The 56,725-nt window shown below is 63.2% G+C and carries 55 protein-coding genes (2 of these 55 only partly in view); 21 read left to right on the plus strand and 34 right to left on the minus strand.

Going from position 1 to position 56,725, the window contains the following annotated elements; genetic code table 11:
* The 4 genes from V3W40_RS08470 to V3W40_RS08485 all read right to left on the minus strand — a co-directional run.
* On the minus strand, nt 1–66 hold the 5' portion of the coding sequence (locus tag V3W40_RS08470) for a TIGR03915 family putative DNA repair protein (protein ID WP_330214834.1). The gene continues 768 nt to the left of window position 1, outside the view; only the first 66 of its 834 coding nucleotides appear in the window; the start codon lies at nt 64–66; the stop codon falls past the left edge of the window.
* Complete coding sequence (locus tag V3W40_RS08475) at nt 63–1,283, minus strand: putative DNA modification/repair radical SAM protein (RefSeq protein ID WP_027606175.1); 1,221 nt, start codon at nt 1,281–1,283, stop codon at nt 63–65. Before V3W40_RS08475 ends, V3W40_RS08470 begins: the two co-directional genes overlap by 4 nt.
* A gap of 66 nt (nt 1,284–1,349) precedes the next feature.
* Nucleotides 1,350–2,687: a lysine N(6)-hydroxylase/L-ornithine N(5)-oxygenase family protein gene (locus V3W40_RS08480; RefSeq protein WP_065923790.1), complete on the minus strand. Its 1,338-nt coding sequence runs from the start codon at nt 2,685–2,687 to the stop codon at nt 1,350–1,352.
* A gap of 119 nt (nt 2,688–2,806) precedes the next feature.
* Entirely contained in the window at nt 2,807–3,289 is a 483-nt protein-coding gene (locus V3W40_RS08485; protein ID WP_092485653.1) for a sigma-70 family RNA polymerase sigma factor, read from the minus strand.
* A gap of 346 nt (nt 3,290–3,635) precedes the next feature.
* On the opposite strand from V3W40_RS08485, the gene V3W40_RS08490 reads away from it, so the two are divergent.
* The 15 genes from V3W40_RS08490 (at nt 3,636) to V3W40_RS08560 (ending at nt 19,949) form a co-directional block, all read left to right on the plus strand.
* Complete coding sequence (locus tag V3W40_RS08490; protein WP_065923788.1) at nt 3,636–4,805, plus strand: efflux RND transporter periplasmic adaptor subunit; 1,170 nt, start codon at nt 3,636–3,638, stop codon at nt 4,803–4,805.
* A 1-nt stretch (nt 4,806) separates the two neighbouring features.
* The gene (locus tag V3W40_RS08495) at nt 4,807–6,777 is read left to right on the plus strand and encodes a MacB family efflux pump subunit (RefSeq protein WP_330214835.1); all 1,971 of its coding nucleotides are present in this window, start codon (nt 4,807–4,809) and stop codon (nt 6,775–6,777) included.
* Nucleotides 6,770–8,182: an efflux transporter outer membrane subunit gene (locus tag V3W40_RS08500; protein WP_330214836.1), complete on the plus strand. Its 1,413-nt coding sequence runs from the start codon at nt 6,770–6,772 to the stop codon at nt 8,180–8,182. Before V3W40_RS08495 ends, V3W40_RS08500 begins: the two co-directional genes overlap by 8 nt.
* Nucleotides 8,183–8,290: 108 nt before the next feature.
* Complete coding sequence (locus V3W40_RS08505; RefSeq protein WP_315872190.1) at nt 8,291–9,040, plus strand: alpha/beta hydrolase; 750 nt, start codon at nt 8,291–8,293, stop codon at nt 9,038–9,040.
* 107 nt (nt 9,041–9,147) lie between these two features.
* On the plus strand, nt 9,148–9,918 hold the full coding sequence (locus V3W40_RS08510; protein ID WP_065923784.1) for a FadR/GntR family transcriptional regulator: 771 nt from the start codon (nt 9,148–9,150) through the stop codon (nt 9,916–9,918).
* Between the two features lie 123 nt (nt 9,919–10,041).
* The gene (locus tag V3W40_RS08515; RefSeq protein ID WP_330214837.1) at nt 10,042–11,244 is read left to right on the plus strand and encodes an ABC transporter substrate-binding protein; all 1,203 of its coding nucleotides are present in this window, start codon (nt 10,042–10,044) and stop codon (nt 11,242–11,244) included.
* 67 nt (nt 11,245–11,311) lie between these two features.
* Nucleotides 11,312–12,172: a branched-chain amino acid ABC transporter permease gene (locus V3W40_RS08520; protein WP_065923782.1), complete on the plus strand. Its 861-nt coding sequence runs from the start codon at nt 11,312–11,314 to the stop codon at nt 12,170–12,172.
* A 1-nt stretch (nt 12,173) separates the two neighbouring features.
* Nucleotides 12,174–13,184: a branched-chain amino acid ABC transporter permease gene (locus V3W40_RS08525; protein ID WP_065923781.1), complete on the plus strand. Its 1,011-nt coding sequence runs from the start codon at nt 12,174–12,176 to the stop codon at nt 13,182–13,184.
* Nucleotides 13,181–13,930 carry an ABC transporter ATP-binding protein gene (locus V3W40_RS08530; RefSeq protein ID WP_065923780.1) on the plus strand — a complete coding sequence of 250 codons (750 nt, stop codon included), beginning with the start codon at nt 13,181–13,183 and terminating at the stop codon, nt 13,928–13,930. The genes V3W40_RS08525 and V3W40_RS08530 overlap by 4 nt, the downstream gene beginning before the upstream one ends.
* Nucleotides 13,930–14,625 (plus strand): ABC transporter ATP-binding protein, encoded by a 696-nt coding sequence (locus tag V3W40_RS08535; RefSeq protein WP_065923779.1) that lies wholly within the window; start codon nt 13,930–13,932, stop codon nt 14,623–14,625. Before V3W40_RS08530 ends, V3W40_RS08535 begins: the two co-directional genes overlap by 1 nt.
* A 13-nt stretch (nt 14,626–14,638) precedes the next feature.
* The gene (locus V3W40_RS08540; RefSeq protein WP_330214838.1) at nt 14,639–15,910 is read left to right on the plus strand and encodes a Zn-dependent hydrolase; all 1,272 of its coding nucleotides are present in this window, start codon (nt 14,639–14,641) and stop codon (nt 15,908–15,910) included.
* Nucleotides 15,903–17,297 (plus strand): amidase, encoded by a 1,395-nt coding sequence (locus V3W40_RS08545; RefSeq protein ID WP_315872191.1) that lies wholly within the window; start codon nt 15,903–15,905, stop codon nt 17,295–17,297. Before V3W40_RS08540 ends, V3W40_RS08545 begins: the two co-directional genes overlap by 8 nt.
* Before the next feature lie 118 nt (nt 17,298–17,415).
* Nucleotides 17,416–17,895 carry a DUF2846 domain-containing protein gene (locus V3W40_RS08550; protein WP_051429361.1) on the plus strand — a complete coding sequence of 160 codons (480 nt, stop codon included), beginning with the start codon at nt 17,416–17,418 and terminating at the stop codon, nt 17,893–17,895.
* Nucleotides 17,896–18,022: 127 nt separating this feature from the next.
* On the plus strand, nt 18,023–18,886 hold the full coding sequence (locus V3W40_RS08555) for a LysR family transcriptional regulator (RefSeq protein WP_027606159.1): 864 nt from the start codon (nt 18,023–18,025) through the stop codon (nt 18,884–18,886).
* A gap of 58 nt (nt 18,887–18,944) precedes the next feature.
* Nucleotides 18,945–19,949 (plus strand): LacI family DNA-binding transcriptional regulator, encoded by a 1,005-nt coding sequence (locus V3W40_RS08560; RefSeq protein WP_065923776.1) that lies wholly within the window; start codon nt 18,945–18,947, stop codon nt 19,947–19,949.
* Here the strand turns inward: V3W40_RS08560 and V3W40_RS08565 are convergent.
* The 13 genes from V3W40_RS08565 to V3W40_RS08630 form a co-directional block, all read right to left on the minus strand.
* Nucleotides 19,946–20,671 (minus strand): SDR family oxidoreductase, encoded by a 726-nt coding sequence (locus tag V3W40_RS08565; protein WP_065923775.1) that lies wholly within the window; start codon nt 20,669–20,671, stop codon nt 19,946–19,948. The genes V3W40_RS08560 and V3W40_RS08565 overlap by 4 nt on opposite strands.
* A gap of 77 nt (nt 20,672–20,748) precedes the next feature.
* Entirely contained in the window at nt 20,749–22,281 is a 1,533-nt protein-coding gene (locus tag V3W40_RS08570; RefSeq protein WP_065923774.1) for an FGGY-family carbohydrate kinase, read from the minus strand.
* A 4-nt stretch (nt 22,282–22,285) separates the two neighbouring features.
* Nucleotides 22,286–23,377, minus strand: a complete 1,092-nt coding sequence (locus tag V3W40_RS08575; protein ID WP_065923773.1) for an alcohol dehydrogenase catalytic domain-containing protein — start codon at nt 23,375–23,377, stop codon at nt 22,286–22,288.
* Nucleotides 23,378–23,402: 25 nt separating this feature from the next.
* On the minus strand, nt 23,403–24,395 hold the full coding sequence (locus V3W40_RS08580) for an ABC transporter permease (protein ID WP_065923803.1): 993 nt from the start codon (nt 24,393–24,395) through the stop codon (nt 23,403–23,405).
* Nucleotides 24,361–25,869, minus strand: a complete 1,509-nt coding sequence (locus V3W40_RS08585) for a sugar ABC transporter ATP-binding protein (RefSeq protein WP_092485698.1) — start codon at nt 25,867–25,869, stop codon at nt 24,361–24,363. The genes V3W40_RS08580 and V3W40_RS08585 overlap by 35 nt, the downstream gene beginning before the upstream one ends.
* A 63-nt stretch (nt 25,870–25,932) precedes the next feature.
* A complete protein-coding gene (locus V3W40_RS08590) occupies nt 25,933–26,856 on the minus strand; it encodes a substrate-binding domain-containing protein (protein ID WP_330214839.1) in 924 nt (307 codons plus the stop codon).
* Between the two features lie 216 nt (nt 26,857–27,072).
* Nucleotides 27,073–28,539 carry a hypothetical protein gene (locus V3W40_RS08595; protein WP_330214840.1) on the minus strand — a complete coding sequence of 489 codons (1,467 nt, stop codon included), beginning with the start codon at nt 28,537–28,539 and terminating at the stop codon, nt 27,073–27,075.
* A 149-nt stretch (nt 28,540–28,688) separates the two neighbouring features.
* Nucleotides 28,689–29,045 (minus strand): hypothetical protein, encoded by a 357-nt coding sequence (locus V3W40_RS08600; protein WP_330214841.1) that lies wholly within the window; start codon nt 29,043–29,045, stop codon nt 28,689–28,691.
* Between the two features lie 2 nt (nt 29,046–29,047).
* A complete protein-coding gene (locus V3W40_RS08605; RefSeq protein WP_330214842.1) occupies nt 29,048–29,425 on the minus strand; it encodes a hypothetical protein in 378 nt (125 codons plus the stop codon).
* A 2-nt stretch (nt 29,426–29,427) separates the two neighbouring features.
* Nucleotides 29,428–30,423, minus strand: coding sequence for a hypothetical protein (locus V3W40_RS08610; RefSeq protein ID WP_330214843.1), 996 nt, complete (start codon nt 30,421–30,423; stop codon nt 29,428–29,430).
* 137 nt (nt 30,424–30,560) lie between these two features.
* Nucleotides 30,561–31,652, minus strand: a complete 1,092-nt coding sequence (locus V3W40_RS08615; RefSeq protein ID WP_330214933.1) for a lipocalin-like domain-containing protein — start codon at nt 31,650–31,652, stop codon at nt 30,561–30,563.
* A 76-nt stretch (nt 31,653–31,728) separates the two neighbouring features.
* Nucleotides 31,729–34,191 carry an ABC transporter permease gene (locus V3W40_RS08625; protein WP_330214844.1) on the minus strand — a complete coding sequence of 821 codons (2,463 nt, stop codon included), beginning with the start codon at nt 34,189–34,191 and terminating at the stop codon, nt 31,729–31,731.
* On the minus strand, nt 34,188–34,847 hold the full coding sequence (locus V3W40_RS08630) for an ABC transporter ATP-binding protein (protein ID WP_065923765.1): 660 nt from the start codon (nt 34,845–34,847) through the stop codon (nt 34,188–34,190). Before V3W40_RS08630 ends, V3W40_RS08625 begins: the two co-directional genes overlap by 4 nt.
* 274 nt (nt 34,848–35,121) lie before the next feature.
* Here V3W40_RS08630 and V3W40_RS08635 point away from each other — a divergent pair, with 274 nt between their 5' ends.
* The 3 genes from V3W40_RS08635 to V3W40_RS08645 all read left to right on the plus strand — a co-directional run bounded on the left by V3W40_RS08635 (nt 35,122) and on the right by V3W40_RS08645 (nt 39,158).
* Nucleotides 35,122–35,796, plus strand: coding sequence for a histidine phosphatase family protein (locus tag V3W40_RS08635; RefSeq protein WP_137212464.1), 675 nt, complete (start codon nt 35,122–35,124; stop codon nt 35,794–35,796).
* A 186-nt stretch (nt 35,797–35,982) separates the two neighbouring features.
* Nucleotides 35,983–37,638, plus strand: coding sequence for a lipid IV(A) 4-amino-4-deoxy-L-arabinosyltransferase (gene arnT, locus V3W40_RS08640; RefSeq protein ID WP_330214845.1), 1,656 nt, complete (start codon nt 35,983–35,985; stop codon nt 37,636–37,638).
* The gene (locus V3W40_RS08645; RefSeq protein WP_330214846.1) at nt 37,638–39,158 is read left to right on the plus strand and encodes an ArnT family glycosyltransferase; all 1,521 of its coding nucleotides are present in this window, start codon (nt 37,638–37,640) and stop codon (nt 39,156–39,158) included. The genes arnT and V3W40_RS08645 overlap by 1 nt, the downstream gene beginning before the upstream one ends.
* A 104-nt stretch (nt 39,159–39,262) precedes the next feature.
* On the opposite strand, the gene V3W40_RS08650 is transcribed toward V3W40_RS08645, so the two are convergent.
* The 6 genes from V3W40_RS08650 to V3W40_RS08675 all read right to left on the minus strand — a co-directional run bounded on the left by V3W40_RS08650 (nt 39,263) and on the right by V3W40_RS08675 (nt 44,423).
* Nucleotides 39,263–39,667 (minus strand): RidA family protein, encoded by a 405-nt coding sequence (locus V3W40_RS08650; RefSeq protein ID WP_065946430.1) that lies wholly within the window; start codon nt 39,665–39,667, stop codon nt 39,263–39,265.
* A gap of 312 nt (nt 39,668–39,979) precedes the next feature.
* Entirely contained in the window at nt 39,980–40,912 is a 933-nt protein-coding gene (locus V3W40_RS08655; RefSeq protein WP_330214847.1) for a pyridoxamine 5'-phosphate oxidase family protein, read from the minus strand.
* 79 nt (nt 40,913–40,991) lie between these two features.
* Nucleotides 40,992–41,876, minus strand: a complete 885-nt coding sequence (locus V3W40_RS08660) for a LysR family transcriptional regulator (RefSeq protein ID WP_330214848.1) — start codon at nt 41,874–41,876, stop codon at nt 40,992–40,994.
* Nucleotides 41,876–42,796: a LysR family transcriptional regulator gene (locus V3W40_RS08665; RefSeq protein ID WP_065926979.1), complete on the minus strand. Its 921-nt coding sequence runs from the start codon at nt 42,794–42,796 to the stop codon at nt 41,876–41,878. Before V3W40_RS08665 ends, V3W40_RS08660 begins: the two co-directional genes overlap by 1 nt.
* 18 nt (nt 42,797–42,814) lie before the next feature.
* Nucleotides 42,815–43,447, minus strand: a complete 633-nt coding sequence (locus V3W40_RS08670; RefSeq protein ID WP_141606807.1) for a glutathione S-transferase family protein — start codon at nt 43,445–43,447, stop codon at nt 42,815–42,817.
* A 103-nt stretch (nt 43,448–43,550) separates the two neighbouring features.
* Nucleotides 43,551–44,423, minus strand: coding sequence for a LysR family transcriptional regulator (locus V3W40_RS08675; protein ID WP_065926977.1), 873 nt, complete (start codon nt 44,421–44,423; stop codon nt 43,551–43,553).
* Nucleotides 44,424–44,558: 135 nt separating this feature from the next.
* Between V3W40_RS08675 and V3W40_RS08680 the strand changes: the two genes are divergently transcribed.
* Nucleotides 44,559–45,332, plus strand: coding sequence for a glucose 1-dehydrogenase (locus tag V3W40_RS08680; protein ID WP_065926976.1), 774 nt, complete (start codon nt 44,559–44,561; stop codon nt 45,330–45,332).
* Nucleotides 45,333–45,346: 14 nt separating this feature from the next.
* Nucleotides 45,347–46,399 carry an L-idonate 5-dehydrogenase gene (locus tag V3W40_RS08685; RefSeq protein ID WP_330214849.1) on the plus strand — a complete coding sequence of 351 codons (1,053 nt, stop codon included), beginning with the start codon at nt 45,347–45,349 and terminating at the stop codon, nt 46,397–46,399.
* Between the two features lie 190 nt (nt 46,400–46,589).
* On the opposite strand, the gene V3W40_RS08690 is transcribed toward V3W40_RS08685, so the two are convergent.
* Together V3W40_RS08690 and V3W40_RS08695 are read right to left on the minus strand one after the other, a co-directional pair.
* Nucleotides 46,590–47,381, minus strand: a complete 792-nt coding sequence (locus V3W40_RS08690) for an ABC transporter permease (protein ID WP_330214850.1) — start codon at nt 47,379–47,381, stop codon at nt 46,590–46,592.
* Nucleotides 47,378–48,055: an ABC transporter ATP-binding protein gene (locus V3W40_RS08695; RefSeq protein WP_074847263.1), complete on the minus strand. Its 678-nt coding sequence runs from the start codon at nt 48,053–48,055 to the stop codon at nt 47,378–47,380. Before V3W40_RS08695 ends, V3W40_RS08690 begins: the two co-directional genes overlap by 4 nt.
* Before the next feature lie 694 nt (nt 48,056–48,749).
* Here V3W40_RS08695 and V3W40_RS08700 point away from each other — a divergent pair.
* Nucleotides 48,750–49,958 (plus strand): DUF1835 domain-containing protein, encoded by a 1,209-nt coding sequence (locus V3W40_RS08700; RefSeq protein ID WP_330214851.1) that lies wholly within the window; start codon nt 48,750–48,752, stop codon nt 49,956–49,958.
* Between the two features lie 54 nt (nt 49,959–50,012).
* Here V3W40_RS08700 and V3W40_RS08705 read toward each other — a convergent pair whose 3' ends face one another.
* From V3W40_RS08705 to pxpB, 9 genes are all read right to left on the minus strand, one after another.
* Complete coding sequence (locus V3W40_RS08705; protein WP_315872202.1) at nt 50,013–50,846, minus strand: ABC transporter substrate-binding protein; 834 nt, start codon at nt 50,844–50,846, stop codon at nt 50,013–50,015.
* Between the two features lie 59 nt (nt 50,847–50,905).
* On the minus strand, nt 50,906–51,634 hold the full coding sequence (locus tag V3W40_RS08710) for an amino acid ABC transporter ATP-binding protein (RefSeq protein ID WP_169899070.1): 729 nt from the start codon (nt 51,632–51,634) through the stop codon (nt 50,906–50,908).
* A 23-nt stretch (nt 51,635–51,657) separates the two neighbouring features.
* Nucleotides 51,658–52,401, minus strand: coding sequence for an amino acid ABC transporter permease (locus tag V3W40_RS08715; protein WP_053138766.1), 744 nt, complete (start codon nt 52,399–52,401; stop codon nt 51,658–51,660).
* 6 nt (nt 52,402–52,407) lie between these two features.
* Nucleotides 52,408–53,109, minus strand: coding sequence for an amino acid ABC transporter permease (locus V3W40_RS08720; protein ID WP_027608104.1), 702 nt, complete (start codon nt 53,107–53,109; stop codon nt 52,408–52,410).
* 109 nt (nt 53,110–53,218) lie between these two features.
* The gene (locus V3W40_RS08725; protein WP_101271977.1) at nt 53,219–53,971 is read right to left on the minus strand and encodes an SDR family oxidoreductase; all 753 of its coding nucleotides are present in this window, start codon (nt 53,969–53,971) and stop codon (nt 53,219–53,221) included.
* A gap of 93 nt (nt 53,972–54,064) precedes the next feature.
* Nucleotides 54,065–54,838, minus strand: a complete 774-nt coding sequence (locus tag V3W40_RS08730; protein ID WP_330214852.1) for a LamB/YcsF family protein — start codon at nt 54,836–54,838, stop codon at nt 54,065–54,067.
* Nucleotides 54,835–55,227 carry a hypothetical protein gene (locus tag V3W40_RS08735; RefSeq protein WP_315872204.1) on the minus strand — a complete coding sequence of 131 codons (393 nt, stop codon included), beginning with the start codon at nt 55,225–55,227 and terminating at the stop codon, nt 54,835–54,837. Before V3W40_RS08735 ends, V3W40_RS08730 begins: the two co-directional genes overlap by 4 nt.
* Nucleotides 55,224–56,198: a biotin-dependent carboxyltransferase family protein gene (locus tag V3W40_RS08740; protein WP_315872205.1), complete on the minus strand. Its 975-nt coding sequence runs from the start codon at nt 56,196–56,198 to the stop codon at nt 55,224–55,226. The genes V3W40_RS08735 and V3W40_RS08740 overlap by 4 nt, the downstream gene beginning before the upstream one ends.
* A protein-coding gene (pxpB, locus tag V3W40_RS08745; RefSeq protein ID WP_315872206.1) for a 5-oxoprolinase subunit PxpB crosses the window boundary here: on the minus strand, nt 56,195–56,725 show its 3' portion. 126 nt of this gene lie beyond the right edge of the window; only the last 531 of its 657 coding nucleotides appear in the window; the start codon falls outside the window, past its right edge — the gene reads right to left on this strand; the stop codon is at nt 56,195–56,197. Before pxpB ends, V3W40_RS08740 begins: the two co-directional genes overlap by 4 nt.

Here is a 56,725-nt window from a genome sequence, read left to right on the forward strand (position 1 = left end):
GCTGAGCAGCCAGCGCGCCTGTTCGCGCCAGGTGCTGAAAAGGTTGTCGCATTCCAGGCTGATCATCCCCACAACCCCATCTGCTGCGGCTGCGGGCGGTCGCGCAGTTGCTCGCGCAGCAGCACGCTGGTGCTGTCCGCCTGTTGCGGGTGGTAGTCACTGGTGATGAAAAACGGCTTGGCCTTGGCCAGCACACAGCGCATGCGCGCCAGGTCTTCAAAGCGGATCTTGCGTTCGCGGCGCAGGTCCACCAGGCGCTGGGTGGTGCGCAGGCCGATCCCTGGGATGCGGGCGATCAAGGTCGGCTCGGCGCGATTCAGGTCCAGGGGGAATACCTCGCGGTGCTCCAGGGCCCAGGCCAGCTTGGGGTCGATGTCCAGGGCCAGGTGGCCGGGGCCTTCGAACAGTTCGTTGGCACTGAAGCCGTAGCTGCGCAGCAGGAAATCCGCCTGGTACAAGCGATGCTCGCGCATCAACGGCGGCGCGGCCAGTGGCACGCTTTTCGGGCTGTTGGGGATGGGGCTGAAGGCCGAGTAATACACGCGGCGCAGCTTGAAGTTGCCATACAGCGCCTCGGCACTGTGGAGGATGGTGCTGTCGTCGGTCTCGTCGGCGCCGACGATCATCTGGGTGCTCTGCCCGGCCGGGGCGAAACGCGGTGCGCGGGGTTCGTTCAGGACCGTCTGCTCGCCGGTGTAGATGGTCTGCATGGCCTGCTTGATCGAGACGATCTGTTTTTCCGGCGCCAGGGTTTGCAGGCTGGCATCGGTGGGCAGTTCGATATTCACGCTGAGGCGGTCGGCATAGCGCCCGGCCTCGGCAATCAGCGCCGGGTCGGCTTCGGGGATGGTCTTGAGGTGGATGTAACCGCGAAAGTCATGCTCTTCGCGCAGCAGTTTGGCCACCCGCACCAACTGCTCCATGGTGTAGTCGGCCGAACGAATGATGCCGGAGCTGAGGAACAGCCCGCTGACGCAGTTGCGCTTGTAGAAATCCAGGGTCAGGGTGACCACCTCCTCCGGGCTGAAGCGTGCACGGGGCACGTCGCTGGAGCGGCGGTTGACGCAGTATTGGCAGTCGTAGAGACAGAAGTTGGTGAGCAACACCTTGAGCAAGGATACGCAGCGACCGTCCGGCGTGTAGCTGTGGCAGATGCCCATGCCATCGGTGGAGCCCAGCCCCGCCTTGCCTTCCGAGCTGCGCTTGGGCGCGCCGCTGCTGGCGCAGGAGGCGTCGTACTTGGCGGCATCGGCGAGGATGCTGAGTTTTTCGATCAACTGCATGGGGGCTTACCGATACTGGTTTTTTGTACAGTATCAGCCGGCCCCCCGTGTCACAAGTACAGCCTGTCAGCTGGCAGTGGCGAGGAGCAGATCCTGTACCGAACGCCCCTTGCCACGGCTACGGTCGTTTTCAAACAGCGACGCCGCAATCTCATCCGCGCGAATCGGCAGTACCGACAGCAACGTATCGCTCAAGCCATGGCTGGCCTGGCTGAAGCCCTGGATGTAGATGCCGGCCTTGCAGCGCTCATCGGTGACGATGCGGTAGTCGCGCGCCACTTCAAAATCACCCAGATACTCCTCCAGCGGCGCCAGCAATGCGCGGTGGGTCTCGCGCTCGTAGCCGGTGGCGAGGATCACCGCGTCGTAATGGTTGACGCTGGTTTCGCCGCTGGCGTTGTTGCGCAGGGCCAGTTCGATGCCCAGGGGGCCGGGGGTGGCCTTCTCGACCACGGTCATGGTGCGGAAGGCCTGGCGGGCGATGCCGGAGACTTTCTGGCGGTAGAAAATCCCGTAGATGCGCTCGATCAGGTCGAGGTCGACCACCGAATAGTTGGTGTTCTGGTACTCGGCGACCAGGCGCTCGCGCTCGGCACCGACTTGCTGGAACACCAGGTCGGTGAAAGCCGGCGAGAACACTTCGTTGACGAACGGGCTGTCATCGGCGGGCTTGAGCGCCGAACCGCGCAGGATCATGTCGACCTGTACCGATGGGAAGCTGTCGTTCAGGTCGATAAAGGCTTCGGCCGCGCTCTGGCCACCACCGATGATGGCGATGCGCATCGCCTTGCCGTCCACGCAAGGCTGGGTGGCCATGCGCTCCAGGTACTGGGAATGGTGGAACACCCGGCTGTCGCCCTTGAGGGCCTTGAAGGTTTCGGGAATGCGCGGGGTGCCGCCGGCGCTGACCACCACCGAACGGGTGGTGCGCACATGCTGCTCGCCCAGGGCATCGCGAGAGATCACGCGCAATGCCTCGACCTGTTGCTGGTGCAGGATCGGCTCGATGGCCAGTACTTCCTCGCCGTAGCGGGCCTGGGCCTGGAACTGCCCCGCGACCCAGCGCAGGTAGTCGTTGTACTCCATGCGGCACGGGTAGAAGGTGCCCAGGTTGATGAAGTCCACCAGGCGGTCGTGGGCTTTCAGGTAATTGACGAAGGAGTACGGGCTGGTGGGGTTGCGCAGGGTCACCAGGTCCTTGAGGAACGAAATCTGCAATTCGCTCTGGGTCACCAGGGTATTGCCGTGCCAGCGGTAATCGGCCTGTTTGTCGAGAAACAGTACGTCCAGTTTGCCCTGGGCCTTTTCGCGCTCCTGCAGGGCGATGGCCAGCGCCAGGTTCGAAGGGCCAAAACCGATACCGATCAGGTCGTGAACCGCGGGCGAAGCAATTGCCTGTGTCATTCCAGTGTCCTCTGGATAAGCCCCTTGGCGGTGGGGCGGGAATACCTTCGAGACCTGCACAACAGGTCATGTGTTGATAGGAAACGAGGACAGTGAAAAAAAATTTAACCGATCGGTGATCAGTGCGCGTCCCACTCGCGCATCCGCACCCGGCAGTGCTTCATGGCGTTGACGATGTGTTTTTCCACCAGAGCGCGGGAAATACCCAGGCGCTCGGCGATTTGCAGGTGGCTCAAGCCCTCGAGTTTGCGCAACAGGAAGCTGTCGCGGCAGGCCGACGGCAGCTCGGCCAGGGCGCGCTCAAGCAAGGCCAGGCGTTGGTCGTAGTCATGAGTGGCATGGGGCGAACAGGCGGCAAAGCGCTCCTCGCTGTCGAGTACCTCCAGGGGTTCGACCTGGCGCAGGGCATTGCGCCGGTGGCCGTCGATCACCAGGTTCAGCGCGGTGCGATACAAAAAGGCACGCGGCTGTTCGATAGGCGTCTCGCTGGAACGTTCCAGCACCCGGACATAAGCGTCATGCACCACATCCTCGGCCACCTGACGGTTGCCCAGCTTGGCGTTGAGGAAACACACCAGCTCGCGATAGTAGTTTTCCAACATGACTCCCGGCCACCGGGTGGCGGCATTAGGTCCTGTAGGAGCGAGCTTGCTCGCGAAGTACGTCAACGATAACGCGGGAAACCAGAGTGAACGCGGCGTCATTGAGCTCTTCGCGAGCAAGCTCGCTCCTACACAAATACAGGCCATTCAGTAATGGCAGTTTGGGTAGGTGCAATTTATAGTAATTCTCATCTACTTTTAAACAAGACTTGCACCTACAGGCCGTTTTTTTTCTCCACAAGACCTGTAACCACTTATGTAACAACCTAAATCCTCGGCCAATTCTCTCGTTTAACTGTCAGCTCTGCGCAACTGCGCTCCGAACTTTCCCGGCTGGAACCTAAGCATGAAACGCCCTCGACCTGCCCGACGCGCCTTGCTCGCTATCGCGTGCCTGATTCCCATCATCGCCGTCGCCGCCTGGCAGGTGTTGCCGCCGGGGCGTGACAACCTGACCACCGTCACCGTCACCCGCGGCACTATCGAAAACAGCGTCACGGCCCTGGGCACCCTGCAACCGCGCCGGTATGTCGACGTGGGCGCCCAGGCGTCCGGGCAGATTCGCAAGATCCACGTTGAAGCCGGCGACCGGGTGCAGGAGGGCCAATTGCTGGTGGAGATCGACCCCTCGACGCAAAAAGCCAAGCTCGATGCCAGCCGCTACGCCATCGAAAACCTCAAGGCCCAGTTGCAGGAGCAAAAGGCCCAGCACGCCCTGGCCCGCCAGAAGTACCAGCGCCAGCAGCGCCTGGCCGCCGGCAACGCCACCCGCGAGGAAGACGTGCAAACCGCCAAGGCCGAACTGAGTGCCACCCAGGCCCGGATGGACATGTTCCAGGCGCAGATTCTCCAGGCCCAGGCCAGCCTGCGCAGCGATGAAGCGGAACTGGGCTATACGCGCATCTACGCACCGATGACCGGCACCGTGGTCGCGGTGGACGCGCGCGTCGGCCAGACCCTCAATGCCCAGCAGCAGACGCCGCTGATCCTGCGGATCGCCAAGTTGTCGCCGATGACCGTGTGGGCGGAAGTCTCGGAAGCCGACATCGGCCACGTCAAACCGGGCATGACCGCCTACTTCACCACCCTCAGCGGCGGCAACCGGCGCTGGACCAGTACCGTGCGGCAGATCCTGCCGATCCCGCCCAAGCCGCTGAATGAAACCCAGGGCAGCGGCAGCCCCAACAGTTCCAGCAAGAGCGGCAGCGGTCGCGTGGTGCTGTACACCGTGCTGCTGGACGTGGACAACAGCGACAACGCGCTGATGGCCGAAATGACCGCCCAGGTATTTTTCGTCGCCAGCCAGGTCAAGGATGTCCTCACCGCACCGGTGGCCGCGCTGCTGGGCACCTCAAGTGCCGACAAGCAGATCGCCCGCGTGGTCGCCACCAACGGCCGCATCGAAGAACGTGAAGTGCACCTGGGCATCAGCGATCGTCTGCGGGTCGAAGTGCTCGACGGCCTGCACGAAGGCGATCATCTGCTGATCGGCCCGGCCGACGGCAACGGGGGTTGAGGTGACCACGCCCCTGATCGAACTCAAGAACATCCGCAAATCCTACGGCGGTGGCGACAGCCCGCAGGTCGACGTGTTGCGCGGCATCGACCTGTCGATCCACGCCGGGGAATTCGTCGCCATCGTCGGGGCTTCCGGTTCCGGCAAGTCCACGTTGATGAATATCCTCGGTTGCCTCGACCGCCCAAGCCTGGGCGAGTACCTGTTCGCGGGGGAAAACGTCGCCCACCTGGACAGCGACGAACTGGCCTGGCTGCGCCGCGAGGCGTTCGGCTTCGTGTTCCAGGGCTACCATTTGATCCCCTCGGGCTCGGCCCAGGAGAACGTCGAGATGCCGGCGATCTACGCCGGCATCAGCGCCGCCGAACGCCATGCCCGCGCCCACGCGCTGCTCACACGCCTGGGCCTGGCCGAGCGCACCGGTAACCGTCCGCACCAGCTGTCCGGCGGTCAGCAACAGCGTGTCTCGATCGCTCGGGCGCTGATGAACGGCGGCCACATCATCCTTGCCGATGAACCCACCGGCGCCCTCGACAGCCACAGCGGCGCCGAGGTGATGAGCCTGCTGGACGAACTGGCCAGCCAGGGCCATGTGGTGATCCTGATCACCCACGACCGTGAAGTGGCGGCGCGGGCCAACCGCATCATCGAGATTCGCGATGGCCTGATCATCAGTGACTCGGCCGATGACGACGCCGCGCCCCCACCCGCCACCCGCGGCGCGCTGCAAGCCGTGGACCTGCGCCAGCGCCTGGCCGACGGCGCCGAACACAATGGCGCCTGGAAGGCCGAACTGCTGGACGCGGTCCAGGCCGCCTGGCGGGTGATGTGGATCAACCGTTTTCGCACCGCGTTGACCCTGCTGGGGATCATCATCGGCGTAGCCTCGGTGGTGGTGATGCTGGCCGTGGGCGAAGGCAGCAAACGCCAGGTCATGGCGCAGATGGGCGCGTTCGGTTCCAACATCCTCTACCTCAGCGGCTCATCGCCCAACCCGCGCACGCCGCTGGGTATCGTCACCCTCAATGACGTCGCGGCGCTGGCGGCGCTGCCCCAGATCAAGCGCATCATGCCGGTCAACGGCACCGAAGCCGGCGTGCGCTATGGCAACGTCGACTACATGGCCTATGTGGGCGGCAATGACACCAATTTCCCGGACATTTTCAACTGGCCGGTGGTCGAGGGCAGTTACTTCACGGCGGCCGACGAGCATGCGGCCGCCACCGTGGCGGTGATCGGCCATCGCGTGCGGGAAAAGCTGTTCAAGGGAGAGGTCGACCCCATCGGCCAGTACATCCTGATCGAAAACGTACCGTTCCAGGTGATCGGCGTGCTGGCGGAGAAAGGCGCCAGCTCCGGCAACAAAGACAGTGATGACCGTATCGCCATCCCCTACACCGCCGCCAGCGTGCGCCTGTTCGGCAGCTACAACCCCGAATACGTGGTGATTGCCGCCGCCGATGCGCGCAAAGTCCACGAGGCCGAAGTGGCCATCGATCAGTTGATGCAAAAGCTGCACAACGGCAAGCGCGACTACGAGCTGACCAACAACGCGGCGATGATCCAGGCCGAGGCGCGCACCCAGAATACCCTGTCGCTGATGCTCGGCTCGATTGCCGCGATTTCCCTGCTGGTAGGCGGCATTGGCGTGATGAACATCATGCTGATGACCGTGCGCGAACGCACCCGCGAGATCGGCATTCGCATGGCCACCGGCGCGCGCCAGCGCGACATCTTGCGCCAGTTCCTGACCGAGGCGGTGATGCTGTCGGTGGTCGGCGGCCTGTGTGGCATTGCCCTGGCCCTGCTGGTGGGTGGCGTGCTGGTGCTGGCCAAGGTGGCGGTGCAGTTCTCCCTGGTGGCGGTGTTTGGCGCATTCGCTTGCGCACTGGTCACCGGCGTCGTATTCGGCTTCATGCCGGCCCGTAAAGCTGCCCGGCTCGATCCGGTTAAGGCGTTGACCAGTGAATAAACGATCCATTCCCCCGTACCTGCCCGCACTTGGCCTGTGCCTGCTGCTCACGGCCTGCGCCGGTGACCCGCCCGCCGTGGACAGCGCTATTGCGCCGCCGGCTGCCTGGCAGTTCGCTGAAAGCGACGCCGCCCAGGCCACTAACCAGCGCTGGTGGACGCAGTTCGGCAGCCCGCAGTTGAACCGCCTGGTCGACCAGGCCCGGCGTGACAGCTTCGACGTGGCCGCCGCCATGGCCCGCGTGCGCCAGGCCCAGGCCACGGCGGTGATTGCCGGGGCGCAACTGTTGCCCGAGGTGAAGTTCAACCTTGCCGCCAGCCACCAGAAGTTGTTGCACGGCACGGGCGGGCCGGACCTTGACGCCTCACAAAGCGATGACGCCGTCGATAATTTCGGCGCCAACTTCACCGCCAGCTACGAAGTGGATTTCTGGGGTGGCCGCGCCGCTGCCCGTGACAGTGCCCTGCACAGTCTGCGCGCCAGCGAGTTCGACCAGGCCACCGTGGAACTGACCTTGCTCAGCAACGTCGCCGACCGCTACGCGCAAACCCTCGCGGCGCGCCAGCGCCAGCAGATCGCCGAGTTGAACCTGACCAATGCGCGTAACGTCCTCGACCTGGTGCAGACCCGTTACGACGCAGGCTCCGCTACGGCCCTGGAACTGGCCCAGCAGAAAAGCCTGGTGGCCAGCCAGCAACGCCAGCTGCCGTTGATTCAACAACTGGCCGAAGAATCCCAGATCACCCTTGCCGCCCTCCTCGGCCAACCGGTCCAGGCCTTGGACCTGGGCGCCGAACCCTTCCAGGAGCTGACCTGGCCAACCATCGGCGCCGGCATGCCCAGCCAGCTGCTCAGCCGCCGGCCGGACATTGCCAAGGCCGAGGCCGAACTGGCGGCAGCCCAGGCGGACGTCACCGTGGCCCGCGCCGCCATGCTGCCGGCCCTGACCCTCGGCGCCACGCTCGGCTCCGATGCCTACAAGGCCGTGGACGTCCTGCGCAGCCCCTACTACACGCTGACGGCCGGCCTGGTCGGGCCGATTTTCAACAACGGCCGTTTAAGCGCCGAGCGCGACAAGGCGCGCGCGCGCCAGGATGAGCTGTTGCAAACCTACCGCGGCGCGATCATCAACGGCTTTGCCGATGTGGAAAAAGCCCTCAGCAGCATCACGCGCCTGGACCAGCAGCGCCACTGGCAAACGGAAGAACTGCAACAGGCCCAAACCGCCTTCCAGATCGCCGAAAGCCGCTACCAGGCGGGTGCCGAGGACTTGCTGACGGTACTGGAAACCCAGCGCACCCTGTATGCCGCCCAGGACTTGAACGTGCAATTGCGACTGTCACGCCTGCAGGCCAGCATTGCGCTGTACAAGGCATTGGGCGGCGGTTGGAAAACCAGCATCTGATAAACGAAACTCCAGTTTCGTACATAAGTCGTCTACCGCCCCTACATTCTTCGACTCAGGTTCCTTGGTAAAAAATGCCGCTATCACACGGCTGCCAGGGAACACTGGATGAATGTTGCAAAATACCTCGCGTGCGGCTGTCTCTGGTTGATGGCAAACCTTGGCCAGGCAGAGCCACTGATCAAACCCACCGCCATTGATTGGCTGCTCGATTGCCCCCTCCCCACCACCGAACGGCTTGACCCCGAGGTGCTGTCGCGCACCCAGTGCGGCATCGTCACCGTACCGCGCAACCATGCCGCCCCCTGGCAAGGCCACCAGCGCCTCTACCTGACCCGTGTCGGCGCCCGCGACCCCCTGAACCGCAAGGGCGTGGTCTTCACCCAGGCCGGCGACACCGCGCAAAAAAACTACGGAAGCACCTTCGCCATTCACCTCGCCAGCCGCTGGGACACGTATTCCACACAAGCCTATCGCACGCTGCTCAACCGCTACGACATGATCGAACTCAGCCCCCGCGACCTCACTCAGGAGCATGGCGTCGAACAGGCCGTACGGGACATGGAGTACGTCCGCGCCCAGTTGGGCGACGCCCAACTGCATTACCTGGGGGACACCATCGCCACGCGCCTGGGCAGCCGCTATGCCGCAGTGTTTCCCGAGCGCGTCGCACGCATGGTGCTGGTCAACGCCGAACACACCATGGCGGGTAGGCTTGGGGTCGAACAACTGCGCCTCAAGGAGCCCGCCAAACCGGACGCTGGCGGCTGTATCAACCGATGGGTGGGTGACTTCCTCGCCTATGGCAAACAGCCGCCACCGTCGACTCGCTGCCTTGACGTGGCAGGCAGGCAGTAGCGCGTCGTTTACGACCTGTTGCCGCCGAAAACGACACCCTGCGTTGACGCTCCGTCGCAATCGTTATTAAGTGCTATTTATCCGCATTAATACGATAAATCGAACCCATGCTGAGTCGCCCGCTACGCCGCAAACGCCAGAAGCTGTCCGACGTGATTGTCGAGTCGGTCAAGCGCTCTATCGTCACCGACGCCTTGAAGCCCGGCGACCGCCTGCCCACCGAGCGTGAGCTGATGGAGAGCTTCCAGTGCTCCAAGGGCTCGGCCCGTGAAGCGCTCAAGGCCCTGGAGGTCGAGGGGCTGGTGAGTACGCGCACCGGCCCCAGCGGCGGTGCGTACCTGAACCAGGCCGGCACTGAACCCGCCAGCCGCGCGCTGCGTAACTACCTGCACTTCCAGCACCTGGACGGCGAGCAGGTGTACCAGTTGCGCAAGGTCATCGAAGTGGAACTGGCGGTGTCGGTGCTCGGGCGCCTGAGTGAGGACGACTACCGGGCATTGCAGGACAACGTGGATTTCTGCAGCGCCCCCGAAGACAGCGAAGCCGGCCAGCGTGAGCAACGCCTGGCGGAACTGGAGTTCCACAATTTGCTGGCCAAGGCCTGCCCCAACCCGTTGCTGAGCTTTATGGCGCAATTTCTCAACGACCTGCTGCGCGACCTGGTGGTACTGAAAAAAGCCTACAAGCCCAAGCGCAAGCAGTTCGACGCGGCCAACCTCGACTATCACAAACAGCTGCTGAACGCCTTTCGCGCCGGGGATGAAGGCGCGGTACGCAGCCTGATGCATGAACATATGTGCGACGCCGAACACCATATGACCGCGCTGGAAGGCCAGGTCAGCCCGCACTTTCTACTGGAGTTCGACCACAACCACTGAAAACACCCCTCCCACAGTTGACTGCATTCACTGCGTTATCCCAATAACAGGCCTGCCCACAGGCCCTGCTCCACCGTATCGCCCTTGCTACTCCTGCCAATAACTAAACCAGGGAGTCACCCCATGCAGCGTCGTACGTTATTGAAAGCCAGTCTTACCGCCGCCGCCGCCCTCAGTCTTCCACTGAGCGTGCGTTCGGCATTCGCCGCCGAGCCCTTTACCTTTTACGGCCTCAAGTCCATGTCCGGCGCCTTTGCCAGCTATGGCAAGTTTGCCGACATGGGTTCGCGCCTGGCGGTGGCACAACACACCGAGCTACTGGGCCGCCCCTTGAACTACAAGGTCATCGACACCGAGGGCAACGCCGGCAAGGCCGTGCGCAAGGTGCAGGAGGCGATCCAGCAGGACGGCGCGCGCTTCTTCCAGGGCTGCACGCTGTCGTCGTCGGCACTCGCGGTGGCCAAGGAAGTCGACAAGGTCGGCGGTGTATTCATGACCCCGGTCGGTGCCGATGAAGTCACCGGCAAAGACTGCAACCACGCCACGTTCCGCTGGTCGGTACCTACCTACGGCGCGATCCGCGAAACCATGGTGCCGCTGATCAAGCTGCTGCCGGATGCCAAGCGCTGGTACACCATCACGCCGCAATATGTGTTCGGCGAAGCGCTGCTCGAAGGCGCCAGAAACGTACTCAAGGAACATGGCCTGGAGCATGTCGGCAACAGCTACCACTCGCTGCAGGAGCAGGAATTCTCCGGCTACCTGACCAACGCCATCTCCACCAAACCCGACGTGCTGGTGTTGCTGAATTTCGGCAGCCAATCGTCCAACACCCTGCGCCAGGCGGTGAACTTCGGCATCAAGGAGCGCATGAAAGTGCTGCTGGTGTGGTCCGCCGGCCTCGACCAGTTCCAGGAACTGGGCAGCGACATCCTCGACGGCGTGTACCTCGGCGCGCAGTACTGGCATCAGGTCGACACCCCGCTCAACCGCGAGCTGGTCAAGCTGACCCAGGCCAAGTACGGCATCAACCCCACCTACCCGTTGGCCGCCGACTACATCAGCACCAAAGTCATGCTCGACACCATCATCGCCACCGCCAGCTTCGACGGGCCGACCGTGGCCAAGGCCATGCAGGGCCTGAGTTTCGAAGGCCCCACCGGCAAGGAGTCGATCCGCGCCGGCGACCACCAGGTGATCAAGGACTACTACCTGCTGGTCGGCAAGGCCGCCGGCGAGATGGCCGACAAGGATGACCTGGCCAAGGTAATCAGCGCCGGCCAGTCCTTCCCGCCGGTGGAAGCCACGGGCTGCACGCTCGCCTGATCCGCTAAAACACCACCGTTGTACACGGCAGGGCCGCCCGGGCGGCCACCTGTTCGAGGGTTTCTGCATGCTTAATCTTTACCTGTTCCAGATACTCAACGGCCTTGGATTGGGAATGATCTACTTCCTGATCGCGGTCGGGCTGACGATCATTTTCGGCCTGCTCAACTTCGTCAACTTCGCCCACGGCGCGTTCTTCCTGCTGGGCGCCTACATCTGCTACACCGCCGTGAGCCTCACCGGCAACTTCTGGCTGGCGCTGTTGATTGCGCCGCTGGTGGTGGCCGCGTTGGCCTGGGTGATCGAGCGGCTGTTGATCCAGCGGATCTATCACTTGCCGCACATGTTCCAGATCCTGGTCACCCTGGGCATCGCACTGATCATCCAGGAAGCCAGCGTAATGATCTGGGGCCCGGTGGGCAAAAGCGTCGCCGTGCCGGAACTGCTGCGCGGCGTGCTGGTGGTGGGTGATTTCGTCTACCCCTACTACCGCCTGTTCCTCATCGTGTTTTCCGGGCTGGTGGGCCTGGGCCTGTGGCTGCTGCTGGAACGCACACGCTTCGGCGCCCTGGTGCGCGCCGGCAGTGAAAGCACCGAGACCGTGTCGCTGCTCGGCACGAATATCTTCCGCCTGTTCTCCATGACCTTCGCCCTCGGCGTGGGCCTGGCCGGCATGGCCGGGGTGCTGTTCGCGCCGTTGCGCGGTGCGCAGCCGTTCGTTGGCCCCGAGATTCTCGGCATCGCCTTCGTGGTGGTGGTGATCGGCGGCATGGGCTCGTTCAGCGGTGCGCTGGTCGGCGGTTTGCTGGTGGGCGTGGTGCAAAGCCTGATGACCACACTCTGGCCCCAAGGCGCGAGCCTGATGATCTACGGCGCCATGGCTGTGGTGATTCTGGTGCGGCCTTACGGCCTGTTTGGGAGAGCCTGACATGAGCGAGAAAAATCCCCTGCCGTTTGCCAAAACCCAATCACGCGCCATGTTGCTGTGGGTCGTGGCGGTGCTGATCGGCCTGCCCGTGCTATTGCCCTCGGCGACCCTGGCCAGCGAGATCCTGATCTTTGCCATGGCGGCCCTGGCCTGCAACCTGTTGCTGGGCTACACCGGGCTGCTGTCATTCGGCCAAGGCATCTTCTTTGGTGCCGGTGCCTACTGCGCGGCGCTGCTGATGATCCACCTGCAACTGGGCCTGTTCACCGCGCTGCTGGGCGCCGCCATCGCCGGTGGTTTCCTGGCCTTGCTGGTGGGTGCCCTGGCGATCCGGCGCACCGGCATCTACTTCGTGATGCTCACATTGGCCTTCAGCCAGATGGCGTACTTTGTCGCCTACACCTTGAGCGACTGGACCGGCGGCGATAACGGCCTGCTCAGCGTGCCACGCCCGGAAATCCGCATCGGCGACGCCGTACTGTTGTCCCTGGCCGACGCCCGCGCGTTCTATGGTTTTGTCGCGGTGCTGTTCCTGTTGATCTTTATCGGCGCACGCCGGGTGATCGCCTCGCCGTTCGGCAGCACGCTGATGGCGATCCGCGAAAACGAAACCCGCGCCTCGGCCATCGGCTACGACACGCGGCACTTCAAGATCCTGGTGTTCGTGCTGTCCGGCGCAGTCACCGGGATTGCCGGGGCGCTGTACGCCATGCTGCTGCACTTTGTGCCGCTGTCGAATATCGACCTGGCGATGTCCGAAAACATCCTGATCATGACCATCATCGGCGGCACCGGCTCGCTGTTCGGTTCGTTGCTGGGCGCCGGGTCCATCGTGCTGCTGGGGGATTTTCTTTCCGACCTGTGGCCCCGTTGGCTGATGCTGCTGGGGGTGATCCTGATCCTGGTGGTGATCTTCATGCGCGGCGGTTTGTGGGGCGGCCTGGCCGCGTTGTTCGAGCGCGTGCGCGGCCGTCGCAAGGCCGTCGTCGTCGCCAAGGAGGAAGGGCTATGAGCATCTTGTTGGAAACCCAGGACCTGGAACTGGCCTATGGCGCGTTCCGTGCGGTGAACGGCGTGAACCTCAAGGTCGAAGCCGGCACCATCCACACCATCATCGGCCCCAACGGTGCGGGCAAGACCAGCCTGTTCCACTGCCTGACCGGTGAACGCCAGGCCACGGCCGGGGCGATTCATTTCAACGGCAAGAACCTGATGCGCAAGCCTGCCCACACGCGCGTCGGCCTGGGCATGGCGCGCTCGTTCCAGCTCACCAGCCTGTTCCAGAACCTCAGCGTGCGCGAAAACCTGCGCCTCGCCGCCCAGGGCCGCGACGGTGCACGTGCGTTGAATTTCTGGCGCCGCGTGGACAGCAAGCGCGAACACCTGGAGATGGCCGACCAGGTGCTCGAACGCCTGCAACTCAGCGCCCGCGCCGAGACCCTGGCCGGCGAGTTGTCCCACGGCCAGCAACGGGTGCTGGAGGTGGGCATGTCGATCTGCTCCAAGCCCAAACTGTTGATGCTCGACGAGCCCACCTCGGGCATGGGCATCGATGACATCCCGATCATGACCCAGTTGATCAGCGACCTCGGCCGCGACCACACGGTGCTGTTGATCGAACACAACATGAGCATCGTCATGTCCATCAGCCAACGTATCACCGTGATGAGCCACGGGCAGATCCTGGTGGAAGGCACGCCGGAGTTCGTGCGTGCCGATGAACGCGTGCGCAGTGCTTACCTTGGGGAGGCTGCCTGATGTTGATCGTCGAGAATATCCATTCCTACTATGACAAGAGTCACGTGCTCGAAGGCGTGTCGCTGAGGGTCAACCCCGGCGAACTGGTGACCCTGCTCGGGCGCAACGGTGCCGGCAAGACCACCACCCTGCGCAGCATCCTCGGCATCATCTGCCCACGCCAGGGCCAGATCCACTTCAACGGCCAGGCGCTGGTGGGGCAGAAAATCTTTGAAATCGCGCGCCAGGGCCTGGCGCTGGTGCCGGAGAATCGCGGGATCTTCCGCCTGCTGACCGTCGAGGAAAACCTGCGCATTGCCGTCCGCAAGAGCAGCCGCTGGCAGCTTGAAGACGTGTACGGCATGTTCCCGCGCCTCAAGGAGCGGCGCAGGAACGCCGGCCATGCGCTCTCCGGCGGCGAGCAACAGATGCTCGCGATCGCCCGCGCCCTGCTCAACGATCCGAAGCTGCTGATCCTCGACGAACCCACCGAAGGCCTGGCCCCGGTGATCGTCGACGAACTGGTGAAGATCCTGCGCAAGGTCAAGGACGACGGCCTGCCGGTGCTGCTGGTGGAACAGAACCTGATGGTCTGCGACAAGCTCGCCGACCGCCATTACGTCCTCGAACAGGGCCGCGTGGTCTACGAAGGCAGTGCCGCCGCCTTCCGCGCCGACCCGACGATCAAGAACCGCTACCTGGCGCTGAGCGCCTGACGGGAGAATGCAGATGAACAGTTTTGCGCAACCGCTCCAGGGCAACGCCCCGCTGATCAACCGCGACCGCCTGTGGCAATCGCTGATGGACCTGGCGCAACTGGGCGCCACGGTCAAGGGCGGCGTGTGCCGCCTGGCCCTCACCGACCTGGACCGCCAGGCCCGTGACTTGTTTGTGCAGTGGTGCAAGGCCGCCGGGTGCAGCGTCAGTGTCGACGCCATCGGCAATATCTTCGCCCGCCGCCCTGGGCGTAATCCGGCACTGCCGCCGGTGATGACCGGCAGCCATATCGACACCCAACCCACCGGCGGCAAGTTCGATGGTTGCTACGGGGTGATGGCCGGGCTGGAAGTGATCCGCACCCTCAACGATTTGAACATCGAGACCCAGGCGCCGCTCGAAGTGGTGGTATGGACCAATGAAGAAGGCTCGCGCTTCCCGCCGTGCATGATGGGCTCCGGGGTATTTGCCGGTAAGTTCGACTTGCAGGACACCCTCGCCAAACAGGACGAGCAAGGCCTGTCGGTGGGCGCCGAGTTGCAGCGCATCGGCTATGCCGGTGCCCGCGCGGTGTTGGGCCACCCGGTCGGCGCGTATTTCGAAGCGCATATCGAGCAAGGCCCGGTGCTGGAAGACCAGGCCACCACCATTGGCGTGGTCATGGGCTGCCTGGGCCAGAAGTGGTTCGACCTGACCCTCACCGGCGTCGAAGCCCACGCCGGGCCGACGCCGATGCACCTGCGCAAGGATGCCCTGGTGGGCGCCGCCGAGGTGGTCAGCGCGGTCAACCGTATCGCCCACCAGCAGCAACCTCACGCCTGCGGCACGGTCGGCTGCCTGAGCCTGCACCCGGGGTCGCGCAATGTGATTCCCGGCCAGGTGCACATGACCCTCGACCTGCGCCACCTGCATGCCGACAAGCTGCAGGCCATGGTCGATGAAGTACGTGGCGTGATCGAAGCCACAGCAGCCCGGCACGGGTTGACCTTCGAACTGACGCCCACCGCCGACTTCCCGCCGCTGGACTTCCACCCGGCCTGCGTCAACGCCGTGCGTGATGCGGCGAGTGCCTTAGGCCTGAGCCATATGGACATCGTCAGCGGCGCCGGGCATGACGCGATTTTCGTCGCCGAACTGGGCCCGGCCGGGATGATCTTTGTGCCGTGCGAAGGCGGCATCAGCCATAACGAAATCGAAAACGCCGCGCCGGATGACCTGGCGGCCGGGTGCGCCGTGTTGTTGCGCGCCATGGTCAACGCGGCACAGGGGAATAGCCATGAGTGACATAGGTGAACTGACGGCCGTACAACTGCTGGCGCATTTTCGCGACAAGACCCTGTCGCCGGTGGAGGTCACCGAGGATGCATTGCTGCGCATCGAACGCTACAACCCGATGGTCAACGCCTACTGCCATGTGGACCCCGAGGGCGCGCTGCGCGCCGCGCGGGCCTCGGAGCACCGCTGGTTGAAGGGTGAGCCCTGCGGTGCCCTGGATGGCGTGCCCGCCTCGATCAAGGACCTCACGCTGACGCTCGGCATGCCCACCCGCAAGGGCTCGCGCACCTCGTCGGCCGAGGGTCCGTGGGACGTCGACGCGCCCTTCCCAGCCTTTATGCGCAAGGCCGGCGCGGTGCTGCTGGGCAAGACCACCACCCCGGAATTCGGCTGGAAAGGCGTCACCGATAACCCGCTGTACGGCATCACGCGCAACCCGTGGGACACACGCACCACCGCAGGCGGCTCGTCTGGCGGCGCGGGCGCGGCAGCTGCATTGAACCTGGGCGTGCTGCACCAGGGCAGCGATGCCGGCGGCTCGATCCGCATCCCCTGCGCGTTTACCGGCACCTTCGGGATCAAGCCGACGTTCGGCTATGTGCCGCAGTGGCCGGCCAGTTCGATGACCATCCTTTCGCACCTGGGGCCGATGACCCGCACCGTGGAAGACAGCGTGCTGATGCTGCAGGCCGTGGCACAGCCGGATGCGCGGGATGGCCTGATCGGCGCGCCGAGGACCACGCCATGGCTCACGCCGCACACGGATTTGAACGGCCTGCGCGTGGCCTACAGCCCCACGTTTGGCTACGTGGATGTCGACCCGCAGGTGGCCAGGGTGGTCGCCCAGGCGGTCGAGGGCCTGGTGCAGCTCGGTGCCCATGTCGAGCAGATCGACCCCGGTTTCAGCGACCCGCTGGAAGTGTTCAGCACCTTGTGGGCGGCGGGCGCGGCACGCCTTACCGGGGCCATGAGCGAGGCGCAAAAATACCTGCTGGACCCTGGGCTGCTGCGCATTGCCCAGCGTGGCGAGCAGTTGAGCCTGGATGACTTCAACGCAGCCCTCGAAGCCCGCGCCGCGCTGGTGGCCCGTATGGCGGCGTTCCACGAGCATTACGACGTGCTGGTCTCGCCGATGATGCCGATCACCGCGTTCGAGGCCGGACACAACGTACCGCCCGGTTCCGGGATGCAGGAATGGACCGAGTGGACACCGTTCACCTACCCCTTCAACCTCACCCAGCAACCGGCGGCGTCGGTGCCGTGCGGCTTGGCGGCGAATGGCTTGCCGGTGGGGTTGCATGTGGTGGCGGCGCGGTTTGCCGATGAGCAGGTGTTGAGGGTATGCCAGGTGTATGCGCGAGCATTTCCAACCCGACACTTGCATGCCCCGGTCTGATAAATAGCCACTGTGCCTGCGGAATGCGTTGACGCCTGACTCAGTGCTATTCTCGCGCCCTCAATGTTTTCAGGAGTTTTACGCAATGCCAAGAATACTCACATGGACAGGTCTTTTCTTGGCGCTTGCCTGCTTGCAAGGCTGCGCGCATACCGACCCACTGCTGGGTCAGCCTTACTTCACAACGCCAGCCCAGACAGCCAGCGACAAGGCCACCGTTTACTTCGTGCGCGAGTATCGCCTCATGAGCCCGCAATTCATCACCGAAGTCCACGTCGATGGCCAGAGCCTTGGGGGGCTGCCTACCGGCGGCTACTTCAAGGTGGACTTGCCAGCCGGCGTGCACCGCGTCAGCTCCAACAAAACCTCAATCCTCACGGACGAAGCCACGCGCCAGTTTGACTTGTCCGTCAAGGCTGGCCAGAGCTACTTCGTGGTGGATCAGGATTTGTGGGCAGAACCCAAGGACGGTTTGACCCTGGGCGACATGAACAACAATATCTATCGAGGCTCCATGCACTATTTCCGGTGGGCGCTACTGCCTGCCGATACTGCCGTGAAGTTCATGCCCAAGTACCGCTTGGCCAAATCCAAATAAATCTATCCCTTTTGAACACCCTGGGCATCCCAGAAGGCGTCTTCGGAGGCAAGCCCCCTCGCACATTTTCTGAGCGCACTCCAATCCCCTGCCTCTACAATGTCTCCCATTCATCCCCGGGGGCTTCATGGACATCGAACTGGCACGCACTTTCCTGGAAATCACCCGCTGCGGCAGCCTGGCCGCCGCCGCCGAGAAATTGCACGTCACCCAGACCGCCATCACCGCACGCGTTAAAAACCTGGAAAGCCAGCTGGGCAGTACGCTGTTCGTGCGCAACCGCGCCGGTGCACGCCTGACCGCCGACGGCGAGGCGTTTGTGGTGTACGCCAACCAGTTGCTGCAAACCTGGGAAGCCGCGCGGCGTGACCTGCCGTTGCCCGATGGCTATCGCAATGTGCTGCATATCGGCGGTGAAGTCAGCCTGTGCAACCCGCTGATGCTCGGTTGGGCCCGGGCCCTGCGCGAACAGATCCCCGGGCATGCCCTGCGCACCGAAGTGCGTGAAGGTGAATACCTGCTGCGGCAGCTGGAGCTCGGCGTACTCGATGCCGCGCTGGTGTTCCAGCCGCAGTACTGGCCGGGGTTGCAGGTGGAACAGGTGCTGGAAGAAAAACTGATCCTGGTGCAATTGACGAGCAAACCGGCCCCGTACGTCTACATCGATTGGGGCCCGGGTTTCCGCCAGCAGCACGACGCGGCCCTGCCCGACAGGGCTCGCGCGGCGGTGAGTTTCAACCTCGGGCCGCTGGCATTGCAGTACATCCTCGAGAACGGCGGCGCCGGGTATTTCCGCACGCGGGTGGTACAGAGCTACCTGGACAGCGGCGTGATGCAGCGCGTGCCCAAGGCCCCGGAGTTCAGCTTCCCGACGTTCCTGGTGTACTCGCGGGCACGGGATTCGGCGGTGTTGCAACAGGCCCTGGGGCTGCTGCGTGAAGTGGTCAAGGCCGAGAGTGACTGGTCGCAGCGCTGGGACCCGTTGATTTGAATCACCGTATGTCGCCGCACATGCTAGCCTGCGGGTGTGTCCTCTCGCAGCCTTACCGATGAACAAGAAAAAGTCCGTCACCATCAGCGACATCGCCAAACGCGTCGGCATGACCACCATTACCGTGTCCCGGGCGTTGAGCAAACCTGACCTGGTCAAACCGGCCACCTTGGCGCGCATCCTCGACGTAGCGCGCGAACTCGACTATGTGCCCAACGCCTTCGCCCGCGGGCTCAAGCGCAGTGAAAGCCTGATCATCGGCGTGATCACCGCGTCAGTGGACAATCCGTTCTACAGCGAGATGATCAAGGCGATTTCCCGCGAGGCCAAACAGCACGGCTACACCATCATGCTGGTGGACACCGATGAGCTGGAGGAATTGGAAAGCAAGGCGGTCGATACCCTGCTGGGCTACCGCGTAGCAGGGATCATCCTGTCGCCGGTCTCCGACGAGCCAAGCTACCAACCCGATTACCTGGAGCGACTGGGCAATGGCAAGACCCCAGTGGTGCTGCTCGACCGTACGATCCACGACAGCCCATTCAGCCGCGTGGTGCTCGACAACTACCACAGCGGCATCCAGGCTGCACATTACCTGCTGCGCCAAACGCCCGATCTCAAGCGCCTGCTGGTGCTGACCGGCCCCGAGCATTCGCGCATCACCGTCGAACGCCTCAAGGGCCTGCGCGAAGTGCTGGCCGAACACCCGCAGGTACAGGTGGAAGTGCAAGCCGGCGACTACACGCTGATGCCCTCTTACCTGCACACCCTCGACTACCTCGCCGAACACTCGGCGCCGGACGCGATCATGGGCTTCAACCAGTTGATCACCCTGGGTGCCCTGCGCGCCCTGCGCATGCACAACATTCCCCATGACAGCCTGACCATCTGCGGCATCGATCGCCTGCCCTTCGCCGATATCTTCGGCGTACCGATTGCGTGCGTGGCCCACGACGCCTCGCTGGCCGGCAGCAGCGCGGTACGCCTGCTGCTCGATCGCCTGGAAGACCCGCACAAACCTCGGGACAAGGTGGTGATCGCCGGCAAGCTGGAGAACGGCTAGCGGCTGGTGTAGCCGCCGTCGATCGGCAGGCTCACTCCGCTGATCATGCTGGCGGCATCGCTGAGCAGGAACAGCACGGGTAACGCCACTTCCACGGTCTCGGCAAAGCGCCCCAGGGGGATTGCCGCCAATGCAGGATCACGCTTGGCCGGGTCGGACCAGGCCATGGTTGCCATCGGCGTGAGCGTTACCGTGGGGTTGACACTGTTCACGCGAATGCCAAATCGGCCCCATTCGGCGCACTGCACACGGGTAATCGCATCCAGCGCGGCCTTGGAGGCGCAGTAGCTGAGGTGGTCGTCCAGCGCGACCAACGAGGCTTGGCTGGAGATGTTGACAATGCTGCCGGCGATGTTCGCTTCGATCATTTTGGCCGCCACTCGGCTGGCCACCTGGGCGGCGGCGCGGGCGTTGACCTGCATGACCTGATCAAAGGCTTCTGCACTGATGGAGGCGGCGGGTTCCAGGCGCGAGATGCCCGCGCAGTTAACCAGGCCATGCAAGGGCGGCAAGTCTTGCAGGGCGTTGTCGAGGGCGGTGCTGTCGGCGATGTCCAGGCACAGGGTGTGGCAGCCCAGTTGCGACAGGGCATTGGCGTCGCGGCCGAGGGCAAAAACTTCGGCGCCGCTGGCGATCAGTTGCCGGGCAATTTCACGGCCGATGCCACTGCTGGCGCCGGTGACGAGAATGCGTTGGTGGGTGAAGTTGAAGACTGCGTTCATGATCACTATTCCCTAGGCGATAAAGATCCCCTGTGGGAATGAGCAAACCCGCTCCCACACTTTTGGACCGTGTTGATTCAGGTGGCTTGCAGGTTGTGCATGATCGGTCTCAGGGCCGGATACAGTTTCAGATACTCGGCGAACACCCGGTCATACGCCTCGACGTTTTCCGCTTTGGGCTCAGCCCGCAACGCCAGGTGCACCCACCCTTTATCCATTTCCCCATCACTCACCAGCCCCACCGTATGCGCCGCCAGCAACGCCGCGCCCAAGGCGGCCTCGACTTCCTGGACAATGGTGTACACCGGTAACCGCGTGACGTCCGCGATGATCTGCATCCACAAATCCGAATGGCTCGCGCCCCCTACCACGATCAAGCGCGGGTCCAACGAGTGCGCGCCACGAGTACCCGCCTCGATGTTATGGCGCAGGGCAAAACTCACCCCCTCCAATACCGCGCGGTACAGGTGGATACGGCTGTGATACAGGTTCAGCCCGACAAAACTGCCGCTGGCGCGGTCGTCCCACACCGGGCTGCGCTCGCCCATCAGGTACGGCAGGAACAACACCCCTTCGCTGCCCGCCGGAATGTTCATCGCGCTCTGTTCCAGCAGGACCAGGCTGTCCTGACCGCTGGCCTTGGCCTGTTGTTCCTCGGCCTGGCAGAACTGTTCGCGAAACCAGCTCACCGACGCCCCGGCGGTGATCGCGCCACCGAAGATGTACAGGTCCCGGTGGCCGTTGTAGACATGGGGCATGCTGACCAGGCCGTGGTGCGCCTCCACCTGCTGGTTCAGGTAGCCCCAGCACATACTGGTACCGATCATCGCCACATGGTTGCCCGGCTGCGTGACGCCGGCAGCCAGCGTTGCCATGGCCGCGTCCACGCCACCGGCAAGCACCGGCGTGCCCGCCTGCAAGCCCAGGCGCGTGGCCCAGTCTTCAAGCAAACCACCGACGACTTCGCCGGAATACAACAGTCGCTGCGGCATCATCGCCAACGGTATATCCAGCGCCGCGAGCATTGCTTCGGACCAACCCCGCGCCGCCACATCGTAGACCCCGCCGATATTGCCGGCGCTGCTATGGTCCACCGCCAGCGCACCCGTGAGGCACCAGTTGATATAGCTGTTGGGCGGCAGCAAGTAGCGGGTTTTCGCCCAGACCGCGGGCTGGTGCTGCTTGAGCCAGAGCATCTTGGTGAAACCGTAATAACTGTCCACCGAGTTGCCGGTGATCGTGAACAGACGATCCAGGTCGACATGCTCGCGCACCCACGCCACCTGCTCGCCGGCGCGGCGGTCCATCCAGATCAGGCAGGGGTGCAACGGTGTCATCTGCCCATCCACCGCGATGCCCGAACCGCCATACAGACTGCTGATGCACAGCGCCTTGACCTGGTCTTTGGCCACTCCGGCCTTGACCATGCATTGCGCCACGCAGGCCTCGACCGCATCCAGCCAGACCTGCGGCCATTGCTCCGCCCAGCGCACCTTGGGGGTATCCACGCTATACCCCTGGCGGTGCTGGGCAATGATCGTGCCTTGAGCATCCACCAGCAGCGCCTTGGTACTCTGGGTTCCTATGTCCACACCCATCACGTAGTTCATGCTGCTACTCCTGGGATGGCAGCACCGGTTTCAACAACACCTTGATCGACTTCGTCGAATTGGCCAGCTCAAAGGCTTCGGCAAAGTCATCCAGCGGGAAATCATGGGTGACGATGCCCTTGGAGGTGACCAGTCCGCGCTCGAACAGGTCGATGGCAATCGGGTAGCAGTAAGGGCCGAGGTGGGCGCCACGCACGTCCAGCTCCTTGCGGTCGCCGATGATCGACCAGTCCACGCTGGTCTCGGCGCCGAACACACTGAACTCGACAAACCGACCAAGCTTGCGGATCAGGTCCAGGCCCTGGGTGACGCCAGCCGGCACGCCGGTGGTTTCGATGTAGACGTCGCAGCCGTAATTGTCGGTAAGGCCATTGATCATCTCGCGGGCGTTGTCCCGTGCCGGGTTGATCACCACGTCGGCGCCGAATTTTTTCGCCAGCTCCAGGCGCTCATCGACCATGTCGATCACCACCAGTTTCTTCGGTGTTTTGAGCGCCGCGACCTGCACCATGCACAGCCCGAGGGTGCCCGCACCGGCGATCACCACCACGTCGTCAAGCTGGATATCGCCACGGTTGACGGTGTGGATCGAGCAGGCCATCGGCTCCACCAGCGCCGAATCTTCCAGCGAAACCGACGCGGGAATCTTGTGCACAATGGCGGTCTTGGGAATGCGCATGTACTGCGCCATGCCACCTTCGGCCACTTCACGCTGGAAGCCGAAGATGTTGTGCACTTCGCACATCCAGTACTTACCCGACTTGCAGAAACGACACTTGCCGCACGGCACGATCTGTTCGGCGATAACCTTGTCGCCCACCTGTACCTCGAAGTGTTCCTCGGCGCCCTCCCCCACTTGCTCCACATAACCGAAAAACTCGTGGCCCGGTACCACCGGCGCCTTGACCCACGGGTTGTCGCCGCCCCAGAACATCGCCGCGCCCGAGTGGCACTTGCAGTCACTGGCGCAGATGCCGCACGCGGCGATGCGGATCACCAGTTCATTGGGCCGCGCCTGGGGTTTGCCGATGCGTTCCAGGCGGTAGTCTTTGGGGCCGTGGCAGACGACGGCTTGCATTTGGGTGTGCTTGTCCATGATGGTTGGCCTGTATGAGAGAAGTTTATTTATGGCGCTGACGGCTGATGAAAATCGCCAGCAAAATGATCCCGCCCTTGATCACGCTCTGGACGTAGGGCGACACCCCGAGCATGTTCAATCCGTTATTCAAGACCCCGAGCAGCATGGCGCCGAGCAAGGTGCCGACAATCACCCCACGCCCGCCGGCAATCGACGCGCCGCCGAGTACCACGGCGGCAATCGCATCCAATTCGAACGACACGCCGGCATTCGGCTGGCCGCTCATCAGGCGTGAGGTGAGCACCAGCCCGGCAATCGCGGCGGTCAGGCCGCTGATGCCGTACACCAGCAACTTGAAGCGCGCCGCGCGCACGCCGGACAAACGCACGGCTTCTTCATTGCCGCCGATGGCGTAGATGTAGCGGCCGATGCGCGTGTGTTGCAGCAGCACGTAGGCGGCCAGGTAAGTGATCAGCATGATCAGGATCGGCACCTGGATGCCGAACACACTTTCGCGACCGAAAAAAGCAAACCAGTCCGGCAACCCGGAAATCGGATAGCCGTCGGTGTACATCAGGCCCAGGCCCCGGGCGATGCCCATGGTCGCCAGGGTGACGATGATCGGCGGCATATGCAGGTAGGCCACGAACAGACCGTTGCCGATGCCGAACGCCACGCCGATCAGCATGCCGGCACCTATCGCCAGCCCCGGCGGCAGCCCCGCGACCATCAGCCCGGCCGTCAGCGTGCCGGACAACGCCATCACGGGCCCCACCGACAAATCGATGCCACCGGTGAGAATCACGCAGGTCATGCCCACCGCGATAATCGCGTTGATCGATACCTGGCGCGCGATGTTCGACAGGTTGCTGGCGGTCAGGAACGTGTCGCTGGCCAGGATCATCACCAGGGTCACCACCACCAGCCCCACGAACGGATAGAACGCCGGCGAGCGCACCAGCCGCGCCAGGTTCAGGCGCAGCCGAGCGGTGTCAGCGCGGTTAATGGACGTATTCACTTGAGCCCCCTGTTGCATGGCGCATGACCTCTTGAGGATTGACGGCGGACGCTTCCAGGACCTTGACGATCGCGCCCTTGTGGAACACGGCGACGCGGTCGCACATGCCGATGACTTCGGGCAGTTCGGAGGAAATCATGATGATCGCGTAGCCCTGTTCGGTGAGGCTGCGCATCAGCGCGTAGATCTGTGCCTTGGCGCCCACGTCGATGCCGCGCGTGGGCTCGTCGAACACCAGCACATCGCAGTGGTGGTTGATCCAGCGGGCGATCACCACCTTTTGCTGGTTGCCGCCGCTGAGGTTGAACACTCGGCTTTCGCCGCTCGGGGCCTTGATCGACAGCTGCTTCATCAATGCCTCGACGCTGGCGCACTCCTTGGCCTTGTCGATCAGGCCGCCGGCGTTCTGGTATTTGGGCAGGTTATTCAGGGAAATATTTTCGCGAATGCTGAAATCAGTGATCAGCCCTTCGCTCTTACGGCTTTCCGGCAGCAGCCCGATGCCATGGGCCAGCGCCTGGGCCGGGTCGTCAAGGCGGATTTTTTCACCACGCAGCCACACCTCTTTGCTCACCGACGGCAGCGCGCCGAGCATGCCCAGGGCCAATTCAGTGCGACCGGAGCCGACCAGACCGGCAAAGCCGAGGATCTCGCCCTTGTGCAGTTGAAAGCTGTTATGCGGACCGTTACGCACGAGCTGGATGTCCTTGACCTCCAACAACAACGGACCGCGTTCGGCGCCGGGCTTGGGCGGGAAACTGCATTCCAGGCGGCGGCCCACCATCATTTCCACCAGGCGGTCGATATCGCTGTCGGCCACATCGGTCACGCCCACGTTGCCGCCGTCGCGCAGTACGCTGATGCGGTCGCACACCTGGAAAATCTCTTCCAGATGATGGGAGATAAAAATCACCGCCACGCCCTGACGCTTGAGCTCACGCATGATCTCGAACAGCAGTTCGGCCTCGCTGGGCGTCAGAGTCGCGGTGGGCTCATCCAGCACCAGCAAACGCGCATCCAGGGCCAGGGCCTTGGCGATTTCGACGAATTGCTGCTCGGCCACGCTCAAATGCTTGACCGCGCAATGCAGGTCGATGCTCACGCCCAAACGCTGGAACAACGCCTCGGCGGCCTCGGCCATCTCGCGTTTGCGCAGCAGGCCAAAGCGGTTGCTCAGCTCATGGCCGAGGAAGATATTTTCCACCGCCGTGAGGTAGGGAATCAGGCTGAACTCCTGGAACACGATACCGATCCCGGCAGCGATTGCGTCGCGGTAAGTAGCGAAACGTTGTGTCTGGCCGTCGATGAGGATGCGCCCTTCGTCCTGATGCTCGACGCCGCCGAGGATCTTCATCAGGGTTGATTTACCCGCGCCATTTTCGCCGAGCAAGGCATGGATCTCGCCGCGCTCGACTTGCAGGTTGATGGACTTGAGGGCCTGCACCCCCGGGTAACGCTTACAGATATTTTCCAGCTTCAGAAGACTGCTCATGCCGCCGACCTCTCGCTCAGAAGGATGACCAGGGCCCCACGCATGCCGAGGGGCCTGGGCGGTTTACCAGCTGAAGTCCTTGGCCTTGGCCTGGTCGATCAGAGTGATGTCCACCGGGATAGTGGCGGGCACTTGCGAGCCCCACTTCCTGGCCAGGGCAATACCCAGGGCCAGGCGGATCTGGTCACGGGGGTACTGGGCCGAGGTGGCGATGAATTTACTGCCGGGTTTCTGGATCGCCTTGATCGCTTCCGGCGCGCCGTCGACGCTGACCAGTTTCACGTCCAGGCCGCTGGCCTCAATGGCAGAAAGCGCACCGAGGGAGCCGTTGTCGTTCACGCTGAAAATGCCCTTGAGGCCGGGTTGGGCCTGCAGCATGTTTTCGGTGACGGTCAGCGCCTGGTCACGCTCCTGCTTGCCGTTCTGGACGCTCACGATCTTGATGTCCGGGTGCTTGGCCACGGCCTCTTTGCAACCGCGCACGCGCTCCAGGATCGGCACCACGGCGATGCCGTCGAGGATGGCGATATTGCCTTTGTCGCCGAGGTGCTGGGCCAGGTATTCACACGCCTGGAAACCGGCGTCGAAGTTCTTCGAACCGACGAATGAATCCAGCGGGCCTTCGGCCTGGGCGTCCACCGCCACCACCACGACACCGGCGGCGTGGGCGGACTTGACGGCCGATTGCACGCCTACCGAATCAGTGGGGTTGATCAGCAGGATATCGATGCCTTTTTGCAACATGTCTTCCACGTCGCTGACCTGCTTGGACACGTCGTGGCGGGCATCGGTGATGATGAGTTTCGCACCGATGCTCGCGCCGGCTTCTTCCAGGGCGTTTTTCATCGTGACGAAATAGGGGTTGTTGATTTCCTGGAACGACGCGCCGATGCGGATCGGCTTGGGGGCGTCGGCGAACGCCGGTACAGCGTTGCCGAGGGTGATGCTTACAGCCAATAAACACAGGGTTTTCGGGAGCATTTTCATGGCGTGGTCTCTGTTTTGTTTTTATTTTTAGAGCAAATGTTATCGTTAACATTTTGCGAGAAACTAGCAAGGAAACCAGGCCGGTGCAAGAGGCCGTTGGTCAGTCCCGAACAAATGTGGGATCGCCGGTGGCGAGCCTGTCGCCGAAACGAGCGTTGGCGAAACGAAAAAAAGGAGCAGCCGGTTCCGGCTGCCCCTTTCATTTATCGCGATGTATCAGTGTGTGATGTTCTGGGTGCAGATGTGCCCCAGGCTCACGTAAGGGACGTTATCGCCGCCCACTCCCACACCTTGGAACTCATCCAGCTCGATGCGCCAGCCACCGAAGTTGAAGGTGGTGTCCCAGTTGTACGCCACGCCGGTGCTGCTGTCCGGGATTACCACACGGTAGTCGCCGAAGCACTCACCCAGGGAGGCGCTGGCCAGGGTCGCGCCGGCACTGTTGGTGGTGGCCTTGAAGTCGGTCCAATGGAACTCGGCACCGTCAAAGCGTTTGTCGACGCGCAGGATCGGCGTTACCCCCAGCAGCGGCACGCCCGTGGAGTCGGCCCATTGGGTCGACCAGTTCAACGTGCGCGCGGTCTGCGTTGCCAGAGGGAACACCGACACCGGTACCCGCACAATGTTGTCGCCCTTCACGTCGAAGCTCTTCAACTGAGGCGCCGAACCCAAGGTCAGGTTGTATTGGACACTCGGATCCTGGGTGACGCCAGGGTTGGCACGAACCCGCACTTGCGCCACATAGCCAGGTGCCAGACCGGAGGCAACCAGGTCATCGCCGACCGGTACCTGGACCCAGTTGTTACCTTCCAGACGCTCGAAGATCCACTGGTCACTCACCTCTTTTTTGTCATCGCTCAGGGACATCGCCACGTTCTGGCCACGGGTGGCCTGGAACGCGAAGTAGTCGACATCATCCGGGTTGTCGAGATTGCCCGTCACCTTGTTCAGGGCGTCGGGCAGCACGAACGAGGCTTGCGGGGTGTCGTTGGGTTCATAGGTATCGATGTTGGTGTCCACCGCCACGCCAAAACTGAACTGCGCGTCGGTGGCCTCATTGGCCACCATGTACCAGTAATAATCCCCCGCCGGCAGCACGCCATCCAGGAACTCATCGGCATTGCCCGCGTTGTCGGAGGTACCGATCAGTTGCGGATTGCCCTGGCCGTCATCCCGGAACAGGCTCAGCGACATATTGGCACCGGCACTTTGGTCAATCAGTTGCACCAGCACGCGAGCACTTTGCGGCAGGTTGAAGTGGTAGGGAAACTCCTGGCCTGTCTGCACATCGGTGATGGTGTAGAGGGTATTGACGTCCAGTGTCGGAAACAGCGGCACGAATTCGGCAACCGCCGTTTTCAACTGGTCCTGGGCGGGTTTCTTCAGTTCGCTGTCAGCGGTGGCAACCGTGGTGGTTTTTGCCGGTTGACTGGCCACGGCCTTGGATTTTGCGGCCGCCTTGACCGTCATCGCCGCCTTGAGTTTTTGCTGCAACTGCGCGGAGATGGGTTTGGCTTCGAGCGTACCGCCCGACTTGAGGGCTTTTTCCGCGGCCTGCTTGACCGCCTGTGCACTCAGTTTGGGGGTGGGCTGCGAAGGGTATTGCTCGGCCAGGGCGAAGGCCGAAACGAAGCAGGAGGCCGCCATGGCCGCGCCCAGCATAAAGGCTTTTTTCGATTTCATTTTTTATCCATCCATAGTTAAAAACTGAAGGTCAGGTGACATCCGGTCACCTGGGATGGAATGTAGGATATTACTGGATGCATGTACAGTATTTTTTCAGGGGAATGTGGCTTTAAGGAAAAATACGTTTAGGAAAAAGCTGGCTTTCTTTAGAGCCAAGTACCCCAAAAGCCCCAACTGACAGCCCAAAACATCACAAGCCGATAAGGCCATACGGCCCAACGCTTGAGGGCAAGGGGGATGGCGGCTAGCTCTACCTCGGTCACAAGACCGTCTTTCACGGAGCGTTTTGGTGTGCGAAGGATGTCAATCAACAGCGCCATGCGATTACCCCGATTGAGCTGCTGGTTTCGTTCCCAGCGTTGCCAATATTTACGAACCTCCGCGTTTTCACTGAAATAACTTTCCAGCTCGTCGAGCTTTGTATGCCCGGCATATAGCATCAGGCCCAAAACAACGAACGTTCCAATGATCATCACAAGGGTGTAGACGAAAAAACAATCCATCGTTAAGTCCACTCTGGCCACCAATTGAACCAGACGTACCAAACGCAGGAGGCGACAAACCAAATGGAAGCAACACGATAAGGCCACAATGCCCATCGCTTAAGCGCTAAAGGAACAGATGCCAGTTCGGCCTTAGTTACGAGACCTGCTTTCAGGAAGGCCTTGGGCATTGACAGGATGTCGATCATCAACCCCATGCGATGAAACCGGTCGAGTCGCTGATTTTTTTTCCAAAAACGCTTATGCCTACAGACCTTTTCATTTTCACTGAAGTAACTTTCCAGCTCGTCGAGTTTCGTATATTCGGCAAAAAGCATCAGTCCCACGAGAACCAACATCCCAACAAACCACACAATGGTGTAAGCCAGAAAAAAACTCATGGCTAAGCCCCCTCTGGCTGGAATATCAAATCACCATTGACCTCTAGGATCTGCCCACCCAGAAACGCGCCGCCATCGCCGAACAAATTGCCCCCTGCATCCCCTCCCGCAGCACCTCCGATAACGCTACAGATCAGCTCACCACGCCCTTTAGCCGCAATGCCTAATAAGATATTGCATGCCCGTCGACTTAGTTTAGCGCCGAAATTCGCACCTCCGGCCGCCCCAGCCACTCCCCCCACCAACCTCCCCGTCTCCACATACTTCACCCTCCTGCACTGCGCCTCCCGTCCCGTCACACACGCCTCCTTGATCTCCAGCCCCGTCACGCCCACGTCCAGCGCGATCCCAATGAGAGTCCCGTTACCCAGCCACTTGGACATCTGCGCAATCTCGCGCATGCGCCGTGCATACCCCGCAATCTCGCCTTTATGCAGATAGCTTTTGGTCGAAATCCCCAGCACCTTCTTCAACGACTCATTGCCCTGCAACCCCGTGCCGAACCGTGCCGCGCCTTGCAGTTGCAGATCCAAGCGCCGGAACAAAGCCTGGCGCTGTTTGATAAAGCCATCCCGGTCCAACGCACCGTCCTTCAAGCGCTGATGCAACCCCTCGATGTCCTCCAGGGTCTGCGCCACCTCATTCAGATGCCGCGACCAGGCCGATGTCGCACTGCCGATACCAATCGATCCGTAGGCCATGAAGCTCTGCAGCAAGTCATAGTTGCCGATCAACTCCCTGCCCGCCGAGGTATCCATTTCCAGATTGCGCCGAACTGTTTCGGCATGGCGCATCAACCAGGCTTCCTCGCTCGAACAGCTCACGCTGTACGGATCGGGAATAATCACCAATTGACCCGGCGCGACCAGACCGGGGCGCAGGTGCCGGTTGAGCACATCAAAATGATCGGAGCGCTGCTGGCTCGGGGCGCCGCCCATGAGGCGGGATTTCAAATGGATGTAGTCCGTTGTGCGGTCGTTGATATAGCTCTGCGCCATGCCTTACATCCGGGATGCAAAGAATATGGCGTCGAAATATAAGCAAGCACCTACACCCCGAACACAAGCGCAGGTGGGCTGAATTGCATTTGGGAAGTTGCCTACTTCACGAAGAAACAGCGCCTACAGAAACAACCCTAATACCCGGTCATCTCCAGGTACCCCACCCCACCCTCAAACCGCACCGGCCCTTCCCAGTACGGAATACTCAGGTTCATCCAGGCCTTGGGGTTGACGGCCTGGGTGGTGATATCCAGCTGCTTGCCGGGAATTTTCAGCGACCAGCGTGTGGGAATCTGGCGGCCGTCAATCGCCGTGGTGTCCAGCGGTGCCAGTTGGATGTCGGCGTTGTGCAGGGTCTGGGTGTGGCCTTCGCGGTCGATCCAGGTGCCGGTCAGGTAGGACGCGCCGTCGGTTTGCCGCACCCGAAACAGCATCAGTTGCTCGCCTCGGTCCAGGTGCAGGGAGAACCAGTCCCAGCCGGTCTGGCTGGCGGTCAGCGGTTGGCTGCTCCATTCGCGGTCGAGCCACGCGGGGCCGCTGACCTGATACGTCTTGCCGTCGATGCTGACACTGCCCTCGGCGGTAAAAAAAGGTTGGCTGTAGTAGTACGACGCCTGGCCCTGATCGGATTTGCGGCTGTAGCCATGGTCGCCTTGCAGCACCAATGGCCGGCTGGAGGTGAGGCGCAGGTCGTAGGCAAATTGCGCCCCGCTGGCCTTGAGTTGCATGTCCGCCAAGGCGCTCGCGGCGCCGGGCTGGCTGGCAAAATTCCAGTCGTCGATCCAGGCGTTGAACGGCGCGGCCTGCGCCCCGGCCTGGCCGACGCCACCGCGGGCGAAGCGTTCGGCGGCATAGTGGCGGGTGGCAGAGGTGACGGCGGCGTGGCCGAGCCATACGGTCGAGTCGTGCCAGCCCGCCTGCGTCGCCCCGGCCTTGAGGGCGTTGCGAAACAACGTCCATTGCACGCCGAATACATTGCCTTGGGCGTCCTTGAGGTTGGCGGTGACGTACCACCACTCGATCCGAAAGCCGTCGTGGGGGCCGTGGTCCTCGGGAAAGCTGAAGACCTTGCCGGGCAGCACCTGGGCAAAGTCGGCCGCGTCACTGCCCAGGCCGGCGAAGCTTTCCGGCGGCGCAGGTTGTTGGTCGCACGCGCCTAACAGCAACAGAAGAAGCCCTGTAGGAGCGAGCTTGCTCGCGAAAAACGTCAACGATAACGCGGGCATTCCGGCTGCACGCGGCGCTCTCGGGTTTTTCGCGAGCAAGCTCGCTCCTACAGAGAGGACAGCCAGGAACAGGGGCTTAATCTTCATGGGCAAACGTCCTCAACAAATCCGCCGGACGGCTGCGGTACAGCTGCCACAGCGGCCAAGCCGACGCCAACAACGTGGCCAGCAGCGCCAGCCCCAGCAATTGTGCGAGCTGCCACGGGAACACTTGCAACGGCAGGCGCCAGCCAAAGGCCTGCACGTTGATCACCGCGTCCAGGCACCACGCCAGCAACAGGCCCAGCGGCAACGCCAGCAGCAACGTGAGCACCGCCAGCAGCCAGGTTTGCCCCAGGTTCAGCAGCATCAATTGCCTGCGCGTCACCCCCAATGCCCACAGCGGGGCGAGTTGGCCGAGGCGGCTCTGGCTCTGGGTCAGCAGGCTGATGAACAGTGCCACGCCGGCCACGCCCAGGGTCAGGCTGTTGAGCGCGGCGGTGGCGGCGAAGGTGCGCTCGAACACTTGGCTCGACCAGCCCTTGAGTTGCTGTTGATCGACGATACGGCTGTCTTCCAGGGCAAAGGCGCGCTGCACTTCAGCCACCAGCGGCGCCACGTCCTGCGGCAACAGCCGCAGGTTGAAACGCGCCGGTGCCAGTGTCGGCCAGCGGGCCAGCAGGTGCCGGGAATTGACCAGCACGTGGCCCTTGGGGTTGCCGTAATCGGCGTACACCCCCACCACGGTCGGCGACCACACACCCTGGGGCGTGGGAATGCTCACCGTATCACCCAGCGTCACCCCGAGCCGCCGCGCCAGCTGTTCGCTGAGCATCAGGGTCTCGCCTTGCTGCAACTGGTCCCACGGCGCGCTCGCCGCTTCCAACAACGGCCAGTGCTGGCGATAGGTCGGGTCGTCGACCACGCCAAACAGATCCGCCGGCCAGCCCTGCAATTGCACCGCGATCTGCCAGGTGGGCAACACGGTATGCACCAACGGTTGCTGCGCCAGCCAGGCGCTGAGTTGCTCTGCCTGGGCCGGGGTTTGCGGGTTGAGGTACAGCTCGGCGGTGAGGCGTTGCTCCAGCCAGTTGTTGAACGTGTGGCGAAAGCCTGAGGTCATGGAGCCCGCGCCGATATTCGCGGCCAGGGCCAACAGCAGCGCCATCAACGCCAGGCTCAGGGCCGGCAGTTGTTGACGGCAGTCAGCCAGGAACCACTGGCCGAGTACCGAACGGCTGCGCCCCAGCAGCGCCTCCAACAGGCCATTGAGCAGCACCGGCAAGCCCAGGGCGGCGCCGAGCAGCAAGGCCGCCATCAACACAAAGCCCGCCGCCAGGCTGTCGCCCAGCCATAACGCCAACAACGCGATCAGCAAGGCCGTAGCCGCGACCCAGCCCTGGCGCCGCAACCAGCGCCCATGGGCCTCGTGCCAGGCCTGGGCGTTGGCCAGCGCCAGCAACGGCAAACGCGCCGCGCGCCATAGGCTGCTGGCGCCGGCAAGCAAGGCGCCGAGCAGGCTCAAGCCCAACCCTGCCGCCCACCACCAGGGACTCAAGCTCAATTGGCCCGGCACCTCGGCGCCATACAAGCCACGCAGGCTGGCGGCCACATCCGGCAGCAACAGGCTGGCCAGCAGGTAACCACTGGCGACGCCGAGCACGCCCCCCAACAGCGACAACGCCCCCAGCTCCACCCCCAGGCCGAGGATCAACATCCGCGCACTCACCCCGCAGGCGCGCAAGGTGCGCAACAACCCGCGCCGCTGCTCCAGGGCCAGGCCGATGGCCGCGTGCACGATAAACAGCCCCACCACAAACGACAGGAAACCCAGCGCATCAAGGTTCAGGTGAAAGCTCTCGGTCAGCCGCGCGAGGTTATTCTCCTCGCCCTGCTTGAGCTGCAGCCCGGAGGGCGGTGTGGGATGGCGAGCGGCGAAGGCCTTGTCCACCAGCAGGCGCGATAGCTGGCCGGGCATCTCCAGCAGCGGCTGGGCAAAACCGATATCGGTGAGCAACAGGCCGGGCGCCATATCCGCCTGGACCTGCAACGGCGGCAGGCGCTGCCCATTCAGCGTGAGCGGTTGCTGGCCCTCACGCAGTCCCAGGGCCTGCAAGGTGTGCGGCGCAATCCAGGTAAGACCCGGCGGTTCAAAGAAGGCCAGCATCTGCGCCTGGCTCAGGCGCTGCCCCGCCACCGCGCCGCTGCCGGGCAACGACAATGGTTCGATGCCCATCAACTGCAGGCGTACGTCCTCATGCCCCTTGAGTTGCAGCCGCCCCTGCACCACCGGCGACACCGGCCACCCGGCACGACGCAGTTGGGCAAACAGCGTTTGCGCGAAACTGGCGGCGTCCGGCGCACTCAGGCTGGCCTGGGGTTCGCCGCCGATCAATTGGCTGGCGCGCGCGTAACTGTCGCGGGCCTGGCTGTTGAGGGCCTGCACCCCGGTCAGCAGCGCGGTGGCCAGCCACAGGCCGGTAAGTACGCTGAAAAACTGCACCGGATGCCGTCGCCAATGGCTGAGCAAGGCACGCAAGGTCCAGTAAAACACCCTCACGTCGGCATGACCTGTCCATGATGCAGCACCACTTGCCGGTCCAGTCGGGCGGCGATGCGTGGGCTGTGGGTGACCATCAACAGGCTGGTGGGACTGTCGCGCAGCAGGTCCAGCAGCAGTTGCAGGACCTCGTCGCTGGTGGCTTCGTCGAGGTTGCCGGTGGGCTCGTCGGCCAACAGCAAACCTGGGCGCGAGGCCAACGCCCGCCCGACCGCCACCCGTTGCTGCTGGCCGCCCGAGAGTTGTTCCGGATAGCGCTTGAGCAAGTCCCCCAGGCCCAGGCGTTCGACCAATTGCGCCTGCCACTGCGGATCAAAACGCCCCGCCAGGCGGGCCTGGAACGCCAGGTTGTCGTCGACGCGCAAGCTGCCGATCAGGTTGAACTGCTGGAACACCAGGCCAATCTCGGTACGCCGCCAGTGGGCCAGTTGCGCCTCGCTCATCCGGTCGAGGCGCTGCTCACCCACCTCGATGCTGCCGCCGTCCACCCGATCAAGCCCGGCAACCAGATGCAGCAGGGTGCTCTTGCCGCTGCCGGACTCACCCATCAACGCCAGGCTGCTGCGCGCGCCCAGGTGCAGGTCGACCCCCGCCAACACCGCCAACGGGCCTTGGGGGGTGGCGTAGCTTTTGAAGACACCTTGCACCTGCAACATGGGAACACTCATCTGATGGCTGGCAATCGAGAATAACGGCTGAGGATCAAGGCCACGCAAATTTTTCACATGGTTTTCACCGGCCGCCCACCCACCGCACTTTAAATTGCCGGCCAAGCGTCACTCGTCGACAACTTATTAGTTGCCACGCCTGGCAACTTTTAACCGCAGCATGTTCAGCGAAAAGACAGCCACCCTGTGACAGCCTCGCGCTTCACTTCGGGCACTTGCCGACAAGTTGCGCCTAATTAATACAACACAGCCGATAGTGACCATGGTGAATGTAGTGGTTGACCTTACCCTGATTAAACCACGCTCGCGCCGAGCCTTTTTCAAGCGCCTCAAACCGCTTTGGCTCGGGCTTACGGTGGTCGCCGTGCTGCTCACTTGCGCGCTGTTCTGGCCGACCTCCCCACGGGACCTCGGCGTGGGCAACCGCCTGCTGACGTCCCAGGTGCTGCCGCTGTGGCGCGACGGCGACCTGATCGTACTGGTGCGGCATGAAGAGCGCTGCGACCGTTCGAGCAACCCCTGCCTGGGCCCGGTGGAAGGCGTGACGATCAATGGCAGCCAACACGCCGAAAACCTGGGCAAAGCCTTTAAATCACTGGGCATGGACGGCACTGACGTACTCTCAAGCCCCGCCATTCGCACGGCTCAGACCTCGCGCTTCATGTTCGGCAAAACCGACATGACCTCCAGCGAACAAGCCGTCTGCGGCAAGGCCATGGGCGAAGAACTGCTCAGCCACAAACAGGCTGGACGCAACCTCGTATTCGTCACCCACAGCGGTTGCATCGCCGACTTTGAAACCGCCCTGGGCTTCCCCCACGCCAAGTTTTCCGAGTACGGCAGCGCGCTGTTCGTGCAGGTGCTGGCCAACGGCAAGTTCAAGGCCCTGGGCATCATGAAAAACCAGGACTGGCCTGCCGCGCTTAAACAAATCTAAGTCATTCCCTTCCCACCGCCAGGCTTATGTTCAGCAAAAAGACAGCCCTGTTCTGGCATGTTTAGTTGCGTCCTTAATTAAGGTCGTTATGACTATTTCCTGTTATTTAGTGAACGCCGTGACGACTTTCGCCATTACTTCATTAGTTGAAAAAAACACCATCGGACGTCAAGGAGCGACGTTTTCATGACTCGCCTGAAACCCCTGCCGGTACTCTTGCTGGCCTTCGTCGCGTTTTATCTGTTGCCACTGGGCCTGCACGGTTTGTGGATACCGGATGAAACCCGCTACGCCCAGATCAGCCAGGAGATGCTCCTGAGCGGCAACTGGGTGGCACCGCACTTCATGGGCATCCGCTATTTCGAAAAACCGGCCGCCGGTTACTGGCTGATCGCCCTGGGCCAGGCCGTGTTTGGCCAGAACCTGTTCGGCGTGCGCATCGCCTCGGCCCTGACCACCGGCTTGAGTGTGCTGCTCGCTTACCTGATCGCCCGTCGCCTGTGGAACGACCCGCGCAAAAGCTTCGCCTGTGCCCTGCTCTACCTGAGCTTTGGCCTGGTGGCCGGGCAAGCGGGGTATTCCAACCTCGATCCGCCATTCACCTTGTGGGTCAACCTGAGCCTGGTGGCGCTGTGGTTTGCCCTCGACAGCAGCAGCCTGCGCAGCCGCCTGGGCGCCTGGGCCGTGTTGGGATTTGCCTGTGCCATGGGGTTCATGACCAAGGGTTTCCTGGCGTGGGCGCTGCCGGTGCTGATCGCCGTGCCCTATATGCTCTGGCAGCGGCGCCTGGGCGAGTTGCTGCGGTATGGCCCGCTGGCCATCGGCGTGGCCGTGCTGGTGTGTTTGCCCTGGGTGCTGGCGATCCACACTCAGGAACCGGATTTCTGGCGCTTCTTTTTCTGGAATGAACACATCCGCCGCTTCAGCGCCGACAACGCGCAACACGTGCGACCCTGGTGGTTCTTCCTGCCGATCATGGCGGTGGCTTGCCTGCCGTGGGCCGGGCTGCTGCCCAACACCCTGCACCAGGCCTGGAAAGAAAAGCGCCACCCGGCAATCGCCTTCCTGGCCCTGTGGTTGCTGCTGCCCCTGGGCTTGTTCAGCCTGAGCAACGGCAAGCTGCCGACCTACATCATGCCGTGCCTGCTGCCCCTGGCGTTGCTGATGGGGCATACCTTGAGCGAGCTGGTCAGCCAAGGCAGAACCCGAACCCTGCGCCTCAATGGCCTGTTCAACTTCGTGATCGGCATGGCCGCCATGGTCGGGCTGATCTACCTGCAAATCGCGAGGCCGCTCTACGGCAACAGCCATGCCGAGATGTTCAGCCTGTCGCTGGCCTTTATCGTGCTGCTGGGCTGGATCCTCACCAACCTGCTGCAAAGCTTTAGGCCGCTGACGTTGTGGGCAATGCCAGCCCTGGGCATCGGCCTGCTGGTGGTGCTGCTGCCGTCGAGCATGCCGGCCTACATCGCCGATAACGAAATGCCCGACCAATTTGTGCTGGAGCATGTGGATGAGTTGCAGCACACCCACGCGCTGCTGAGCAATGAACTGGAGAGCGCCAGCGCCTTGGCCTGGCGCCTGCAACGACCCGACGTGACGCTGTATGACACCGAAGGCGAGCTGCGCTACGGCTTGCAATATGCCGATTCGGCTCCGCGCAAAGTCGATCTGGAGCAGGTGCAAGCCTGGCTCAAGGACGCCCGCCAACACGGCTCGGTCGGCGTGCTGCTGCGGGTCAACAGCACCAGTGAAATGCGCGAGGCCGGGCAATTGCCGCCCGGAGGCAAACGCTATTACAAGGGCTACCTGGAACTTATCCTCTACCCGCAGGCGCCATGATGCCGGGTTATCTCAAGACCGAACGCGGTGCCCTGCTGCTGTTGCTGGGCGTCTCGGCCCTGCTGCTGCTCACCGGCCTGGGTGCGCGTGACCTGTGGGGCCCGGAAACCCGCTGGGCGAATATCGCCTTGCAGATGCTGCAGAGCGGTGACTATTTCGACCCGTACCTCAAGGGCGTGCCCTATTACGACAAACCTCTGCCCTCCTACTGGCTGATCACCGGCGCGGCGCACCTGATGGGAGGCCTCGGGCCCTGGTCATTGCGCCTGCCGTCGGTGATCGGCGCGTGGCTGAGTGTGTGGCTGGTGTACCTGATTGGCGAACGCCTGTTCCGCAAGGGCACGGGGCTGATCGCCGGCTGGATGCTCGCCACCACCTTCTACTTCCTGTTCTGGGCCCGCGTGGCTACGGCGGATGTGCTCACCGTGTGCGGCGTGCTGGCGGCAGTCGCGTGGTATTGGCGCGGCCCAGACGACGCGCGGCTGTGGCGCTATACGGTGTTTTTCCTGTTGCTGGCCCTGACGTCGTTGCTCAAGGGCCTGCTCGGCTTCGTGCTGCCCGGCCTGGTGCTGCTGCCGCACCTGCTCGGCGAACAGCGCTACAAGCGCCACCTCAATCTGCGCCTGCTGCTGGCCGTGCTGATCGCGGCCGCCGTGTATGCCGTGCCGTTCGTGCTATCGCACTTGTACGGCGCACCGACCTATGGCGAGAGCGGCCTGGCGTTGGTGTTCCGGGAAAACGTGGTGCGCTTCTTCGACCCGTTCGACCATATGGGACCGATCTACACCTACCTGATCTACCTGCCCGCCTACACGTTGCCCTGGACCCCGTGCTGGCTGCTCGGCCTGTGGCTGGCCGTGCGGCACTGGCGCCACACCCCGCCCAACGTGCGCTGGCTGGTGTGGGGCCTGGGCCTGCTGTTTGTGTTCTTTACCGCCAGCGGCAGCCGGCGCAGCTACTACGTGCTGCCGCTGGTGCCGTTTGCCCAGTTGCTGGCGGCGTGGTGGGTGAGTGAGCGCGTGTTGAAAAAGCCCGCCAGTTGGCCGCGCTGGCAGAAGGGCTTTGGGGTCGCTGCCGCACTCATGCTGTTGATACTTGGCGTGGCCTATCCCTGGTCCAACGGCAACGGCGGCGTGACCCGCTTCGCCGAGGATGTGCAAGCCGAGGCCGTGAAAAGCACGCCCTGGAACCAATGGCAGATGGTGCTGGTGGAAGTCGACAACAAGGTACCGATGTACCTGCAAAATGGCGGCAAGCCGTTCTACTACGTCGCCGAGACCCAGGACTTTCCCCGCCAGGGTGACACTGCCGCGCTGATGGCCTGGCTGGAAAAAACCAGTGGCCAAGGCTTTGACCCGCAACATACGATCATCGTCGCGCAGTTTTCCAAGGACGATCCGACGCCGCTGGCGTATTTGGGTGTGGATCATCAGGCGATCACGACCCAGCCGGACAATGGCGAGCGGCTGTTTCACAAGCGTGACGAGGGCAGTGTGGCGTTTATCCCTGCGTCACGCTGATGGCTGCGTATCAGGTGCGCGTGTACCGCACCGGCCGGGGCGGGGGACAGTGAGCCGCGGGATCATGGCAAACAGGTTTTGGCGTGAACATGCTTGTTGTGGCCTTATTTCGGTGAAATCACCGCCTCCGCCTCGATTTCGATCAACCACTCCGGCAACGAAAGCCCACTGACAATAATCCAGGACGACGGCGGCGGGTTATGGGGGAAGCGCTCACGCAGCGCCTGGGCGATGAGCTCCTGCTGATCACGTGCGGACTCGACGATATACAGCCGCAGCATTACCACATGGGACAAGTCACCCTCGACCTCGGCCAGGACTTTTTCGATATTGTCCAACGCCGTATCGGTTTGCTCGGCAATGCCTGGACCGACCGTAAGCTCCTGGGCATCCACACCTACCTGGCCGGAAAGCAGAATACGCCGGCCATCAGGCACTTCGATAGCTTGGCTGAAGCCGTATTGCAGGGAGTTGAATACGCTCTTGGGATTGATGACCTTGGGTTGCATGACGAGTCCTTGTTGTCGGTAGGAGTGCAAGGCTAACGTTAAAATTCTTACGTCTCCAGGAGAGGGCTTTGGGTGATGAAGATGAGCAGGTCCATCGGACCGCTCTTACGCAACTTTCGGGTTGTATCTGATCAACCTCGCCGCCCCCCCTTCGCGGGTCGCTGCACATTCAGAGAACGGGTGTGGAAGCCCGAACTCCCATCATGTGGAAGTGATTAGGGCCGCTGCGCAGCCCAACGCGGGACAAGCCCGCTCACCACAGAGGGAGTTCCCCTGTTTGATCTTCAACAGGTCTTGATAAATACGCTGACGCTACCAACCGCCCATCGCCAGGCTGAACGGCGAAAACTCCGCGAACTGCCAGCGCAACGCCAACGCCGCGGGGCGGCGGACCAGGTGTTCCACGGTCACCGTCCATAAGCGCTGCGCGCCTTCGAAGCGGGCGACTTCAGGCCCGTCGAGGATCAGCGAGGTACGCCCCGCGATCTGCAGCACATCCCCCGTTTCAAAGTCGATAAACAACAACCCCGCCACCGGATTGGCCGCCAGGTTGCCCAGGGTGTTGAAGAACAGGTTGCCGGCAAAATCCGGGATGGTCAGCACGTCGCCCTCCACGCGCACGAAGCCGGTGTGGCCGCCGCGATGGGAAACGTCCACCGAGCGTTCACCGTCGACATCCACGTAGCTGGCGACGAAGAATGTGTCGGCGTTGCGGATCATGGTTTCGGCTGCAGCGTCGAGGCCGCCCATGCGCTCGACCTGGCTGCCAGGTTTGCGTGCAACCCCATCGACCGGCCGCAGTTGGATGTATTTGGGGCAGTTCCCGAAGGTCTGCACGACGTCGATTGACAAGCCGTACTGATCAAGTCCGCCGACACGGCCGTTCATGCGGTTGCGGCGCCGGGTGTTTAGGTCGATGCCGAGCAGGCCCACTGCGGCACCCTCGTGCAAAGCGGCCCGAGCCGGGTCGCTGGCAGAGGGCAGGCTGTCAATCTGCAAAGTATAAGGATCGGGAGAATGGGCAAACCCCGGCGCGCCTTCGACCATCGTCGCCCAGGGAATCCCCTGTTCATCCACCACGCCAAGCATCAGGTAGGGCAACAGCGGATAGAAATCCCGATGCTGCTCCGGCAGGTGATCGCGTATCACCTTGGGCCCGACCACCGCCATGCGCTCGGCCACGCCGACCGCTGCTTGTAACTGCCGTTCGCCGGCATGCCAGGGGGACTGTTCGATAGGGTTCATGGCGATCACCTCAAGTTGGTTGCCCCCATGCTGCGCCCTACCAGCCAAATGCAGAATGCCCACCCAAGGCAATCCACTATTACGCCAACTGAAATGCCGAGTGCTCACGCAGCGCCGCCACGCAGTGGTCGACGAAGCTGCGCACGCGCATCGGCGCATGCCGGCCCCCGCGGTACACCACGTGCACCGGCAAGGGCGCTGGCTCGTAGCTCGGCAGGAGGCGGCATAACTGGCCGCCGAGCAGATGCTCATGCACCGGGTAGCTCAAGCAACGAACCAGCCCCGTGCCGTGCAGCGCCGCATTGATCGCGCCTTGCACCGTGGCGCAACTCAGCCGCGCGCGGGCCTTGAGCTGGCAACCCTGGAATTCCCAATGCACCGGGTTGGCATTCGCGATCAGGCGATGCTGCTTGAGGTCGTCCGGGTGTCGGGGTTCGCCGTGCGTCGCCAGGTAATCGGGACTGGCGCAGAGGATCTGCCGCACGTGCCCGACCGGGCGCGCGATCAGCGATGAGCTGGGCAACTCGCCGACCAGGATCGCCACGTCCAGCCCCTCTTCGTGCAGGTTGGGGTAATAGTCGTGGTAGTGGGCGGTGAGCTGCACCGCAGGGTAACGATCCATGTAGCTGGCCAACAGCGGCGCCATCACATAGCGGCTGAACAGCAACGGCATGAACACCCGCAGATTGCCCTGGGCCTGCACATGCAAGCCCTTGGCCGAGGCTTCGGCGGCGTCCACGGCGGCCAGCAGGTGCACGCAGTCGGCCAGGTACGCGTGCCCGGCGTCGGTCAGGTTGACGCCGCGCGTACTGCGCGCCAGCAATGCCACGCGCAGGCGCGCTTCCAGGCGGGCCACGGCGCGCACCAAGGTCGGGCCGGATACCTGGGCACTGCGCGCCGCCGACGCCAGGCTCGTTTGCCCGGCCAGCGCGGCGAACAGTTGCATGTCGCGATAACGTTCCATCAGCCGCGCCGCTGCATCGCCGGGTTCAAAGCTGCGTCCTGGCCGAGGCGATGGCTGAGGAAATCGACAAAGGTGAGGATCTTGGCCGGCACCCGTGGGCTTTTCTGGAACACCACCTGGATCGGCAGCGCTGCCGGTTCAAAGTCCTCCAGGACAATCTCCAGCTCACCCGCCGCCACCGCCGCCGCGACCTGATAGGACAGCACCCGCGTGATGCCCCAACCCACTCTCGCCAGATTGATCGCCGCGTTGTTCGCCGTGACCACCAGGCGCGGCTCCACCGGCACCGCCAATGGCTGGCCGCCCTCGACAAATGTCCACTCGCTCAGCAATTGGCTGGAAGACGAGGCAGCAAGCTTCGCCTCGCGTAACTGCGACGGGTGCCGAGGCCGGCCCTGCTGCGCCAGGTAAGCCGGCGCCGCACACACCACCCGGCGCACCTCACCGACCTTGATCGCCTGCTGCCCCGGCTCATGCAGATGACCGATACGCACCGCCACATCCACCCCTTCGTCGACCATGTTGACCACCCGATCCACCAGCAAGGCATTGATATTCACCAGCGGAAAACGGTCAAGGTACTCGCCCAGCACCGGCGCCACATACAACTCGCCAAACAGTACCGGTGCGGTCACCGTGAGGTGGCCGCAGGGGATCGAATAACTGCCCGCCGCCGCTTCTTCGGCTTCGTCCAGCTCGGCGAGGATGCGCCGGCAATCTTCGAGGTAACGCTGGCCGGCCTCGGTCAGGTGCAGGCTGCGGGTGGTGCGCGCCAGCAGCTGGGTGCCGATGCGCGCTTCCATGGCGGCGATGGCCCGGGTCACGCTGGGGGGCGAGGTGTTCAGGCGGCGCGCCGCGGCGGCAAACCCCTCCTCCTCGGCCACTGCCAGGAACACCTGCATTTCGTGAAATCGGTCCATCGATGCGCCTCAGCAACGTTAATGTGATTGCAACCCTACCGCCGTACGCGGCATGCCCACAAATCCCGGCAAGGCCTCGATACTGGCAAGCCAGGCGCGCACCTTAGGGTAGTCGGCCAGCGACACATTGCCTTCCGGCGCATGGGCCACGTAGGTGTAGAACGCAATATCGGCGATGCTCGCTTGCTCCCCCGCCAGGAAGCGGGTTTCGCTCAGTTGCTGCTCCACCAGTGCCAACAAGGCATGGGCACGGCTGATCGCCGCCGCCGCATCCACATCGGCACCGAACACCACGGCCAGCCGTGCGGTGGCCGGCCCGGCGTGCAACTGGCCGGCGGCGGCCGACAGCCAGCGCTGTACGCGCGCCTGCCCCACCGGGTCGCTTGGCAACCATTGGCCCTTGCCGTATTTCGTGGCGAGGTAGACCAGGATCGCGTTGGAGTCCGCCAGTACGGTGCCGTTGTCGTCAATCGCCGGGACCTGGCCGAAAGGGTTGATGGTCGCAGTGAAGTCAGCGCTTTTATGCGCGCCTTGCTTGAGGTCCACCAGGATGAACTCGCTGGGCAATCCCAGCAGGGACAGCATCAGCTCGGCCCGATGGGAATGGCCGGACAAGGGGAAACCATAGAGTTTGATCGCAGGCTGGGACATGTAAGGCTCCAAGGGTGGGGTTTTGACACCGGCATGTTCCACCGCTGCGCCGACCACTGGAATCACCAGCTTTTACAATCCAGCATTTCAGCCGGTGAAACAATCACTCGCCAAACAATTCGACGATCAACGCAAACAGCGTGGTCTTCACCGCACTGTCCAACGTGGTCCAGGCCAACCCCGTACGCGCCTGAAACGCCCCCAACGCCAGTGGCCGCGACACACAATTGGCCGGCAACGCCCGCGCGGCCTGCTGCGGCAGTACGCCGACGCCCAACCCGGCGCAGACCAGCGCGAGCATGGTGGTGAACTCGCCCAGTTCGGACGCGATCTGCAAAGGGATGCCCACGGCCTGGATAAATTCGTCGTAGAACCCCGGCGCATAGCGCCGCGCAAGGATGTACACCGGCACGTCGAGCAGGTCGCCGGGCTGGATCGAAGCCTGCGCGGCCAGCGGATGATCCATCGGCAGGGCCACGCAGAACGGCTCGCGCAGCACCACGCGGGTCTGCACCCCAGGGTAGGCGGCAGGCAGGCGCATCAGGCCGAAATCCAGGCGATCGTTCTTCAGCGCGGCGGCTTGATCGGGGCCGGGCATGTCCTTGAGTTCCAGCTCGATACGCGGGTAGCGCTGATGCACCGTGCGGATCAACTCGGGTAACAGGTGCGGCAATACCGACGACACAAAGCCCAGGCGCACCCGGCCGATTTCCCCCCGGTTGGACGCCCGCGCCGCCTCCGCCGCCCGCGCGGCCTGGTGCAGGGTCGCCTGAGCTTCGGGCAGGAATACCCGACCGGCATCGGTCAAGGTCACCGAGTGGCGATTGCGGTCCAGCAGGCGTACGCCCAGGCCAGTTTCGAGCAGCTTGATCTGCATGCTCAGGGCCGGTTGCACAATCGACAACTGCGCCGCCGCCCGGCCGAAATGCAGCTCCTGGGCCAGTACCACAAAGGCGCGCAAGTGCTTGAGCTCCATCGATCCTCCCCGGTTATCACGGATATTGATCAGCCGATCATAAATGAACATTGGACCTGCGCCCTACACCGGAGTGAAGTTAAGCCAATCAGCCGTTGTTTTGATTATCACAAGCGCGCCCGGAGAAACATGCCCATGCAAAGCGTTCTAGACACCTTTCGCCTCGATGGCCGGCTGGCGCTGGTCACCGGCTCCAGTGCCGGTATCGGCCTGGCCATCGCCCGAGGCCTGGCCCAGGCCGGTGCGCGGGTGGTGCTCAACGGGCGTAACCGCAGCACCTTGCGCGACGCGGCCGCGCTGCTGACCCTTGACGGCCTGGAGGTGCACACCCAAGCGTTCGATGTGACCGACAGCGCGGCGATCCAGGCCGGCGTGGCCGCTATCGAGGAACGCCTCGGGCCCTTGGACATCCTGGTCAACAACGCCGGCATGCAGCGCCGTGGGCCGCTGGAAGACTACAGCGAGCAGCATTGGCGCGAACTGATCAGCACCAACCTCGACAGCGCCTTTCTGGTGGGCCAGGCCGTGGCGCGAGCGATGATCCCGCGCAAGCGTGGGCGCATCATCAATATCTGTTCGGTGCAAAGTGAATTGGGCCGCCCGGGCATCGCGCCGTATGCAGCGAGCAAAGGCGCGTTGAAGATGCTCACCAAGGGCATGGCCATCGACTGGGGCCCCCACGGGCTGACGGTCAACGGTATCGGCCCCGGCTACTTCAAGACCGAGTTGAACGCCAACCTGGTGACCAACCCCGAGTTCAGCGACTGGCTGGTGCAACGTACGCCAAGCCGACGCTGGGGCGACGTCGCTGAGTTGGCCGGTGCGGCGGTGTTCCTGGCCAGCGATGCCGCGAGTTTCGTCAACGGTCATATCCTCTATGTCGACGGTGGCATCACCGCGTCGCTGTAACCCTGGAGAACCTTATGCACGCCATTGTCTGCCACGCCTCAAAAGACCTGCGGCTCAGCCCCCAGGACGAACCTCACAGCCTGGGCCCCGAGCAACTGCGCGTGCGCATTGCCCGCGGCGGCATCTGCGGCTCGGACTTGCACTATTACCAGCACGGCGGCTTCGGCACCGTGCGCCTGCGCGAGCCGATGGTGCTCGGCCATGAAGTGTCGGCAGTGATCGATGCCGTGGGCTCCGACGCCGGCCGGTTCAAGGTCGGCCAGCGCATTGCCGTATCGCCCTCGCGCCCTTGCGGTGCTTGCCGTTATTGCCATCAAGGCCTGCCCAACCACTGCCTGGACATGCGCTTCTACGGCAGCGCGATGCCCTTCCCGCATATCCAGGGCGCGTTCCGCCAGAGCCTGGTGATCGAGACGCATCAGGCACATCTTTTGGCCGATCATGTCAGTCTCGCCGAAGGTGCACTGGCCGAACCGCTGTCGGTGGGGTTGCATGCGATCCAACGGGCCGGCGCAGTATTCGGCAAGCGCGTGCTGGTGACCGGTTGCGGCCCCATCGGCAACCTGCTGATCGCCGGCCTGCGCGCCGCCGGTGCGGCTGAAATCGTCGCGGTGGACCTGTCCGCCAGCGCCCTGGCCTGCGCGAAAAAAATGGGCGCCACGCGCACCCACAACATCGCCGACGGCATCGACGCGCTCAAGCGCTACACCGCCGAGAAGGGTTACTTCGAGGTGATGTTCGAAGTCTCCGGCAGTGCCCAGGCCCTGCGTAACGGCCTGGACTGCATCGCCCCACGCGGCGTGCTGGTCACGGTCGGCTTGGGCGGTGAGGTGTCGCTGCCGCTGAACCTGCTGGTCAGCCGCGAGATCGACCTGCGCGGCACCTTCCGCTTCCACAGTGAGTTTGCCCAGGCGGTGGACTTGCTCAATCGCCAGGTTATCGACGTGTGCCCGGTGATCTCCCACACGGTGCCGTTCGAGCAGGCGGTGCAGGCGTTTGAACTGGCGGCGGACAAGACCCAGGCGATGAAGGTGGTGCTGGATTTTGGCGTGGTGGATCAGCCTTGAACCTGTGATGAGCCCTTCGGGGTCAGCCATACTTTTGTGGCGAGCGGGCTTGCCCTAGGCTTTTTGTAGGAGCGAGCTTGCTCGCGAAAAACGCCCAGACAACGCGCTCATTCTCGATAAGCGCGGTGGCCCTGAGTTCTTCGCGAGCAAGCTCGCTCCTACAGTGAATCACTTTCGCTTAACTGAACGCTTAGCGCTCTTGCAAGCGCTCACGCAAAAACCGGTGGCTCCTGGAAAACAACCGCCGATAGGTCAACAACACCGCCCCCACCGTGCCCAACGCCGACGACGCGGCAATCAGGAACATGATCACGATCTGATACCGCACCGCGTCCACCGGGCTTTCCCCCGCCAGCACCTGGCCGGTCATCATGCCGGGCAGGCTGACAATGCCGACCACGGTCATTTGGTTCAGCGTCGGGATCATCCCCGCGCGTACCGCCTGGCGGATCGCTTCCTGCGCCGCCTCCCAGCGTGAGCCGCCGAGGGCCAGGATCATCTCGATGGTGTTGCGCCCCGAGGTCAGTTCCTGGGTCATGCGTTCGATCCCCAGGGACACACCGGTCAGGGTGTTGCCGAGGATCATGCCGAGGATCGGGATCGCGTACTGCGGCTCGTACCACGGGTGGATGCGGATCACCGCAAACAAGCCCACTGCCGTCACCAGCCACGAACTGCCCCACACCGACAGGATGCTGTCGCCCCTTTGCCCCCGGTACGTGCGACGCCCACGCCCCGCCGCCGACAGCCCGGCGATCAGGGTCATTGCGCCCATCAACGGCAGTACCACATACCAGTAGGCGAACGCGAACACCCAGCCCAGCAGGTAACCGATGGCCGACAGTTGCACCACGGTACGCACCGCCGCCCACAGCAACTGGCGGCCCAGGCCCAGGCGCAGCAGCAGGGAGAGCGCACCGTTGACCAGGATCAGCGAAGCGGCGATGACCATGTCCAGGGCGGTGAGGTTTTGATAGTTCATGGCTGGACCGCCTCGCTCAACACCCCGGCACTCATCTGCCAGTGGATGTCGCTCATGCGCCGGGCCTGGTCGAGGTCGTGGGACACCCAGACATAGGCGCGGGCATTGTCGCCGGCAAACCAGGCGCTGATCAACGCTTCCACATCGCGGGATGAGGTGGGGTCGAGGGCGGCGGTGGGTTCGTCCAGCAGCAGCACCTCGGGATTGAGTTGCAGGGTGCGGATCAGCGAGACCACCTGGGCCTCGCCACCCGACAGGTCCAACGCGTTCTTGGTCAAAAAATCCGCCGCCTTACCGGCATGCCCCAGCAAAGTGGTCACCGCTTCCGGGTCGAAGCGACGCTGGCGCAGGGTCTTGAGGCTGAAGGGAAAACGCAGGTTGTCCTCCACCGTGCCTTCGAGCAGCGCCGGGCGTTGGGACAGGTAGCTGATATGGCTGCGGTAGTGCGGAATCTGCGCATCGACAATCGGCTGGCTATTCCACAGCACCTGCCCGCTGGTGGGGGCGTCCAGCAACGCCAATGCGCGCAGCAACACACTTTTGCCAGAGCCGGAGGAACCGGTGATCGACACCCGGTCGGCGCGGTTCAAGGTGAAACTCGTGGGTTGGAGCAACAGCACCTGGCGGCGCTCGTCCATGCGCGTGAGGGCGCGGGTTTCGATCAGTGCACTCATGGACGCGGTGTTCCTCTTAAACCTGTTGGGCGCAATGGTGCGGCAGGCGCGGGAAGTTTTCATGAAAAATTTCAAACTATCGCCACCACTACGGCGAAGGCCTTTTGCTTACTTTTGGGCCTTTCCAAAAGTGAGCCGCCGTAAGGGCGGAACCCATAGCGGCCGTTACCGCAGCAACGGATATGTACCCGGCCCAATCCAAAAAAAAGGTCGGCCCAGAGGCCGCCATCGGGGCATAGGTATCTACACAACTTTGGCTCAACGCTGAACGCCCCGCAGATTGGGCTGTTGTGGCGAGCGGGCTTGTCCCGCGCTGGGCTGCGTAGCAGCCCCAGTAAAGAAGAACGCGGTGTATCAGACACTCTGTAGAGGCTGGTTTTGGGGCTGCTTCGCAGCCCAGCGCGGGACAAGCCCGCTCGCCACAGGGAGATTTGTCAGGATCTGAAAAGTTGTGTAGATACCCATCGCCATCGGGAGCAAGCCCCCTCCCACACTTGACCCCGTGCAACCCAAAAAAGAGTACGGGTTTGATCCCAAGCCCGAGTTGCAATCAAACGCCGCAGTGCCTATATTTCCCGCCTGGCGCTCTCTACGCCACCTTCCGCGGAAAGGGCTGCGCCCAGGACAATGAAGCTCTACCTCATTTCTACGACTCCCAACCTTAAAGCGGAAAAGGTTTGTGCAAGGAGATCGTATGTCGCAACGCCCTGTATCCTCCAACACCGATGGCCGTCTCAACCTTGAGCAACAGCGCAAGCGCGCCAAGGAACTGTTGCGCCAGCTGAAAGCCCAGGACCCCGGCGCCACCCTGTCTCAGGCCCAATGGCAGATCGCCAGGCAACTGGGTTTCAGCAGTTGGCCCAAGCTCAAGGCCCATGTCGACGCCATTGATTTCGCCGCCCGCCATCCCGACTTTGCCGCCAGCGACGAAGCGCGCACCACCCACTGGCGCTGCGGCAATGACATTGCCCATAGCCTTCAGATTGCCGGGTTCAAGGGCCACTTCCACATGCTGAGCGACCCGCTGTGCATGGGGCCGGTTCGCGACATACCCACCGCAGAATTCCGCGCCCTGCGCAGCGCGTTCATCAGCCAGGCCTTTGCCCTGCCCTTAGCGGACGTCACGCGCCGCGTCGACGATGAATACGATCAGCTCCACACCTTGGCCAGTGCCGAGCACAGCGTGCTGTGGTGCGAGGCGGACGCCTATGACCAGTTGTTCCTGATCCGTGCCCTGGCCGGCCTGGAGCAGGCACCGCCCAAGCTGGAGCTGATCGAGGTGGATCGTATTCCCGGTGTCGAGCGCTTTATCGGTATCGGCCAGTTGGCGCCGGATGTATTGGCGTGGCTATGGCTACAGCGGCGCCTCATCGGTGACGATGCGGTGCAACTGGCCAAACAGGCCTGGTCGGCCTATTGCGACAGCTCACCGACCCCGTTGGCCGAGCTTGCCCATGGCAAACACCCGGCCCTGCCCTTGCTGGCGCCGGCGCTGTTGCGTCAATTACAGGAGTTGCCGGGAACAAGCGATGGCCTGTCGCTGACCGAGCGCCTGGCCCTGACCTACCTCGCCGAAGCCGGGCCGCTGCCGTTTGGCCGTGTGTTCGCCGAACTGGCGGCCAGGCGCGACCCGCTGCCGTTCCTGGGGGACATGATGTTTCATGCGCTGTTGCGGCCGTTGATCGATGGCGAGCAGCCGTTGCTGACGGAAACCGAGGCGCATCTGGACTGGCCCCGCCGCCCGCTGTCGCTGACCCCCTTGGGCCATAGCGTGCTCAACGGACAGGCGTACTGGCTCGACCATGCCAGCCACGAACGCTGGGTGGGCGGAACGTGCATCAGGCCCGGCCAACCGCACTGGATGATTGATGAGGCCCTGCGCCCCCAGTACAGAACACCGTAAAAAAACAGCCCGCCGTGCATCACCCACGGCGGGCTTTTTTACAACCGCCAGCGCTTACGGCAACGGCTCGAACTTCAAGGCGCTCAAGCTCTGCACCTTGTCCTCGCGGACCATCTTGTATTCGGTGTTCGGGCCGATCCAGCGGTCCCAGATCGCATCGATCTCCCCTGCCTTCTCCATCGCCATCAACGACTCATTGACCTTGGCCAGAAACGCCGGCTCATCGCGGCGCATGCCGGCGCCGATCGGTTCGAGGGCCATCGGCTCCTTGGCCAAGGCCAGTTCGACACCACCGGCCTTGGCCTGGTTGACCAGTTTCAGCGCGGTCATGGTGTTGGTCACCAGGCCCACCACCTTGTTCTGTTGCAACGCCATATAGGCCGAGCCGGTGTCCTGGAAGGTCACCGGGGTGGCCCCGGCAAGGCGGATCGACTGCTCGGAGGTGGAGCCCTTGGTGGAGCTGATGCGCTTGTCCTTGAAGAAGCTTTTCGGCTGGTCGGCATTCGCCGCGCGCACCACCAGGGTTTCCTTGGCGATGTAGTACGGGTCGCTGAACTGGATCTGTTCGGCGCGGGTCTTGGTGTAGGCCAGGTTGGCGAAGATCACGTCGACGCGGCCCATTTTCACTTCGGGAATCCGCGCTTCAACCGACAGCGGCTTGAGTTCCAGGGCTACGCCCATGGTCTTGGCCAGGGCTTTGCACAGGTCCACGTCCATGCCCACCAGCTCGCGGGTTTTCGGGTCCGGCGCGGAGAATGGCGGCACATCGGCGTAGACGCCGCAGCTCAGGGACTGCTTGGCCAGGATGTCGCTCAACTGGTCGGCCTGTGCGACGGAAATCGCCAGTGGCCCCAATGCCAGTGCGGTAAACAGATGCTTCATACCCATGGGAAATCTCCGGAAAGTTGGACCAGCAAAAATGGCAGAGGGAGCAAAGCCGCCGCAGCTCAATGGGCCCGCAGGTCGGCGATAAAACGTTGCGCTCGCGGGTGCGAAGGCTGGGTGAAGAACGCATCGGGGCTGCTCTTTTCCAGAATCTGCCCCGCGTCCATAAACCAGATGGTGTCGGCCACTTCACGGGCGAAGTTCATCTCGTGGGTCACGCACATCATGGTCATGCCGTCCTTGGCCAGGCCCTTCATCACGCTCAGCACTTCACCGACCATTTCCGGGTCGAGGGCACTGGTCGGCTCGTCGAACAGCATCACCGGCGGTTCCATCGCCAATGCCCGGGCAATCGCCACGCGCTGCTGTTGGCCGCCGGACAACTGCGCCGGGTAGGCACCGGCCTTATGGGCCAGGCCGACGCGGTCGAGCAATTCCATGGCCTTCTGTTTGGCAGCGGCGCCCTTGAGGTTGCGCAGCTTGTTCGGCGCCAGGGTGATGTTTTCCAGCACCGACAGGTGCGGGAACAGGTTGAAGCTCTGGAACACAAACCCCACGCGGCTGCGCAGGCGGTTGATCTGCGCGTCGGTGCCGTGCACGTCCTGCCCGTCGAACAGGATCTGGCCGGCCTGGATGTCTTCCAGGCGGTTGACCGTGCGGATCAGCGTCGACTTGCCAGAACCCGAGGGGCCGCACAGCACCACCACTTCACCGGGTTGCACCTCGGCGGTGATGTCGGTGAGCGCCTGGTACTCGCCGTACCATTTATTGATTTTCGAAAACATGATCATTGGATGCATGAGCGCAGCCCTCTTCAATTATCGGTGGTCAGCAACGGACCGCCCGCCACGGTTTGCCCGCCATCGCCCAGGCGCTTGCGGGCAATGCGTTGCTCCACCCAACCGGCCAGGCGGGTCAGGCCGAAACACAGCAGGTAGTAGATGATCGCCAGGATGAAAAACACCTGGAACGGCTTGGTCAGCAGCTGGTTGTTGACCTGGTTGGCGGCGAAGGTCACTTCCTGCACGTTGATCACGTAGCCCAGGGAGGTTTCCTTGATGATCGAGATGAACTGGCTGATCAGGCTCGGCAGCGCGTTATACAGCGCCTGGGGCAGGATCACCCAGACCGTGGTGCGCACATAGCCCAGGCCCAGGGCGCGGGACGCCTCGTACTGCCCGGCCGGCAGCGCCTGGATGCCGCCGCGAATGATTTCGCACAGGTAGGCGCTCTGGTAGATCACCAGGGTGCAGAGCATGGTCATGAAGCCGGTGATGTTATGGCCGATCAGCAACGGCACCAGGAAGTAGGTCCAGAAGATCACCATCAGCAACGGGATGCCACGCAGCACGTAGACCCACACTGTCGCGACCCAGTACAACCCCTTCCACGGCGACACCCGCGCCAAGGCCAGCAGCAGGCCGAACGGGAACGCCAGCAGCAACGCCAGCGCCGCCAGGATCAGGGTACTCGCCAGGCCACCCAGCGGGCCGTGGGGGTATTGGCCGATCAGGAACAGCGTCCAGTTCTGCTGCACGATTGAAAACATATCGAACATCGCGGTCTACCTCGCCAGGGCTTTGCTGAAGTGGCGGGCGAGCAATGCCCCGGCGCCCATCAGCAGCAGTGAAAACACCAGGTAGAACACCGTGGCCACCAGGTACGACTCAAAGGTGCGGAACGTGTAGTTCTCCACTTCGCGGCTGGCGTAGGTCAGCTCCATCACGCCGATCGCCATCGCCAGGCTGGTGTTCTTGAACAGCAGCACGGTGTGGTTGATCAGCGACGGCAGGCAGTTGCGTACGCCCTGGGGCAGGATCACGTAGCGCATCGAACGCACGTAGCCCAGGCCCAGGGCCCTGGACGCTTCGGTCTGCCCGGCGGGAATGGCGCGCAGGCCGCTGCGCATGTCTTCACAGAAATACGCAGCCTGGCACAGGCCCAGGGCGATCACCGAGAACAGGTATTCAGTGTTGTGGTTGGCCAGCCACAGTTGCGTGGACTCGCCAAGCAACGTCGGCACGCCGAAGTACCACAGCATCAGTTGCACCAGGGTCGGCACATTGCGGTGGTACGACACATACCCCGCCACCAGGCGGTCGGCCAGCGTGTTACCGGTCAGGCGCACCGTGACCAGTGTCAGCGCCAGCAGCATCGCCAGCAGCCAGGCGAACAGCGCCAGCTGCAAGGTCATTTCGATGCCCTTGACGATCAGCTCGGCGTACTCGCCTTGCAGAATCGCGGCCAAATCGAAGTCTTGCTTCATGGTCAATCCCTATCGGCATTGGGCTAGGGCAGAAATCAAAATCACCCGGCGTGGCCGTGGCGGGATGCAGCGTTGACGGATCGATCCGTTCTTTTGATGGGGCTCGGATTCAGCCCTGGTAGTCCTGGGGCCGCGCGGTGGAAAGCCCGCCCGGCACCTGCAAGGTCGGGGTGATTTCCATGTGCCCGATGTTGACCGCAATCGGCGCGGCAATCGCGAAGGCGATGGCATTGGCGATGTCCTCAGCCTGGGGCAATTCAAAGCCCTCGACGAAGCGCTTGTAGGTTTCCTCGGAGTCACCGTGCACGTGGGCAAAGATGTCCGTGGCGACCCGGCCAGGGCAGATCTCGGTGACCCGCACGCGCTTGCCGAACGCATCGATGCGCAACTGGCGCGAAAGCATGCTCACGGCGGCCTTGGTCGCGTGGTAGGTGGAGTTGCCGCCAAAGTTGTAGGCCGCCGCGATCGAACTGATGTTGATGATGTGCCCGCAGTCGCGCTCGACCATGCCCGGCAGCGCCAGCCGTGCCAGGTGCAGCACGGCGCGCAGGTTGACGTCGATCAGCAGGTCGATGCCGTCGGCGTCGGCCTTGAGCAGGGAACCGGGTTTGTCGACGCCGGCGTTGTTGACCAGGATGTCGAAGGTGTTTTCGGCGAACAGTCTGGTCAGCCCGGCAAGGTCGGTGACATCGATGGCGTGGGCGATGCAGCCGGTCCTGGCCGCCAGTTCCTGCAACTTGTCGGCACTGCGAGCCAGGGCATGCACCTGCACGCCTTCCTGGCAAAGGCGCTCGACAACGGCGGCGCCGATGCCGGAGGAAGCCCCGGTGACCAGCGCGGTTTTGTAGTCGGAAAATGGCATGGGGTGGTCCTTGTGCTACGGGTTATGGTTCGACTCTATCCAGCCTTCGGGCGCTGGACCAAGACGCAATGGTTGTGTGGCGATAAGGCCTGCTTATGACGCGGCCAGCAGCTGGGAAATCGGCGTGATACGGCCGCCCAGTTGCTCGATTTCGGCGCGAATGGTGCGCGCCAGTTCGACCGCGCCGGGGGTGTCGCCGTGCAGCAGGATCGAATGGGCCGGCACCCGCAGCACCTTGCCGCTGAGGGCGGTCACGGTGCCCTCCTCCAGCAACTGCCGCACCCGGCGCAGCACCGCTGCCGGCGCCTTGATCACCGAACCGTCGACCTTGCGCGGCACCAGCAGGCAATCGTCGTCATAGGCGCGGTCGGCGAGAAACGTGGTGGCGACGCGCAGGCCGCACTTCTCGGCAGCGCCTTCGATGGCGCGGCTGCTGGAGGAGCTGATGATCAGCGTCGGGTCAAACGCCGCCACCGCCCGCACCAACGGTTCCGCCAGCGCCGCATCGGCGGCGGCCATATTGCCCAGGGCGCCGTGGAAGCTCATGTGGGTCATGCGATGGCCGTTGACCGCCGCGATCCCAGCGAGCGCGCCGAGCTGGTAGATCACATGGGTGGCGAGTTCCTTGATCTCGATGTTCATCTGCCGACGGCCAAAGCCCATCAGGTCCGGGAAGCCCACATGCGCGCCCAGGTCGATGCCACCGGCCTTGGCCAGGCGCACCGTGTTGTCCATGATCAGCGGGTCGCCGGCATGGAAACCGCAGGCGACATTGGCCGATGAAATCAGGTGCATCAGCGCTTCATCCTCGCCCATGCGCCACGGGCCGAAGCCTTCGCCCAGGTCAGCGTTCAAATCAATCTTCATGCGGGGTACTCCACTCCGAGGAAGGCTTCGCCGTAGCCGACGGTGGTGCCGCACGGCACACGCACATCGACAACCCGCGCGGCGCGGGGCGCGCGCAAGGGCAACAACAACTCACCCACTTGCAGCAGCGCGACCAGTTGCCCGGCGCTGAGCTGATCGCCCACCGCCACGAACGGTTGATCGAGTTGGGGATGGGTCAGCAGCAAGCGCCCCAGGCCGGTGGTGCGCAGCACCTGGTCTTCAACCACGGCAACGGCAGGCGCCGCAACAGCAGCGGCCGAGGCACCGCGCTTGAGCGCCAGGTGCACACCGGGGCGGCTCATTTCGGCACCGGCCAGGTGGTGCTCCTTGAGCCACAGCGCCAATTGGCGAATTTCCTCAAGGGTCATGCTTTCACTCCTTCGCGGTGCAGTTCCAACAGGCGGCTGACTTCACGCAGATACGCGCGATTGGTTTCCAGGGCCTCGACGGCCTCCAGGTAGCTGCACTCGATAAAGCGCACCTTACCGCCGATGGGCGCCTGGCCCAGGCGCCACAGGTCGGCCTCGATCACACTGCCGAACTTGGGGTAGCCGCCGCTGGGCTGGGCGTCACGCATCTGGATGATGGGCTGGCCGCCGTGGGGCACCTGGATCACCCCCGGCATGATGCCGTGGGAGCGAATTTCCATCGGGGCGATGGGCAGCAGCGGCTGGCCTTCCATGCGGTAGCCGTAGCGATTGCTCTGGGTGGTGATCTTCCATTCACCGGCCCAGAACGCCGCGCGGGAAGTTTCTTGGAAACGCTCGTATTCGGCGGCGGGCAACACGCGCATGGCAGGCACCCCATCGACCTGCAACGGCAGCGCCAGGCTTGGCGCCAACACCCCGACATCCAGCGGCAACGGGCTGATACCGGGACGCAGTGCCCCCAGCCGATCACCCTGTTGCAGGGCGCGGCCGTCGAGGCCGCCGAACTCGCCGCGCAATTGAGTGCTGCGCGAACCCAGCACCGACGGCACATCCACCCCGCCCGCCAAACACAGGTAGGCACGGCTGCCTGACGTCGGATAGCCCAGGCTCAAGACCTGGCCTTCACGGCCCTGGCACACCCAGTTCGGTGGCAAGGACTGGCCGTCCAGGGTGGCGTCGCAAGCGGCGCCGGTCACCGTAAAGGCACAGTCCTGCAACAGCCGCACGTCGAACGGGAACAGCGGTATTTCAATCGCGGCGGCGTCTTCGGGATTGCCCAGCAACAGGTTGCCCAGGTCCAGGGCCAGCTGGTCCATGGCGCCCGACGTGCCCACGCCGTAACCCAGGCTGCCGAAGCGACCGAAGTCCTGCACGGTGGCCAGGGCGGTGGCCGATAGAATCTCGATCATCGAATGATCCTCTCGATGCGCAAGCGCAGGAAATCACCCGGCCGCAAGATCGCGGGCGGGGTTTGGGCGGGGTCGAAAAACGCCATTTCAGTACGTCCGATGGTGTTCCAGCCGCTGGGGCCAGCCGAGGCGGACACCCCGGTCTGCACCCCGCCGATGGACACCGAGCCCGCGCCGATATTCAGCACCGGCACCTGGCGCCGTGGCGTGGCCAGGCGTGGGTCCATGCCGCCGAGGTAGCAATAACCGGGGTGGCTGCCCAGGGCATACACCGGGTACAGCGGTTCGCAGTGCAGGTTGGCAATGGTCTCGATATCCAGTCCGGTGTGGGCAATCACGTCCGCCATGTGCGGACCGAACTCACCGCCGTACACCACCGGCAATTCGACGATGCGCCCTTCCAGGGGCAGCGGCTGGCTCTGTTCCCAGGCCTCCAGCAGGCGCTGGCACAGGCCGTTCAGTTCACGCGGCGGCGTGAGGAAGGTGAGCATCAGGTTGTTCATACCGGGCACGGCTTCGTGGATCTC

Source organism: Pseudomonas sp. AM8 (genome assembly GCF_036346475.1).
Lineage (GTDB): Bacteria > Pseudomonadota > Gammaproteobacteria > Pseudomonadales > Pseudomonadaceae > Aquipseudomonas > Aquipseudomonas marginalis.

Coding starts and splice junctions, on each gene's coding strand:
- V3W40_RS08700 (WP_330214851.1), top strand. CDS start 48,750: ATGTCGCAACGCCCTGTATCCTCCAACACCGATGGCCGTCTCAACCTT.
- V3W40_RS08695 (WP_074847263.1), bottom strand. CDS start 48,055: ATGAGTGCACTGATCGAAACCCGCGCCCTCACGCGCATGGACGAGCGC.
- V3W40_RS08520 (WP_065923782.1), top strand. CDS start 11,312: ATGCTTAATCTTTACCTGTTCCAGATACTCAACGGCCTTGGATTGGGA.
- V3W40_RS08560 (WP_065923776.1), top strand. CDS start 18,945: ATGAACAAGAAAAAGTCCGTCACCATCAGCGACATCGCCAAACGCGTC.
- arnT (WP_330214845.1), top strand. CDS start 35,983: ATGACTCGCCTGAAACCCCTGCCGGTACTCTTGCTGGCCTTCGTCGCG.
- V3W40_RS08545 (WP_315872191.1), top strand. CDS start 15,903: ATGAGTGACATAGGTGAACTGACGGCCGTACAACTGCTGGCGCATTTT.
- V3W40_RS08675 (WP_065926977.1), bottom strand. CDS start 44,423: ATGGAGCTCAAGCACTTGCGCGCCTTTGTGGTACTGGCCCAGGAGCTG.
- V3W40_RS08515 (WP_330214837.1), top strand. CDS start 10,042: ATGCAGCGTCGTACGTTATTGAAAGCCAGTCTTACCGCCGCCGCCGCC.
- V3W40_RS08685 (WP_330214849.1), top strand. CDS start 45,347: ATGCACGCCATTGTCTGCCACGCCTCAAAAGACCTGCGGCTCAGCCCC.
- V3W40_RS08525 (WP_065923781.1), top strand. CDS start 12,174: ATGAGCGAGAAAAATCCCCTGCCGTTTGCCAAAACCCAATCACGCGCC.
- V3W40_RS08490 (WP_065923788.1), top strand. CDS start 3,636: ATGAAACGCCCTCGACCTGCCCGACGCGCCTTGCTCGCTATCGCGTGC.
- V3W40_RS08480 (WP_065923790.1), bottom strand. CDS start 2,687: ATGACACAGGCAATTGCTTCGCCCGCGGTTCACGACCTGATCGGTATC.
- V3W40_RS08595 (WP_330214840.1), bottom strand. CDS start 28,539: ATGAAATCGAAAAAAGCCTTTATGCTGGGCGCGGCCATGGCGGCCTCC.
- V3W40_RS08650 (WP_065946430.1), bottom strand. CDS start 39,667: ATGCAACCCAAGGTCATCAATCCCAAGAGCGTATTCAACTCCCTGCAA.
- V3W40_RS08570 (WP_065923774.1), bottom strand. CDS start 22,281: ATGAACTACGTGATGGGTGTGGACATAGGAACCCAGAGTACCAAGGCG.
- V3W40_RS08655 (WP_330214847.1), bottom strand. CDS start 40,912: ATGAACCCTATCGAACAGTCCCCCTGGCATGCCGGCGAACGGCAGTTA.
- V3W40_RS08615 (WP_330214933.1), bottom strand. CDS start 31,652: ATGCCCGCGTTATCGTTGACGTTTTTCGCGAGCAAGCTCGCTCCTACA.
- V3W40_RS08680 (WP_065926976.1), top strand. CDS start 44,559: ATGCAAAGCGTTCTAGACACCTTTCGCCTCGATGGCCGGCTGGCGCTG.
- V3W40_RS08665 (WP_065926979.1), bottom strand. CDS start 42,796: ATGGACCGATTTCACGAAATGCAGGTGTTCCTGGCAGTGGCCGAGGAG.
- V3W40_RS08505 (WP_315872190.1), top strand. CDS start 8,291: ATGAATGTTGCAAAATACCTCGCGTGCGGCTGTCTCTGGTTGATGGCA.
- V3W40_RS08720 (WP_027608104.1), bottom strand. CDS start 53,109: ATGAAGCAAGACTTCGATTTGGCCGCGATTCTGCAAGGCGAGTACGCC.
- V3W40_RS08605 (WP_330214842.1), bottom strand. CDS start 29,425: ATGAGTTTTTTTCTGGCTTACACCATTGTGTGGTTTGTTGGGATGTTG.
- V3W40_RS08630 (WP_065923765.1), bottom strand. CDS start 34,847: ATGTTGCAGGTGCAAGGTGTCTTCAAAAGCTACGCCACCCCCCAAGGC.
- V3W40_RS08730 (WP_330214852.1), bottom strand. CDS start 54,838: ATGAAGATTGATTTGAACGCTGACCTGGGCGAAGGCTTCGGCCCGTGG.
- V3W40_RS08715 (WP_053138766.1), bottom strand. CDS start 52,401: ATGTTCGATATGTTTTCAATCGTGCAGCAGAACTGGACGCTGTTCCTG.
- V3W40_RS08540 (WP_330214838.1), top strand. CDS start 14,639: ATGAACAGTTTTGCGCAACCGCTCCAGGGCAACGCCCCGCTGATCAAC.
- V3W40_RS08645 (WP_330214846.1), top strand. CDS start 37,638: ATGCCGGGTTATCTCAAGACCGAACGCGGTGCCCTGCTGCTGTTGCTG.
- V3W40_RS08660 (WP_330214848.1), bottom strand. CDS start 41,876: ATGGAACGTTATCGCGACATGCAACTGTTCGCCGCGCTGGCCGGGCAA.
- V3W40_RS08670 (WP_141606807.1), bottom strand. CDS start 43,447: ATGTCCCAGCCTGCGATCAAACTCTATGGTTTCCCCTTGTCCGGCCAT.
- V3W40_RS08535 (WP_065923779.1), top strand. CDS start 13,930: ATGTTGATCGTCGAGAATATCCATTCCTACTATGACAAGAGTCACGTG.
- V3W40_RS08635 (WP_137212464.1), top strand. CDS start 35,122: ATGGTGAATGTAGTGGTTGACCTTACCCTGATTAAACCACGCTCGCGC.
- V3W40_RS08575 (WP_065923773.1), bottom strand. CDS start 23,377: ATGGACAAGCACACCCAAATGCAAGCCGTCGTCTGCCACGGCCCCAAA.
- V3W40_RS08510 (WP_065923784.1), top strand. CDS start 9,148: ATGCTGAGTCGCCCGCTACGCCGCAAACGCCAGAAGCTGTCCGACGTG.
- V3W40_RS08600 (WP_330214841.1), bottom strand. CDS start 29,045: ATGGATTGTTTTTTCGTCTACACCCTTGTGATGATCATTGGAACGTTC.
- V3W40_RS08610 (WP_330214843.1), bottom strand. CDS start 30,423: ATGGCGCAGAGCTATATCAACGACCGCACAACGGACTACATCCATTTG.
- V3W40_RS08705 (WP_315872202.1), bottom strand. CDS start 50,846: ATGGGTATGAAGCATCTGTTTACCGCACTGGCATTGGGGCCACTGGCG.
- V3W40_RS08485 (WP_092485653.1), bottom strand. CDS start 3,289: ATGTTGGAAAACTACTATCGCGAGCTGGTGTGTTTCCTCAACGCCAAG.
- V3W40_RS08690 (WP_330214850.1), bottom strand. CDS start 47,381: ATGAACTATCAAAACCTCACCGCCCTGGACATGGTCATCGCCGCTTCG.
- V3W40_RS08710 (WP_169899070.1), bottom strand. CDS start 51,634: ATGATCATGTTTTCGAAAATCAATAAATGGTACGGCGAGTACCAGGCG.
- V3W40_RS08530 (WP_065923780.1), top strand. CDS start 13,181: ATGAGCATCTTGTTGGAAACCCAGGACCTGGAACTGGCCTATGGCGCG.
- V3W40_RS08475 (WP_027606175.1), bottom strand. CDS start 1,283: ATGCAGTTGATCGAAAAACTCAGCATCCTCGCCGATGCCGCCAAGTAC.
- V3W40_RS08740 (WP_315872205.1), bottom strand. CDS start 56,198: ATGATCGAGATTCTATCGGCCACCGCCCTGGCCACCGTGCAGGACTTC.
- V3W40_RS08735 (WP_315872204.1), bottom strand. CDS start 55,227: ATGACCCTTGAGGAAATTCGCCAATTGGCGCTGTGGCTCAAGGAGCAC.
- V3W40_RS08590 (WP_330214839.1), bottom strand. CDS start 26,856: ATGAAAATGCTCCCGAAAACCCTGTGTTTATTGGCTGTAAGCATCACC.
- V3W40_RS08725 (WP_101271977.1), bottom strand. CDS start 53,971: ATGCCATTTTCCGACTACAAAACCGCGCTGGTCACCGGGGCTTCCTCC.
- V3W40_RS08580 (WP_065923803.1), bottom strand. CDS start 24,395: ATGCAACAGGGGGCTCAAGTGAATACGTCCATTAACCGCGCTGACACC.
- V3W40_RS08585 (WP_092485698.1), bottom strand. CDS start 25,869: ATGAGCAGTCTTCTGAAGCTGGAAAATATCTGTAAGCGTTACCCGGGG.
- V3W40_RS08565 (WP_065923775.1), bottom strand. CDS start 20,671: ATGAACGCAGTCTTCAACTTCACCCACCAACGCATTCTCGTCACCGGC.
- V3W40_RS08555 (WP_027606159.1), top strand. CDS start 18,023: ATGGACATCGAACTGGCACGCACTTTCCTGGAAATCACCCGCTGCGGC.